This window comes from Coleofasciculus sp. E2-BRE-01 (genome assembly GCF_040221695.1).
Lineage (GTDB): Bacteria > Cyanobacteriota > Cyanobacteriia > Cyanobacteriales > Coleofasciculaceae > Coleofasciculus.
The window spans coordinates 1-57,671 of record NZ_JAVKEA010000187.1; the positions used below are offsets into that span (position 1 = coordinate 1).

50 protein-coding genes and 3 pseudogenes (1 of these 53 running past the window's edge) are annotated in these 57,671 nt (G+C 45.4%); 28 read left to right on the forward strand and 25 right to left on the reverse strand.

Annotated elements, in window-relative coordinates; all coding sequences use genetic code 11:
• The 3 genes from RIG66_RS22775 to RIG66_RS22785 all read left to right on the forward strand — a co-directional run.
• The coding region (locus RIG66_RS22775) for an ATP-binding protein (RefSeq protein ID WP_446380998.1) at positions 1–2,147 on the forward strand (2,147 nt) is incomplete at its 5' end.
• Entirely contained in the window at positions 2,090–3,175 is a 1,086-nt protein-coding gene (locus tag RIG66_RS22780; protein WP_446380999.1) for an AAA-like domain-containing protein, read from the forward strand. The genes RIG66_RS22775 and RIG66_RS22780, both read left to right, overlap by 58 nt.
• A 155-nt stretch (positions 3,176–3,330) precedes the next feature.
• Positions 3,331–3,903 carry a transposase gene (locus tag RIG66_RS22785; protein WP_446381000.1) on the forward strand — a complete coding sequence of 191 codons (573 nt, stop codon included), beginning with the start codon at positions 3,331–3,333 and terminating at the stop codon, positions 3,901–3,903.
• 117 nt (positions 3,904–4,020) lie between these two features.
• Here the strand turns inward: RIG66_RS22785 and RIG66_RS22790 are convergent, their stop codons facing one another.
• The gene (locus RIG66_RS22790) at positions 4,021–4,596 is read right to left on the reverse strand and encodes a hypothetical protein (RefSeq protein ID WP_446362103.1); all 576 of its coding nucleotides are present in this window, start codon (positions 4,594–4,596) and stop codon (positions 4,021–4,023) included.
• A 214-nt stretch (positions 4,597–4,810) separates the two neighbouring features.
• Between RIG66_RS22790 and tftA the strand changes: the two genes are divergently transcribed.
• Complete coding sequence (tftA, locus tag RIG66_RS22795) at positions 4,811–6,169, forward strand: hormogonium tapered terminus morphoprotein TftA (protein WP_446381001.1); 1,359 nt, start codon at positions 4,811–4,813, stop codon at positions 6,167–6,169.
• Between the two features lie 79 nt (positions 6,170–6,248).
• On the opposite strand, the gene RIG66_RS22800 is transcribed toward tftA, so the two are convergent.
• Both RIG66_RS22800 and RIG66_RS22805 read right to left on the reverse strand, forming a co-directional pair.
• A complete protein-coding gene (locus RIG66_RS22800; protein WP_446381002.1) occupies positions 6,249–6,626 on the reverse strand; it encodes a response regulator in 378 nt (125 codons plus the stop codon).
• Between the two features lie 295 nt (positions 6,627–6,921).
• The gene (locus RIG66_RS22805) at positions 6,922–8,127 is read right to left on the reverse strand and encodes a tetratricopeptide repeat protein (RefSeq protein ID WP_446381003.1); all 1,206 of its coding nucleotides are present in this window, start codon (positions 8,125–8,127) and stop codon (positions 6,922–6,924) included.
• A gap of 290 nt (positions 8,128–8,417) precedes the next feature.
• Between RIG66_RS22805 and RIG66_RS22810 the strand changes: the two genes are divergently transcribed.
• The 6 genes from RIG66_RS22810 (at position 8,418) to RIG66_RS22835 (ending at position 17,846) form a co-directional block, all read left to right on the forward strand.
• Positions 8,418–9,647, forward strand: a complete 1,230-nt coding sequence (locus tag RIG66_RS22810) for an esterase-like activity of phytase family protein (protein ID WP_446381004.1) — start codon at positions 8,418–8,420, stop codon at positions 9,645–9,647.
• 334 nt (positions 9,648–9,981) lie between these two features.
• A complete protein-coding gene (locus tag RIG66_RS22815; protein ID WP_446381005.1) occupies positions 9,982–11,004 on the forward strand; it encodes an ATP-binding cassette domain-containing protein in 1,023 nt (340 codons plus the stop codon).
• Positions 11,005–11,263: 259 nt separating this feature from the next.
• Complete coding sequence (locus RIG66_RS22820) at positions 11,264–12,157, forward strand: ABC transporter permease (protein WP_446381006.1); 894 nt, start codon at positions 11,264–11,266, stop codon at positions 12,155–12,157.
• 183 nt (positions 12,158–12,340) lie between these two features.
• Positions 12,341–15,640 carry a HEAT repeat domain-containing protein gene (locus RIG66_RS22825; RefSeq protein WP_446381007.1) on the forward strand — a complete coding sequence of 1,100 codons (3,300 nt, stop codon included), beginning with the start codon at positions 12,341–12,343 and terminating at the stop codon, positions 15,638–15,640.
• A 606-nt stretch (positions 15,641–16,246) separates the two neighbouring features.
• Positions 16,247–17,545 carry an RRXRR domain-containing protein gene (locus RIG66_RS22830; protein ID WP_446381008.1) on the forward strand — a complete coding sequence of 433 codons (1,299 nt, stop codon included), beginning with the start codon at positions 16,247–16,249 and terminating at the stop codon, positions 17,543–17,545.
• Positions 17,535–17,846, forward strand: a complete 312-nt coding sequence (locus RIG66_RS22835; protein ID WP_446381009.1) for a hypothetical protein — start codon at positions 17,535–17,537, stop codon at positions 17,844–17,846. Before RIG66_RS22830 ends, RIG66_RS22835 begins: the two co-directional genes overlap by 11 nt.
• Positions 17,847–17,901: 55 nt before the next feature.
• On the opposite strand, the gene RIG66_RS22840 is transcribed toward RIG66_RS22835, so the two are convergent.
• Positions 17,902–18,336, reverse strand: a complete 435-nt coding sequence (locus tag RIG66_RS22840; protein ID WP_446366503.1) for a peroxiredoxin — start codon at positions 18,334–18,336, stop codon at positions 17,902–17,904.
• A gap of 214 nt (positions 18,337–18,550) precedes the next feature.
• On the opposite strand from RIG66_RS22840, the gene RIG66_RS22845 reads away from it, so the two are divergent.
• The 3 genes from RIG66_RS22845 to RIG66_RS22855 all read left to right on the forward strand — a co-directional run bounded on the left by RIG66_RS22845 (position 18,551) and on the right by RIG66_RS22855 (position 20,778).
• On the forward strand, positions 18,551–18,961 hold the full coding sequence (locus tag RIG66_RS22845; protein WP_446381010.1) for an Npun_F0494 family protein: 411 nt from the start codon (positions 18,551–18,553) through the stop codon (positions 18,959–18,961).
• A gap of 61 nt (positions 18,962–19,022) precedes the next feature.
• Positions 19,023–20,519 carry a cobyric acid synthase CobQ gene (cobQ, locus tag RIG66_RS22850; RefSeq protein ID WP_446381011.1) on the forward strand — a complete coding sequence of 499 codons (1,497 nt, stop codon included), beginning with the start codon at positions 19,023–19,025 and terminating at the stop codon, positions 20,517–20,519.
• Positions 20,520–20,538: 19 nt separating this feature from the next.
• Positions 20,539–20,778 carry a 2Fe-2S iron-sulfur cluster-binding protein gene (locus RIG66_RS22855; RefSeq protein ID WP_446381012.1) on the forward strand — a complete coding sequence of 80 codons (240 nt, stop codon included), beginning with the start codon at positions 20,539–20,541 and terminating at the stop codon, positions 20,776–20,778.
• Positions 20,779–20,910: 132 nt separating this feature from the next.
• On the opposite strand, the gene RIG66_RS22860 is transcribed toward RIG66_RS22855, so the two are convergent.
• Together RIG66_RS22860 and RIG66_RS22865 are read right to left on the reverse strand one after the other, a co-directional pair.
• Positions 20,911–21,357: an HNH endonuclease gene (locus tag RIG66_RS22860; RefSeq protein ID WP_446381013.1), complete on the reverse strand. Its 447-nt coding sequence runs from the start codon at positions 21,355–21,357 to the stop codon at positions 20,911–20,913.
• A complete protein-coding gene (locus RIG66_RS22865; protein WP_446370238.1) occupies positions 21,354–21,593 on the reverse strand; it encodes a hypothetical protein in 240 nt (79 codons plus the stop codon). The genes RIG66_RS22860 and RIG66_RS22865 overlap by 4 nt, the downstream gene beginning before the upstream one ends.
• Positions 21,594–21,806: 213 nt before the next feature.
• Here RIG66_RS22865 and RIG66_RS22870 point away from each other — a divergent pair, with 213 nt between their 5' ends.
• Together RIG66_RS22870 and hisIE are read left to right on the forward strand one after the other, a co-directional pair.
• Complete coding sequence (locus tag RIG66_RS22870) at positions 21,807–22,721, forward strand: Uma2 family endonuclease (protein ID WP_446381014.1); 915 nt, start codon at positions 21,807–21,809, stop codon at positions 22,719–22,721.
• 348 nt (positions 22,722–23,069) lie between these two features.
• Entirely contained in the window at positions 23,070–23,720 is a 651-nt protein-coding gene (gene hisIE, locus RIG66_RS22875; protein ID WP_446381015.1) for a bifunctional phosphoribosyl-AMP cyclohydrolase/phosphoribosyl-ATP diphosphatase HisIE, read from the forward strand.
• A 188-nt stretch (positions 23,721–23,908) separates the two neighbouring features.
• Here the strand turns inward: hisIE and RIG66_RS22880 are convergent, their stop codons facing one another.
• The gene (locus tag RIG66_RS22880; RefSeq protein WP_446381016.1) at positions 23,909–24,049 is read right to left on the reverse strand and encodes a hypothetical protein; all 141 of its coding nucleotides are present in this window, start codon (positions 24,047–24,049) and stop codon (positions 23,909–23,911) included.
• Between the two features lie 238 nt (positions 24,050–24,287).
• On the opposite strand from RIG66_RS22880, the gene RIG66_RS22885 reads away from it, so the two are divergent.
• The 5 genes and pseudogenes from RIG66_RS22885 to RIG66_RS22905 all read left to right on the forward strand — a co-directional run bounded on the left by RIG66_RS22885 (position 24,288) and on the right by RIG66_RS22905 (position 29,493).
• On the forward strand, positions 24,288–25,067 hold the full coding sequence (locus RIG66_RS22885; RefSeq protein ID WP_446381017.1) for a hypothetical protein: 780 nt from the start codon (positions 24,288–24,290) through the stop codon (positions 25,065–25,067).
• A 66-nt stretch (positions 25,068–25,133) separates the two neighbouring features.
• Positions 25,134–25,388 (forward strand): annotated as a pseudogene (locus tag RIG66_RS22890) (tetratricopeptide repeat protein); the annotation flags it as partial.
• A gap of 24 nt (positions 25,389–25,412) precedes the next feature.
• Positions 25,413–26,399 carry an McrB family protein gene (locus tag RIG66_RS22895; protein ID WP_446381018.1) on the forward strand — a complete coding sequence of 329 codons (987 nt, stop codon included), beginning with the start codon at positions 25,413–25,415 and terminating at the stop codon, positions 26,397–26,399.
• 31 nt (positions 26,400–26,430) lie between these two features.
• Positions 26,431–27,960: a DUF2357 domain-containing protein gene (locus RIG66_RS22900; protein WP_446381019.1), complete on the forward strand. Its 1,530-nt coding sequence runs from the start codon at positions 26,431–26,433 to the stop codon at positions 27,958–27,960.
• Between the two features lie 12 nt (positions 27,961–27,972).
• Complete coding sequence (locus RIG66_RS22905) at positions 27,973–29,493, forward strand: phytoene desaturase family protein (RefSeq protein WP_446381020.1); 1,521 nt, start codon at positions 27,973–27,975, stop codon at positions 29,491–29,493.
• A gap of 159 nt (positions 29,494–29,652) precedes the next feature.
• Here the strand turns inward: RIG66_RS22905 and RIG66_RS22910 are convergent, their stop codons facing one another.
• Complete coding sequence (locus tag RIG66_RS22910) at positions 29,653–30,927, reverse strand: cyclic nucleotide-binding domain-containing protein (protein WP_446381021.1); 1,275 nt, start codon at positions 30,925–30,927, stop codon at positions 29,653–29,655.
• A gap of 133 nt (positions 30,928–31,060) precedes the next feature.
• Here RIG66_RS22910 and RIG66_RS22915 point away from each other — a divergent pair, with 133 nt between their 5' ends.
• Positions 31,061–31,636: a DUF4126 domain-containing protein gene (locus RIG66_RS22915; RefSeq protein WP_446381022.1), complete on the forward strand. Its 576-nt coding sequence runs from the start codon at positions 31,061–31,063 to the stop codon at positions 31,634–31,636.
• Positions 31,637–31,679: 43 nt separating this feature from the next.
• On the opposite strand, the pseudogene RIG66_RS22920 reads toward RIG66_RS22915, so the two are convergent.
• Together RIG66_RS22920 and RIG66_RS22925 are read right to left on the reverse strand one after the other, a co-directional pair.
• Positions 31,680–32,604: pseudogene (locus tag RIG66_RS22920) on the reverse strand (IS701 family transposase); the annotation flags it as partial.
• 859 nt (positions 32,605–33,463) lie between these two features.
• Entirely contained in the window at positions 33,464–37,705 is a 4,242-nt protein-coding gene (locus RIG66_RS22925) for a PA14 domain-containing protein (RefSeq protein ID WP_446381023.1), read from the reverse strand.
• 762 nt (positions 37,706–38,467) lie between these two features.
• Between RIG66_RS22925 and RIG66_RS22930 the strand changes: the two genes are divergently transcribed.
• The gene (locus tag RIG66_RS22930; RefSeq protein WP_446381024.1) at positions 38,468–40,246 is read left to right on the forward strand and encodes a serine/threonine protein kinase; all 1,779 of its coding nucleotides are present in this window, start codon (positions 38,468–38,470) and stop codon (positions 40,244–40,246) included.
• A gap of 10 nt (positions 40,247–40,256) precedes the next feature.
• On the opposite strand, the gene RIG66_RS22935 is transcribed toward RIG66_RS22930, so the two are convergent.
• The 8 genes from RIG66_RS22935 to RIG66_RS22970 form a co-directional block, all read right to left on the reverse strand.
• Positions 40,257–40,901, reverse strand: coding sequence for a Uma2 family endonuclease (locus RIG66_RS22935; RefSeq protein WP_446381025.1), 645 nt, complete (start codon positions 40,899–40,901; stop codon positions 40,257–40,259).
• A gap of 214 nt (positions 40,902–41,115) precedes the next feature.
• On the reverse strand, positions 41,116–42,099 hold the full coding sequence (gene hemB, locus RIG66_RS22940; RefSeq protein ID WP_446381026.1) for a porphobilinogen synthase: 984 nt from the start codon (positions 42,097–42,099) through the stop codon (positions 41,116–41,118).
• A gap of 3 nt (positions 42,100–42,102) precedes the next feature.
• Positions 42,103–42,240 (reverse strand): hypothetical protein, encoded by a 138-nt coding sequence (locus RIG66_RS22945; RefSeq protein ID WP_446381027.1) that lies wholly within the window; start codon positions 42,238–42,240, stop codon positions 42,103–42,105.
• Positions 42,241–42,313: 73 nt separating this feature from the next.
• Entirely contained in the window at positions 42,314–42,751 is a 438-nt protein-coding gene (locus tag RIG66_RS22950) for a hypothetical protein (RefSeq protein ID WP_446381028.1), read from the reverse strand.
• Positions 42,751–43,188, reverse strand: a complete 438-nt coding sequence (locus tag RIG66_RS22955) for a Panacea domain-containing protein (RefSeq protein ID WP_446381029.1) — start codon at positions 43,186–43,188, stop codon at positions 42,751–42,753. The genes RIG66_RS22950 and RIG66_RS22955 overlap by 1 nt, the downstream gene beginning before the upstream one ends.
• A 134-nt stretch (positions 43,189–43,322) precedes the next feature.
• Positions 43,323–43,736: a hypothetical protein gene (locus tag RIG66_RS22960; RefSeq protein ID WP_446381030.1), complete on the reverse strand. Its 414-nt coding sequence runs from the start codon at positions 43,734–43,736 to the stop codon at positions 43,323–43,325.
• Positions 43,737–43,751: 15 nt separating this feature from the next.
• Positions 43,752–44,642 carry a ParA family protein gene (locus RIG66_RS22965; RefSeq protein ID WP_446381031.1) on the reverse strand — a complete coding sequence of 297 codons (891 nt, stop codon included), beginning with the start codon at positions 44,640–44,642 and terminating at the stop codon, positions 43,752–43,754.
• Positions 44,630–44,788: a hypothetical protein gene (locus tag RIG66_RS22970; protein ID WP_006105944.1), complete on the reverse strand. Its 159-nt coding sequence runs from the start codon at positions 44,786–44,788 to the stop codon at positions 44,630–44,632. Before RIG66_RS22970 ends, RIG66_RS22965 begins: the two co-directional genes overlap by 13 nt.
• Before the next feature lie 158 nt (positions 44,789–44,946).
• Here RIG66_RS22970 and RIG66_RS22975 point away from each other — a divergent pair, with 158 nt between their 5' ends.
• From RIG66_RS22975 to RIG66_RS22985, 3 genes are all read left to right on the forward strand, one after another.
• Positions 44,947–45,147 carry a hypothetical protein gene (locus tag RIG66_RS22975; RefSeq protein ID WP_446381032.1) on the forward strand — a complete coding sequence of 67 codons (201 nt, stop codon included), beginning with the start codon at positions 44,947–44,949 and terminating at the stop codon, positions 45,145–45,147.
• A gap of 340 nt (positions 45,148–45,487) precedes the next feature.
• On the forward strand, positions 45,488–47,209 hold the full coding sequence (locus tag RIG66_RS22980; RefSeq protein ID WP_446381033.1) for a sensor histidine kinase: 1,722 nt from the start codon (positions 45,488–45,490) through the stop codon (positions 47,207–47,209).
• A 98-nt stretch (positions 47,210–47,307) separates the two neighbouring features.
• Entirely contained in the window at positions 47,308–47,793 is a 486-nt protein-coding gene (locus RIG66_RS22985; protein WP_446381034.1) for a sensor histidine kinase, read from the forward strand.
• A gap of 191 nt (positions 47,794–47,984) precedes the next feature.
• Here RIG66_RS22985 and RIG66_RS22990 read toward each other — a convergent pair whose 3' ends face one another.
• From RIG66_RS22990 to RIG66_RS23010, 5 genes are all read right to left on the reverse strand, one after another.
• Positions 47,985–48,509: a GNAT family N-acetyltransferase gene (locus RIG66_RS22990; protein WP_446381035.1), complete on the reverse strand. Its 525-nt coding sequence runs from the start codon at positions 48,507–48,509 to the stop codon at positions 47,985–47,987.
• 74 nt (positions 48,510–48,583) lie between these two features.
• Positions 48,584–49,156 carry a dihydrofolate reductase family protein gene (locus RIG66_RS22995; RefSeq protein WP_446381036.1) on the reverse strand — a complete coding sequence of 191 codons (573 nt, stop codon included), beginning with the start codon at positions 49,154–49,156 and terminating at the stop codon, positions 48,584–48,586.
• 216 nt (positions 49,157–49,372) lie between these two features.
• A complete protein-coding gene (locus RIG66_RS23000; protein WP_446381037.1) occupies positions 49,373–50,491 on the reverse strand; it encodes an NAD(P)/FAD-dependent oxidoreductase in 1,119 nt (372 codons plus the stop codon).
• Complete coding sequence (psbQ, locus tag RIG66_RS23005) at positions 50,492–50,965, reverse strand: photosystem II protein PsbQ (protein ID WP_446381038.1); 474 nt, start codon at positions 50,963–50,965, stop codon at positions 50,492–50,494.
• A 334-nt stretch (positions 50,966–51,299) separates the two neighbouring features.
• Positions 51,300–51,443 (reverse strand): hypothetical protein, encoded by a 144-nt coding sequence (locus tag RIG66_RS23010; protein ID WP_446381039.1) that lies wholly within the window; start codon positions 51,441–51,443, stop codon positions 51,300–51,302.
• Positions 51,444–51,682: 239 nt separating this feature from the next.
• Here RIG66_RS23010 and RIG66_RS23015 point away from each other — a divergent pair, with 239 nt between their 5' ends.
• The 3 genes from RIG66_RS23015 (at position 51,683) to treY (ending at position 56,984) form a co-directional block, all read left to right on the forward strand.
• Positions 51,683–51,934, forward strand: a complete 252-nt coding sequence (locus RIG66_RS23015) for a hypothetical protein (RefSeq protein ID WP_446381040.1) — start codon at positions 51,683–51,685, stop codon at positions 51,932–51,934.
• A gap of 1 nt (position 51,935) precedes the next feature.
• Positions 51,936–53,747 carry a malto-oligosyltrehalose trehalohydrolase gene (gene treZ / locus RIG66_RS23020; protein ID WP_446381041.1) on the forward strand — a complete coding sequence of 604 codons (1,812 nt, stop codon included), beginning with the start codon at positions 51,936–51,938 and terminating at the stop codon, positions 53,745–53,747.
• 432 nt (positions 53,748–54,179) lie between these two features.
• On the forward strand, positions 54,180–56,984 hold the full coding sequence (gene treY / locus RIG66_RS23025) for a malto-oligosyltrehalose synthase (RefSeq protein WP_446381046.1): 2,805 nt from the start codon (positions 54,180–54,182) through the stop codon (positions 56,982–56,984).
• A 362-nt stretch (positions 56,985–57,346) separates the two neighbouring features.
• On the opposite strand, the pseudogene RIG66_RS23030 reads toward treY, so the two are convergent.
• Positions 57,347–57,522: pseudogene (locus RIG66_RS23030) on the reverse strand (ABC transporter permease); the annotation flags it as partial.
• 47 nt (positions 57,523–57,569) lie between these two features.
• On the reverse strand, positions 57,570–57,671 hold the 3' portion of the coding sequence (locus tag RIG66_RS23035; RefSeq protein ID WP_446381042.1) for a pentapeptide repeat-containing protein. Its footprint extends 2,157 nt past the window's final position; the window shows 102 of its 2,259 coding nt (coding positions 2,158–2,259); its start codon lies off the right edge, out of view; its stop codon occupies positions 57,570–57,572.

The following is a 57,671-nucleotide window of genomic DNA, read 5'->3' on the forward strand; positions in this document are numbered from 1 at the left end:
CCTACTCAGGTAGTTCTCCCCGTGCCGGAGCAAAAGGGGCAAGCCGGGAGCCTCTGCCAAACTGCTGTACTCGACATCATAGCCAAAACCAGGCGAAGCCTTCCCCCTTCATCGGATTTCCACGACCCCTGAATCCTTACGATCGATTGAAAGATGAGTTTCTCGCCAATACATCCCACGAACTCCGCACTCCCCTCAATGGGATTATTGGCATTGCTGAGACGTTAATGGAGGGAGCTACAGGTTCGCTCCCTCAACAAACTCGCTTCAATCTAAATTTAATTATTGCTAGTGGTCGGCGTTTAAGCAATTTAGTCAATGATATTTTAGATTTTTCTAAAATTAGACACAAAGATATTCAGCTCCAACTTAAACCGATAGGAATGCGGGAAGTGGCTGAAATCGTGCTGACTCACAGTCAGCCTCTGATTGGACAAAAGGAGTTGCAACTTATTAATCGAATTCCGGCGGATTTGCCCTCAGCCAACGCTGATGAGAATCGCCTCCAACAAATTCTGTATAATTTGGTGGGCAATGCGATTAAGTTTACTGACAGGGGCAGTGTAGAAATCGCCGCCGAATTAGTCGATACTGATCTGGTTATCTCGGTTCGCGACACGGGTATTGGCATCCCAGATCAGAAATTAGAGCGAATTTTTGAATCGTTTGAACAGGCAGAAGGGTCTACGGATCGAGTCTATGGCGGCACGGGTTTAGGGTTAGCCGTGACCAAAAAGTTAGTCGAATTGCATCGGGGAAAAATTAGTGTTGAATCAACGGTTGGTGTGGGATCGCGGTTTATTTTTACTTTACCCATTTCGGACGGTTTCCGAGAGGACAGCCCAACTGAATTAGCTATGAATCCCGAATCAGAACGCTATCAATTTGAACAGACCTCGATGGTGAATTCGGAAAACGTTACGGTGGGAGAAGCAGCCAATCAGCGGTTTCAAAATTCGGAGTGTGGAATAGACTCGCCGCCAAACTCTCAAATTCAAATGGAGGGAACGGACGGGTTTAAGGTTCAGGATTTAAACCGTCCAAAACCAGAAGCATGGCACATCTTGATTGTAGATGACGAGTTGGTGAATCGACAGGTTTTAGTCAACTATTTATCGTTGCACAACTATCAGATTACCCAAGCTTCATCGGGTGCGGAAGCGCTAGCGGCTCTGGAAAATGCTGTCAAACCTGATCTGATTTTGCTAGATGTGATGATGCCGAGAATGACCGGCTATGAAGTGACGCAAAAAATTCGTTCTTCCTGGCAACTTTACGAACTGCCGATTGTGCTGTTGACGGCTAAAAATCGCCTTTCTGATTTGGTTACTGGATTGGAAACGGGAGCGAATGATTATCTGAGCAAGCCAATTGCTAAGGAAGAATTACTCGCCCGGATCAAAACCCACTTGAATTTGCAACAAGAAATCATTGATCGCCAACGGGCGGAAATAGAGTTACGCGAAAGTGAAAAGAGAACCGCTCAATTTTTGGAGGCTGTCCCCGTGGGCGTGTTTGTTGTTAATGCCGACGGACAATCTCACTATGCAAATCAAACCGCACAACAAATTCTGGGTAAGGGGATTGTTACCGAAACGACAGTCGCTCAATTAAACGAAGTTTATCAAGCCTATCTAGCAGGAACACAGCAGTTGTACCCAACCGAAAATCAGCCCATTTTGCGAGCATTGAATGGCGAAAGTGTGACGGTTGATAATATGGATATCCATCAAGGGGACAGGATTATTCCCTTAGAAGTGTGGGCGACGCCAATTTTTGATGAACAGGGTCAAATTGCTTATGCTATAGCTGCTTTTCAAGACATTAGCGAACGTAGACGTTCAGAAGCCGAACGAGTTCAGTTTACCCACGAAATCAAACGAAAAAATGTTGCCCTACAACAGGCAAAAAATGAATTAGCCGATTACAGTCATACTCTAGAACAAAAAGTCGTCGAACGCACTCAAGAACTGTCACAAACGTTAGAGGTTCTCCAAGCAACTCAAGCGGAATTAATTTTTGAAAACAAGTTACTCAAAAGTGCTGAACAAGCCTCTACTTTTGACTATCAAGTGGGGGAAGTTTGCCGATGGATGCTCCTACTTATGTGGTGCGTTCTGCCGATCATTATCTCTATAAGGCATTGAAACGCGGGGAGTTTTGTTATATTCTCAATCCCCGCCAGATGGGTAAGTCAAGCCTGATGGTACGCATGATGCGTCACCTCCAGCATGAGGGATTTAGCTGCGGGGCGATTGATTTGACCCGCATTGGCAGCGAAAATGTTACGCCTGAGCAATGGTATAAGGGATTGACCGTAGAGTTATGGCGAAGTTTTGGTTTGCTAAGAAAGGTGAATCTAAAAACGTGGTGGCAGGAGCAAGGAGATATTTCTCCCCTTCAGCGGTTGAGTCAATTCATTGAAGAGATTTTGCTGGGTGAAGTGACTCAAGCCGATAATAGTTCTCCAGCAAACCTGGTCGTTTTTATTGATGAAATTGACATTGTATTAGGCTTGAATTTTCCAGTGAATGACTTTTTTGCTCTGATTCGCTCCTACTATAACCAGCGCAGTATCAATCCAGAGTATCGACGTTTAACATGGGTTCTCTTGGGAGTCGTCACCCCCTCAGATTTAATTACTGATTACTACAGAACCCCTTTTAATATTGGTCAGGCGATTCAACTGGAGGGCTTTAAAGAGCATGAAGCCCAACCTTTGCTGCAAGGATTGACTGACAAAGTGAGCAGTCCTCAAACCGTTCTCAAAGAGATTTTATCCTGGACGAGTGGTCAGCCTTTTTTGACCCAGAAGCTCTGTAAACTGATCCGCAGTGCTTCAGTGGGTATCCCGACTAACAGAGAAGCTGAATGGATAGACAATTTAGTGCGATCGCGGGTTATCGAGAATTGGGAATCCCAGGATGAACCCGAACATTTGAGGACGATTCGCGATCGCCTCCTCAATAGTAAGCGATCGGTTCGGCTACTAGAACTCTATCGACAAATTTTGTGTCAAGCAGAAGTCGCCTCAGTGGATAGTCTAGAAGAAAGGGAGTTGCTTTTGTCGGGAATAGTTATTAAGGAACAGGGTTCTCTGAGAGTTCATAACCGTATTTATGAATTGATCTTTGACCAGAGTTGGATTGATCTGCACCTCAACCCAAACTCTTAGATATTAGATCCCCGACTTCTTTGAGAAGTCGGGGATCTGGGCTAGATCTGGGCTAACTGATCAGGGACTCAAATTTCCGTTATAATAGGTGACTAATTAAATTTAGAACCCCGACTTCAAGAAGTCGCCGATCTGGGTCAGAGGGGAGACTACCCATGCCGCGAAGACGGATTCCATTACAAATCGGCAATTTTTATCATATCTACAACCGAGGGAACAATTACCAAAGAATTTTTTTTGAGCGAGAGAACTATGTTTATTTTCTCAGATTAGTGCGGCAGTATCTTACGAGCAATGGAGTCGATGTTGTTGTTTACTGTCTTATGCCTAATCATTATCATTTCTTAGTGTACCTGAGAGATGAAACCTTATCTGACGCGATGAAATCACTGTCACTCTCCTATACAAAAGCCATTAATCGACGCTTCAATCGGGTTGGGGTATTATTTCAGGGGCGGTTCCACAGTATCCATGTTGACCAAACCGAGTATTTGATTCATCTGTGTCGCTATATTCATCTTAATCCAGTGAAAGCTGGACTGGTGCAGCAGGCTGAAGAATGGGAGTTTTCCAGTTATTTGGAATATGCTGGGTTACGCAAAGGAACGTTACCTAAGACAGAGTTGCTCAGAGCGCAGATCGAGGGAGAGTTAACGTATCAGCAGTTTTTAACAGATGGTGATTTGCCCAATAGCGTTGGTTTCAAACGACTGTTGCTGGATGAGTAAAATCCCCGACTTCCCCGATTGGGTATGGGTAAGATCCCCGACTTCCCCGACTGGGTATGGGTAAGATCCCCGACTTCTTCAAGAAGTCGGGGATCTGAAAGATATCAAAAGCGGAGACTAATCTGGGAAGGCGAATCCGGTTCTGGGATCGCGGATAAATAACCCCAGCACTAAAGAGTCCATCACCGTGTCCCATACAGGGTTCAAACGCTCTGCATCATCTACCCAGTAGTCAAATGTAATCAAACATTGAACGCCAGAACCTAACCCAATGCAGATGCGGGAATAGGCGTCGCGGTTTTCGTTAGGGTCAATAAATTTGAATTGAGTCCAGACAATGCGGGCAGTTTGGCGCTTTAGTTCAATAATTTCGCCCTTCTCCGTTATATTCCGCTCATCATCTCGAACCACTCGCTTTAATAAAGAAACCAGGGGAAATTCAGCCCAGTCGCCTGGGGGGAGTAGATTATAGGACGCTTCTAAGCGACAATCATCGTTGGGTGGCTTGTTGTCCAGAAACCGAAACGACTTGGTATCCGGTTCAAAATGCCAATCTTCGGGAACATCAAAGCGTAATGCTCCTCGCCCTGCTACGAAGATCCGATGTCCTGGCTTGGATGTCCAGTTGTGGTCTTCTTTTAGCTCTAGGGTTTCCTTGATCCATTGGAGATTGTGCTTTTTGCGTTTAGCCATAGCCGATCGCCTAGATGAAAACCACATTTAACTATTGATGGTAACACTATCTCTGGCTCCCAGAGAGGGTGGGCTAGGTTTCTACACCATTTCCGTCTATGGATGGAGGTGTGCAAAAACTGATACGGTTAAGCACTAGCCGAAAGACTCCGAAATCCTTATTCTGGATTAATGGCAGTGAGTGTGAATGAGCAGTGCTGAGGACAAGTAACTAATGGGACGAATCTTTATTTCTGCCGGACACGGAGGAATTGAACAAGGGGGACGTGATCTAGGGGCGATCGCAGGCGGTACAACGGAAGCTCAACAGATGATTCTGCTGCGGGATCAGATTGTCCCGGAGTTGCGATCGCGTGGCTTTGAGGTTCTCTCTGTCCCCGATGACTTGAGTTCCACTGAATCAATCCAATGGATTAATGCGCGTTCTCGCCCCGGCGATGTGGCGCTGGAAATTCATGCGGGTTCTTCCCCGAATCCCAGTGTCCGAGGAACGGCGGTTTACTACATCGCCAATAACACCGAACGCAAAAATCATGCGGAACTGATCCTCCTCGCACTGCTGCGACGCCTTCCCCAATTGCCAAACCGAGGCGCGAAGCAGGATACGGCGACAGGAATGGGGTTTCTGTCATTTACCCGCGATACGATTCTTCCTTCGCTGCTGATGGAGGTTGGCTATCTCACCAATCCAGAGGATCGGTTTATTATTCAAAATCGCCGCCGCGAAATGGCGTTAGGGATTGCGGATGGACTAGCGGCGTGGAGTCGGGCGGTTTCGGGAACGGAACCGGGAGGAAATGGAACGGATGTTACTTATCCTTCGATTAATATCAAGATTAATAATCAAACGTATGGAGAGCAGGGCATTATTGTCAATAACAATGCCTATATTCCGATTGACTTAGCCGATCGCTTGGGTGTGGATTTAACCACGATTCCCGGTATTCGTCGCCTCCAGTATCGGGGAGTGGTTTACGTTAAAGCGATTGAATTGCGAGATTATAATATTTCAGTCGGTTGGGATGCGGCGACACGGACGGTGATTTTGCGTTCAATTTTGCAAATTTGTCCGGGTCAAATTGACCGAATTATGGCACATGGGAATACGTCAGAAGTACAGTTAATGATGTTTCTCAAAGCCAATAATGAAGACGCCCTGGCTCAGTTTCCCGACTTACCCAAGCTTTACCGCGAAGAAGCCGCCATTGAGGGGGTGAATTATGATATTGCGTTTTCTCAAGCCATGGTGGAAACGAACTTTCTCCGTTTTGGTGGTGACTTGAAACCCAGTCAAAATAACTTTGGCGGCTTAGGATCAGTCGGGGGTGATCCGGAGGGGGCGACATTCCCCAGCGCCCGATTAGGCGTTCGCGCCCATATTCAACAATTAAAAGCCTACGCCAGTTTAGAACCTTTGGTACAAGAAGTGGTGAGTCCCCGGTTTCGCTTTGTCACTCGTGGAATTGCACCCCTCGTCCAGCAGTTGAGCGGACGGTGGTCGGCTGACTTGAATTATGGCGATCGGATTATGGCTGTTCTCCGCCGTCTCTATGAATCAGCCGGCTTTTTCTAAGGATTAGTAGTCCTCAAACCTTTACGAATGACAAATGACGATCTCTACCGTTAACTTTTGTTGTGTCCACATACTTAGATTATGACCAGTCCAAAACTTTAGTTACTTCCTTAGTTAGCGTTATTGGGTCAAAGGGTTTAGCAATAACTCCAGCAATACCCAATTGATCAAATTGAGTGATGTCGTTGTTAAACACTTTTGCCGTGAGTAAAATCACGGGAATTTTTTTGGTGCTGGGAGACTTTCGTAACTCTTTCAATAGGGTTAACCCATCCATATCTGGCATCATCACATCCAAGAGAATCGCATCAGGTTGTTCAGTTTGGGCTAACTGTAGTCCTTTCTTGCCGGATTCAGCCGTGATTACTTGCCAGTTGCCAATCGTTTCCAGGCAAGCTTGGATCACTAAGCAAAGATTGGGTTCATCGTCAATGACTAGGATACATTTGGTAGACATAAATCGAAATAGTTTTGAGGTTTGATTGTGTAAAAGCAGGTTTAATGATTATCGTTATCCCAGTCTCCATACCCCATTGGTTTTATTGTTAATTTATCGGTGGGGAGGGCGGGTTTTGTTTTTCATTTATCGGTGAATAGCTGACTTTAGTCCCTAAACCCGCCCCTACAGATTCCCTAAACTCGCCCCTACAGATTCCCTAAACCCGCCCCTACAGATTCCCTAAACCCGTCCCTACAGATTCCCTAAACCCGCCCATATTGCTGACTGTTCACGCTCTTCGAGGGTAGATTTATTACTGATTACTTGTTTCCTCCTGATTAATTTTCTCTATTTGACGGGCAAAATGGGTTTCTCGATACTGCAATGATCGCGCTAATTCTAGACCTTTTTGAAAAGCGTCTAAGGCTTGGGCATACTTGTTTTGGGTGAGATAAATCTGACCCATTTGATCGTAAGCCTGCATCAAGCCATAATAATTGTAGGACTGTTGTTCCACAATAATCAATGTTTCGTAAACCTGGAGTGCATAGTCGGGTTGGTCGTAAGATAAATAGAGTTGGGCTAATTTTTCGAGTGCATCACTGGCATAAGCAAACTGTTGCGATGACCAAGCGAGTGCATAAGCTTCTTGGTAGCTTTGAGAGGCTTGTTCGGGTTGATTCAGGGCTTCGTAGTCGGCACCAATCCCAATTTTTAGGGCGGGAATTTGAGTATAGTTTTCTTGGTTGAGATAACTTTCCACTAACCGTTCCTTGATCCGCAGGGCGTTTTCGGGTTTCTGGGATTGTTTATAAATGTTGAGCAATTCTTGTAGATAGTTAACCTCCGCCACGCGATCGCGCTTTGCTTGAGCTATTGCCAGTAATTCTTCATAAATGGCGGCGGCTTGGGGATAATCAAACCAAGCTAAGTGGAGTTGGGCGATTGTTTCTAAGGTTTCGGCTTGAGTTTCCAGATCACCTTGTTGACGGGCATCGGCTAAAATTTGCTCATAGATAGCTAGGGCGTTTCTGGGAACTCGTACCTGTTGATAAGCTTGACCTAATGCACCTAAAATTTCTGGCTCTAACTCCCCTTCTTCCTCAGCGTTTTGCTGAATCGTTTCTAAGCGTTTGGTAATTAACTGTACCTGGGATTTCGCATTCCGACTCCAAGCAATTTCACCCACGCGCCCTAGGGTTTTAACTTCTTCTAATCGTCCACCCAAGACTCGCCGTAACCGAATTTCTCGATACCAGATATCAAACGCCTCTTCTAGATTTCCCGCCCTCAATTCGGCGGCGGCTTGATTATTCAGTTGATTGAGATCTTCCCTCAGTCGGCGGCGTTCTAAGGGGCTTAAAGGGCGTTCTACGGGGGGATTGGGAAGCAGGGGATCACCAGTGGTATCCAGTTCTAGGGGATTGGGTGGATTTGTTTCAGCGGGTTGGGCTAATGTTCCACCACTTAACCCTAACCAGAGCGTCGCTATGCAAAAGAGTAGTTGAACTTTTCTCATTAATTTAAGCTGTATAAGATGCAACACTGTTTTAAGGAGAGCCAGGAAATAAATTTCCGGCTGAAAGCTAAAGTAAGCTAAAGCTTACTACATTAAAGACTTTTAACCCGTTTGAACGGGACGTGAGCTTTTAGCCCATAGACGCAAAGTGGCTTCTCTTCGAGAACTTTAGTTCAGAACTTAAATCTGATTAATTATTATCTTATCTGCCAACGTAATCACCATTGACGCTTAAAATCAACTTAGAGTTTCTCAAGGAAACCCCTACCCTAAGACTTTTGACATTGTTTATGATTCAGCGCTTAACACAAAATTCATTAAAAGTCAATAGATTTCGCCCCCTATTATCTCGACTCTTCGTCGTGGCGATCGCGCTATTGACTCTGTTGACGACGAGCTGTAGTCCCTCTACCGCTAGAACCGCCGAACAGCGCACGTTTCTGGATTTATCCTTGGACTTTTTGGCGGAGTATCAACTGCCCAAACCGATGAGGTTTGAGGATACTCCCGTTGGCGGCTTATCCGCCCTCTCCTATGATCGGGAGCGCGATCGTTTTTTGGCACTATCCGATGATCGGTCAAATCTCGCACCCGCCCGATTTTACACCCTAGCGCTGACGATTAACCGCGACTCAGCCGGAGAAATTGGGATTGAATCCGTCACTGTGGAGGATGTAACCGTTCTCAAAGACGAAAACGGCAAACCCTATCCGGCGGGAACCATTGACCCCGAAGGCATCGCCCTATCCGGTAAAGGTGGCGTATTTATTTCCACTGAAGGGGTTCCTAGTCAGGGAATTGAACCCTTTATTCAAGAATTTGACCGCCAAACGGGGCAACCGTTGCAACGCTTGCGAATTCCTGACCGCTTTCTCCCGAATAATACTACAGAAGAGGAACAAGTTCCCCGTGGCGTACAAGAGAACCTAGGCTTTGAAGCATTAACCTTAGAACCAATTACGTTAGCGGCGGCTAGTGGCGATCCTTTTCGCCTATTTACAGCAACGGAATCCGCGTTAATTCAAGATAGTTTACCCCCAGATTCAGACGAGGTTCCCCGAATTCGGCTGCTGCATTATTTAATCAGCGATATTGCGCCACCCATGCTAGTAGCGGAACATTTGTATCCACTGGCTCCCGCCCCCAAAGGGACAATTGATTATGGTTTATCGGAATTAGTGGCATTAGATACAGAAGGTCACTTTCTGAGTTTAGAACGGAGTTATGGGTTGTTTGGACTCAGCGCCCAAATTTATCAACTAACCCTGGGTGGGGCAACCGATACATCTAATGTTGCCAGTCTCAAGGGGAATATTTCTCGCCTTGATCCGGTGAAGAAAAAATTGCTCCTTGATTTGAGTACTTTGGGAATTTATTTAGATAATCTGGAAGGGATGACCCTAGGTTCACGGTTGCCAGATGGGAGTCAGAGTTTGGTATTAGTCAGTGATGATAATTTTAATCAAACACAGATTACGCAGTTTCTTTTGTTTCGATTAAACCGGAATAAGTCGAATTGAGCTAAATTGTAGTGGCGTGATACAGCTAATTGGCTCTCTTCCTCTCTCCCCTTCTCCTTGTCAACCTCAATTATAAAATTAAAGCCATAGCAGGTTGACAATTTGAAATAAATGTGTATTTTTCCCAATTCCCCCCACAGTCGGGGCGAGTTTAGTTACATTTGTTGTGAGATAAGAAACGATAGTAGTGAAACCCGCCCCTACAGACACGCTATGGCACGTCTAGCGAAGCGAAGGGGCAAAACTTCCCCCCCTCAATGCCGACAAACCCCTTAAAATGAAAAGACAGCTAATTGTTTAGATTTGTATAGCCAACTCAGGTATAGAACGATATATGGCTGCTGCCGTTTTAATCGAGAATCTAAAAAAATACTACGGGGATGTCGAAGCCGTGAAGGACATCTCCCTGAACGTCGAACCGGGTGAGATTTTTGGCTTACTCGGTCCAAATGGGGCGGGGAAAACCACAACGATTCGCTGTCTGTGTACCTTAAGTAAACCCGACGCGGGTAAGATTGAGGTATCGGGAATTTCTGCGATCGCGAATCCGAGAGCCGTCCGTCGTCGCATCGGTTATGTCGCCCAGGAAGTGGCATTAGACAAGGTGTTGACAGGGCGCGAGTTACTGCAACTACAAGCGGATTTATATCACCTACCCAGCAACATTGCCAAAGAGCGGGTCAATACCATGATAGAGGTGTTGGGCTTGCAGGAGTATGCTGATAAAAAGACAGGAACCTACTCCGGCGGAATCCGCAAGCGTCTGGATTTAGCCTCCGGCTTACTCCATAAACCGGATGTGTTAGTTCTCGATGAACCCACGGTGGGATTGGATATCGAGAGTCGGGTTGTGGTGTGGAATTTCCTGCGTCAATTGCAAAACGCGGGTACGACCATATTTATTACCAGCCACTATTTGGAAGAAGTAGATATTTTAGCCGATCGCGTGGCAATTATCGACAAAGGCTTGGTCATTGCCGAAGGTACGCCCTCTCAGTTAAAGGATAACGTAGGAGGCGATCGCATAACCCTCCGCATCCGGGAATTCTCACCCCGAGAAGAAGCCCAAAATGCCAAGGAAAAGCTGGAGGTGTTACCCTTTGTCCAAGAAGTGATTATTAATACGGCGCAAGGAAATTCCCTTAACTTGGTCGTCAAACCCCAAAGTGACGCATTGACAAACATTCAGCAATCCTTAAAAGACGCCGGATTACCTATCTTTGGCATTGCCCAATCTCGACCTAGTTTAGATGATGTCTACCTAGCTGCCACGGGTCAAACCTTAATGGATGCTGAACTCGCGGCGGCGGGAACACGAGATGTGAAGGCAGAGAAAAAGCAACGGATGAAGGAATGATGAGAGAGCAGGGGGAGCAGGGGGAAGATGGGGTTGTAGAGACGTTCCGGTGGAACGTCTGGAAGATGGGGAACACCTCGACTTCGCTCGGTGTGTCAGATGGGGGAAATTATGTAGGGGCGGGTTTCACTACTATCGTTTGAAATGGTGCGTTACGCTACGCTAACGCACCCTACACCCACCCCGACTGTACATAAGGCGAATGACCAATGACAAATGACAAATGACCAATAACCAATAACCAATAACCAATAACATTATGAGTGGAACTGTAACACCATCAAAACCGGAAATTAATTGGCAACCCGACGTGGTAAGTCAAGTCCCCGTCAGCGACAAAGCAGGTGTCGGTGAATTTGTCCAAGAAACATTGGCACTTACTAAGCGCCTGTTTATCCAACTAAAACGACGCCCATCTACATTAATCGCTGGGGTAATTCAGCCGTTGATGTGGCTGATTCTGTTTGGGGCGTTATTTCAAAATGCGCCAAAAGGACTCTTTGGCGAAAGCTTATCTTATGCCCAATTCTTGAGTGCTGGCGTAATTGTATTTACCGCCTTCGCTGGTGCGCTCAATGCTGGCTTACCGGTGATGTTTGACCGGGAATTTGGCTTTCTTAATCGCTTACTTGTTGCACCTTTGGCGTCTCGCTTCTCCATTGTCGCCGCATCCGCTATCTATATCGTCGCCCTCAGCTTTATTCAAGCCGTGGTGATTGTCGCCGCCAGCGCGGTGATGGGGGCGGGTTTTCCTAATATAGCTGGACTGGGTGCGATCGCGCTGATTGTTTTCTTGCTGGTAATCGGGATGACAGCATTAAGTTTAGGACTCGCCTTTGTGCTTCCGGGTCATATTGAACTAATTGCGGTCATTTTTGTCACCAACTTACCCCTGTTATTTGCCAGCACTGCTCTAGCGCCGCTATCCTTTATGCCAAAATGGTTACAGCTTGTCGCCAGTCTCAATCCCTTAAGTTATGCGATTGAACCGATTCGCTATCTCTACCTCCATGGGAATTGGTCGTTAGGCAGTGTGGTTATGGAAGCACCTTGGGCGTCAATTACATTTGGTGGGGCTATTTTAGTCCTGTTTAGCTTTGCCGCCGCCGCGTTAGTTCTGATTAGTCCATTGCTACGGCGTCGATTTGCCTAATGGCATTAAAACTTGTAGGGTGGGCATTGCCCACCCACTTTAATAGGACTTACGCAAAGGCTCGATATGTAGGGTGCGTTAGCGAAGCGTAACGCACCGCAAGCCACCATCTGTGGTGTAGCTGCGTAAGTCCTGTTTAATTGAAATGGTCAACATACGTTTTCTAGAGGAATTAGCACCATCGTGGAACTTTGGACAGCGCTAGGCGTTTCTATCCTCAACGATTTACTGTTAAAAGACATCCTCCTGAAACTGGGGAAAGAAGCGTTAGAAGACTATGTAAAAGATTTTTTCAAAGACTGCATTAAAACCGGGGTACAATCTGCCCAACCCGATATCCTGAAGAAAGCCCTCGGTGAGGCTTTACAGCAATTCCTCAAACTCATCGAATATGAATTACTCTTCTATGTAACCGAAGCCGAAGTTCGAGACAACTATCAAATAGTAATTGAACAGTTTATCAAAGACGATGACGTTAAACCCCTGTTAGGAAAAGCCTTTGAAAAAGATTGTCGCGCCATCGACGCCAATCAATTAAGGACAATTTGGGTGCAGCGCTATTCACCTGATATGCCAACTGGGTTTAACTGGGAGGAGATTACCAAACCCTATCTCAAAGAAGTTAAAAGCATTGTCCGCAATTCGCGAGAGTTAAAGGAACTGTTAGAATTAGAGATTCTGGAATCTATTGAACAACAAGGGCGAGAAAATGCCGGAATTCCTCCCGATTTTAATCTAACCAAATATCAAGAAGGCTTACGGGAACGCTACAGCAACTTAAACCTATCCAGTTTAGACACAACAGGCTGCGCCTATAACCAACTGAAACTCTGGCGACTCTTCATCCCGCAAAATGTGCGACAAGTTCATCAGGGATTACCCCAAGTCTATGAACTCCCCAAAGAACATCAACGGCGACTGCGAGAGAGTAATCAACTTGACGCGGATGTGTCTCTGGAAGAGTTAACCGAATATAAACAGGTTTATTCTCAACAGTCAATTCGTCCGATTGGGGAAATTATTAACGATAACGATAACTATCCCTATCTGGTGATTCTCGGTGATCCGGGTTCTGGTAAGTCTACCTTGTTGCAATATTTGGCATTAGATTGGGCAAATTCTACACCGAATGACGCCAATTTTCATCCGATTCCCCTGCTGATTGAATTACGCACCTATATGCGAAATCGCGACGCGGGACAATGGAAGAATTTCCTGGAATTCTTCCATGATAGCAGTGGGATTGTCTGTCATCTGAATCAGCATCAACTGGTGGAACAGTTAAAAGCCGGAAATGCTTTGGTCATGTTTGATGGCTTGGATGAGGTATTTGATCCGGGGAAACGGGAGGATGTAATTACCGATATTCATCGCTTCACCAATGATTATCCTGATGTGCGGGTAATTGTTACGTCTCGTGTGATTGGCTATAAACCGCAGCGGTTACGAGATGCCCAGTTTTATCATTTTATGTTACAAGATTTGGAGGCAGATCAGATTCAGGAATTTATTACCCGTTGGCATGATTTAACCTTTACCAATCAAGTAGATAAACAGAGGAAGCGGGAACGGTTGCAACGGGCAATTGATACCTCAAAAGCGATTCGCGAACTGGCTGGAAATCCGCTGCTATTGACAATGATGGCAATATTAAATCGCAATCAGGAATTGCCCAGAGATCGACCGGAATTATATAATCAAGCCTCGCGAGTATTGCTGCATCAATGGGATGTGGAACGGGCGTTAGTCGAACATCAGCAGTTAGAGATTCAAACCATTGATTATAAAGATAAGCAGGCGATGTTGCGTCAGGTAGCTTATCAGATGCAAGCAGCAGAGAAAGGGTTGGCGGGTAATCTGATTGCGGCGGATGAGTTAGAGCAGATTTTGACAGATTATCTGAAAACCTTAGATATCAACAATCCCAGGGTGATAGCTAGGGTGATGATAAAGCAACTGCGGGAACGGAATTTTATCTTATGTTTCATGGGGGCAGATTATTATGCCTTTGTGCATCGGACATTTTTGGAATATTTCTGCGCTTGGGAATATGTTTGGCAGTTTGAGAAAGAACGAACGATTTCTCTGGAGGATTTGAAAACCGAGGTTTTTGGTAAGCATTGGCAGGATGAGTCTTGGCATGAAGTGTTACGGCTGATTGTGGGGATGATTGAACCAAAGTTAGCTGGGGAGATTATAGATTATTTGAGGAATCAGTCGGGGGAAGCGGAAAAGTTTATTAATGTGTTTCTAGCGGCGGATTGCCTTTCTGAGGTGAGGAATCGTTCGGTTATTGCATCAACGGCGACTCAATTACTGAACCAGATTAAGGGGTTAATTCAGTATGACTTACCTTATTGTTACGAACATTATGGAGAGGATTTCAAATTAGTTCTGGAAATTCGCAGCCAAGCGGTTGCTGCCATTGCGACAACCTGGCATGATTCTCCAGACACTTTACCTTGGCTGAAACAAAAAGCCCAATCTGATGACGATTGGGTTTTGCGAGGTGCAGCGGTGGGAGAATTAGCTCAAGGCTGGAAAGATGACCCAGACACCTTACCTTGGCTTAAACAAAAAGCCCAATCTGATGACCATTGGGCTGTGCGATATGTAGCGGTGCAAGAAATAGCTCAAGGCTGGAAAAATGACCCTGAAACCTTACCTTGGCTTAAACAAAAAGCCGAATCTGATGACGATTCTAATGTGCGACGTGCAGCGGTGCAAGAATTAGCCAAAGGCTGGAAAAATGACCCAGACACATTACCTTGGTTGAAACAACAAGTCCAATTTAATGATAATGGGCTTGTGCGAAGTGCAGCGGTGGAAGCATTAGCCAAAGGCTGGAAAAATGACCCAGATACCTTACCTTGGCTCAAACAAAAAGCCCAATTTAATGATAATGGGTTTGTGCGAAGTGCAGCGGTGGAAGCATTAGCCCAAGGCTGGAAAGATGATCCAGACACCTTACCTTTGCTGAAACAAAAAGCCCAATCTGATGACGATCGGGCTGTGCGAATTACAGCGGTGCGAGAATTAGCCAAAGGCTGGAGAGATGACCAAGACACTTTACTTTTGCTAAAACAAAAAGCCCAATCTGATGACGATTGGTTTATGCGAGAAGCAGCGGTTAAAGAATTAGCAAAAAGCTGGAAAAATGACCCAGATACCCTACCTATTCTAAAACAAAAAGCGCAATCTGATAACGATTCGGCTGTGCGAAGTGCAGCGGTACAAGAATTAGGCAAAGGCTGGCAATATGAGCCATGGCTCTTTGAATTATTACGCGATCGCGCTCTCAATGATCCCTTTGTGCGAGAGCAAGAATGGCAAAACAATCCTCGGCAATTAGCAATTGAAATCATTATTAAACAATATCCTAACCATCCCAAAACTCTACCCTTGCTGCGCGACAGAGCCGAAAATGACCCCGATGAGAAAGTTAGAGAGTTTGCTCAGAAAAAATTGGCACAATTAGTGTAGGGGCGGGTTTCACGACTATCTTTTGGGTTGCAAAGGTGCGTTACGCTACCCTGCGGGAACGCTTCGCGAACGCTAACGCACCCTACACCCGCCCCGACTCAGGTATCTAGACTTCCTGTCAAAAGAAAGGGCGATCCGATAAAATTAAATAGACACAGTTGTCAATTTGTGCAAGCGGGTCGCCCCTACCGGGGAATTAAAAGAGCGATCGCTCTCGAAACGTGTTAAGAAAGATATGGGTAATGATAGCGATCGGGAAAAATCCCAGATAAAAATAATTAGAGGCGCTATAGTAGGGGCACGGCACTGCCGTGACCTTATCGGTAGAACTACCGTATCCTGATGGAAATCTAATTATAATTTCTAAATAAACAGGTTAATTGCCTTCAACAACCCCACGCTACTGACGTGGAGCATGGGGATTGCAAGACAAATTGCATTTTAAACCGTTGAATACCGCGTAGAGTCTCAGTTTGGTACAGACATCCGGATACTTCCCTAGTCCGGATTACCTCTAAAACCTTTTGTCGGGTTGTTGTTAAGTCAAGACATCTTAACTGAGATGGCGGGAAGGGACTACACACTCTTACTCGGAGGTTTATCACCATGTTGCGAGTACCAGTTTTATCGAAATCAGGTAAGCCATTAATGCCCACAAAACCTAGCCGTGCTAGACGTTGGCTTAAAGAAGGTAAAGCTAAAGTATTGTATAACTACTTAGAATGTTTTGCTATTCAGCTAACATTTGAAACGAAAGAAAATACTCAGTCTGTAGCCGTGGGGATAGACCCTGGCAAGCGATATTCCGGGATTGGGGTTCAATCAAGTTTAGTTACCCTTTGGATGGGACACTTAGTTCTACCGTTCAAAACAGTCAAGGAACGGATGGAATTACGGCGAGTGATGCGTCGAGCAAGGCGGGGTAGACGAATTAACCGGAAGTTACCTTATTCTGAACGTTGCCATCGTCAAGCTCGGTTTGATAATCGCAAACAAGGTAAACTGCCGCCGTCAATTCGAGCTAATAAACAGCTTGAGTTACGGGTAGTCAAAGAGTTGTTCAAGCTATTCCCAATTAGTGCCATCCATTATGAATTAGTTATGGCGGATGTAGACAAGACGTGCGGACGTAAATCGGCTCGGTCTGGCGTTGGCTTTTCTCCAGTCATGGTAGGTCAGAGACAAATGCTAACTTGGTTATCTGAGTTAGCCCCTATTATCACCCATAAAGGATGGCACAGGGATGGTAACGGAACCAGTCAACTTAGGCAATGGTTAGGATTAGCCAAAGACAAAAAGAACAAGGCTAATCAGACGCCTGCAACCCATGCCGTTGACGGTGTAACCTTAGCCGCGTTCGAGTTCATCCAATGGCGGGAATGGCATTCCGATCATGCTAAACATGGTAGCTGGGTAGGTAATGTTCAAGTTACCCCCGCGCCGTTTGCGGTAATCCGTAGACCACCCGTTAGTCGTAGACAATTGCATCTATGTATTCCCTCTAAAGGTGGACTACGGCGTAAGTATGGCGGCACAGTCACCCGTCATGGGTTTAGAAAAGGTGACAAAGTTATAGCCGAAAAAGCTGGAAAAACTTACATCGGTTGGTGTTCTGGAGACACCGATAAACTGGTTTCGGTTAGTGATATTAACTGGAAACGTTTAGGACAATTTAGTGTCAAAAAAGTCCAGTTGTTGCAGCGAAGCACGGGGTTAATTGTCGTGCCTGCAACTGGACCCTTCAAACCTCACCGCATCGAGCGGCGCGGTTTGACCTCTATCCCTCTCCACCCTGCTTCGCTGAGGGTGGAGTCTCACGAGAAATACGATGAAGATCAGCACCCTATTGACTCCGGCACTCACCTCAACTCTGTTCGCTTCCCTAGGGTTAGGAGTGGTTGTTAGCATATCAGCCATTATCCCTGAATCCGCGATCGCACAATCAACTGAGCGGGTGAATCCCCTAGAAGATATAAATAATCGCCAAAATGAGCGAGATTCACTTACGGGAACAACGGGTAACAGTGGCTTTAATGTCTTTGATTTTATCCATCGCTCCCGTTTAGGGGTTGATTCTGAGGCGTTTAACAGCGAACTGGATCAAAACTTAGACAATGCCACGCAAGAGTTCCGACAGCTACAACGAGAACGGTTAAGAAATCAACCCAATAACCCCTCGACTCCGGCTGGGGGAGGCATTAGATAACGGGAAGTAGAACCGTCCTGAAACCATTCCCAGGCAAAGCCTGGGAACAAGGCGGCTAGCTCATGCTGGCTAGGATATCCTTAGCATGGGAATCGGTTTTCACCTTCTCATCAACATAAGTGATCGTACCTTCACCGTTAATCACATAAGTGACGCGCTTGGAGTAACCACCGCCTTCAACATCATAAGCTTTGGTCAGCGTGCCATCCGGATCAGCGAGCAATTGGAAAGGCAAGCCATACTTCTCCTTAAATTGCTTATGGGATGTCTCATCATCCATGCTCACACCGAGAACAACCATATCTTTGCCTTGATATTCAGCGTAGTTGTCCCGGAAGCTTTGGGCTTCCTTGGTGCAACCTGGAGTATCGTCTTTGGGATAAAAATAGAGAACTACTGTTTTCCCCGCCAAGTCGGACAGGGAAACGGTATTCCCTGCATCATCTTTAGCGGTAAATGCCGGAGCTTTATCACCAACGCTTAAAGCCATAAGTCTTTTTCCCTGTGTTGACTACTTAACTATTCTTCATCCTACTACCTTCGGAACTTTGATTAAGTCTGGATGACGTGTAGGGACAATCCGCATGGCATCCATTCACCACTCAAATCCACTCAAGTGACTCGATTTGCCCTCTCCGGTGAGGTTAAGATGAAAAGAAGCCTAAACCTAGGATTCACCAGCATTTCCACCAGCTAATCCAGCTATGACATCCCTTGCCTCTGAAAAAACCCAGTCGTTTCACTATCCAGAGCGCACCATAAAACGCGCAGAACTTGCGTTGCGCTGTTTGCCCTTCCAGTTAACCTTGTATAAGGTGATGCGTTTGACCAGCGTTTCCCTGCTCGCGATCGCGACGCAAAAAGGAATAGAACAAGGCTATACTAAAAGTCCCTTATCCGAGTTAGCCGCCGAACGTGATTTACTGTGGTTGATTCAAGTTGGCGTTTTGCGGCGAGAAGTTGATGGTCAAGGTATTACCGACAGTTTTCGTCTCACACCCTTGGGTCGTCAACTTGTGAAAAAATGGGCAAGCCGAGGCGAGTCATTACCTCCGCCATCCCTATGGGATCGCATCGCTCACGCCTGGAACCGTTGGTTACGATTACCAATCTAAATTCATAGTCTGAGGGTTGCTTCTATTCGTTCTGATTACCCGATAACTCTTAACCCGCTTTATGAAATCGCTGATGGTGGTGGGAACAACCTCCCACGCAGGAAAATCCTTTATTACTACCGCCTTGTGCCGTATTCTTTCCCGGCGCGGTTGGCGTGTGGCTCCGTTTAAGGGACAAAATATGGCGCTCAACGCTTATGTCACCCCCAATGGAGGCGAAATTGGACATGCTCAAGCGGTTCAAGCTTGGGCGGCTGATGTGACGCCCTGTGTCGAAATGAACCCGATTTTACTTAAACCCCAGGGGGATATGACCTCTCAAGTCATTCTCATGGGTCAAGTGGCGGGTAAAGTCGGCGCGGCGGATTATTATGAACAGTACTTTGATCGGGGTTGGCAAGCGATTCAAGAGTCGCTGCGGCGTTTGAGTCATGAGTTTGATTTTGTCGTGTGTGAGGGTGCAGGGAGTCCAGCAGAAATTAATCTCAAACACCGCGACTTAACCAATATGCGGGTAGCGAAGCATTTAAATGCACCAACGTTACTTGTAGTAGATATTGATCGCGGCGGCGCATTTGCTCATATTATTGGGACTCTAGAACTCTTAGAACCGGATGAGCGAGCTTTAATTAAGGGCGTGGTGATTAATAAATTTAGAGGACAGCGATCGCTCTTAGAATCGGGAATTACTTGGCTCGAAGAACGCACCGGAATTCCTGTCATTGGCGTAATTCCCTGGATTAATGAGCTCTTTCCCGCTGAAGACTCTTTGGCATTATTGGATCGCTACAATAAGAGAAAACGGGATAGTGAATTAACGGTGGCGGTAATTCGTTTTCCCCGCATCTCTAATTTTACTGACTTTGACGCCCTCGAAGCGGAATCAACGGTTAACGTTAAATATTTAGCACCGAATCAATCCCTGGGATACCCCGATGCCCTAATTTTGCCAGGGACAAAAACCACGATTAGCGACTTACTCGTACTCCACAAAACAGGTATGCTTGAAGAGATTAAAAACTATGCCGCTGCGGGGGGTACCGTTTTAGGGATTTGTGGGGGTTTTCAAATGCTAGGTCAAACCCTACTTGATCCCGATGGCATTGAAGATGAACCGGGACAATATCAAGGATTAGGATTATTACCGATTAAAACAATTATTACCGCCAGAAAAGTAGCACGTCAGCGTCTCGTAACCTCTAACTATCCCCAAGTCGGTTTACCTGTTTCGGGTTACGAAATCCATCAAGGGCGTTCTCGGCTGATTGACTCAGAAAGCACGGATAATAAATCTGCCTATCAACCCCTGTTTGATGACCCTGGTTTGGGGTTAGTCGATATCACTCAGTCCATTTGGGGAACCTATCTCCATGGTTTATTTGATAATGGTCCCTGGCGACGGGCGTGGTTGAATCAACTGCGACATCAACGCGGACTTCCGTCTTTGCCAACGGGTATTCCGGACTATCGAGAGCAGCGCGAAGTAGTGTTGAATTCTTTAGCAGATAGCGTAGAGGCTCATTTGGATTTAAGCACTATTATACCGAACTTGACGTGAGTTAATAGCAAACCTGTTCATGAGTGTTACCATTCGATTTTTACCCGATGATGTCACCATTAATGCAGAAGTAGGAGAACCTCTACTGCAAGTGGCTCAACGCGCTGGCGTTTTCATTCCCACCGGATGCCTGATGGGTTCCTGTCATGCTTGCGAGGTTGAGATTAACGACACAGAAACGATTTGTGCCTGTATCTCGGCTGTACCACCGGGTCAGGAACAGCTTACGATTAATCTCTATAGTGATCCAACGTGGTAAGTTATTGGTCATTGGTCATTTGTCATTGGTCATTTGTCATTTGTTGGGTTAAAAACAAGCTGTCAGTGTTGTTGCCAAAGTTGATAGCAAAGTGACGGTTTCTTAGAAAATACCCAGCCTGAGAGAGTCATTTCACTCCTGTGAATCACCATCAGGAGGATGCCATCCCCCACGAACCCAAAGGCGACGAGCTTTCACAATGGAACCATCATTATGATAATCATCATTCAAATCCAACCGTTCACAGGTGGCTCGACCCACGGAGGTTTTGCCAATGATTTTCAAACCATCCGCTGACCAAATGAAATGATCTGCCCATACCTGTATTCGTGGATTAAACAATTGAATTTCTTCTTGAGTAATTGGATCAATCCCTGTGACGAAATTGTAGCGATATCCATTACAACGCTGACAAGCTAACGCTAGATTTTCTAAATCATCAGCCCCTCCCAATGAACGAGGCATAATATGGTCAATCGCAAAATTAGCAGCACTGGCTTCTTCTGATGAGTGGCAATATTCACACAAATAGTTTGCCCTTTCCCGTACCTGTCGCCTAACATTATCATTCAACGTCATGATTCAGCGATAATACGGGCATTCAACAGGGTAAAGATACGATCTAATTCCAAAAGCCCACTGAGTTCAGCTTGTTCATCTTGATTAAGACTTACCTCTTTTTGGCGTTCAGAAAGCTCATCCAAACGAACTTGAAGGGCATCTGTGAATTTGAACAGATATAAATTGCGTACTCGCTGAATCTTAATGCCAGTTTCAACCCAGGATGAGGGTTGCACCATTGTTTGAGCAATCATTATGATCAGTGAATCTCTGTTTTCTGTTGACTATGATACTAGCTTAACCTAAACTTTCCCCCTACAGATGGAGGTTTAACAGTAGAGCCAGCGTAAGTCCCAATACGGCTCGGATACAGCATCTTCTAAAACGGTGTATCACATCGAGTCTGAAAACGCTGTAACGCCGCTAAAATGATGGAATAGATTTCACAGTAATCAACACCTCTGATCATGATTCGTCTGCCCACCCAAGCCAATCCCCCAGATTCTCCCCGGCAAACTTTGCCGACTATGTATGATTTACCCAGTGATAATCCGGAGGACCCAGGATTGCCCGATGAGTTTCACTTTTTTCAACCGCTTTTACTCCTTTTAACCTTTCAACCAACTAATTGGAATTGGGAGCAGGTGTTTTCTGCTTGCGATTTGAATCTTTATTACGATGTGAATCATACCCATTGGTACAAGCGTCCCGATTGGTTTGGCGTTGTCGGAATTCCGCGCTTGTATGAACAGCGAGAGTTGCGCTTAAGTTATGTGATTTGGCAAGAGCAAATTAGTCCTTTTGTCGTGGTGGAGTTATTATCTCCAGGGACGGAAGATGAGGATTTTGGACGGACAATATCCCAAGCCGGAAGTCCACCGACGAAATGGCAGGTGTATGAACAGATTTTGCGGGTGCCGTACTATGTGATTTTTAGCCGCTATACTCATGAACTGCAAATTTTCCATTTAATTGAGGGGAATTATCAACGGGTGAATTTAACCGATAATCGGTTGGTCATACCCGAATTAGGGTTAAGCTTGGGATTATGGTCAGGACGGTTTCGTGAGATTAACGGATGCTGGTTGCGATGGATGACCCCTTCAGGAGAGTTGATTCCCACGGATAATGAGCAGGCTGTATTGGCTGAACAACGGGCAATCGCCGCCGAAGAACGCGCCCAGCAGGAAGCTGAACTCGCTCGATTAGCCCAAGAACGCGCCCAGCAGGAAGCCCAACTTGCTCGATTAGCTGAAGAACGCGCCCAGCACGAAGCCCAACGCGCACAATTAGCCCAACAACAGGCACTTGCGGCTGAAGAACGCGCCCAACAATTGGCGCAACGGTTGCGAGAATTAGGTATTGATCCAGACAATGTGTAGGGCAAGATAAGCTGTCATGCATTTAAATTGGGGCTTGCTGCACAAAGCCGAAACCCTTAGCTATCAACACTTGGAGCCGTAGAGAAAGTTATTCATCTTCAAGGAAATGTGAGGCTTTATGGTGGCAATGCCCACCCTACTAGCGTGGCAAGGTTAAAACAGTGGTCAAGTATTTTCTCAAACCCTTATGAGAGTAGCGATCCAGAAAAATTTTACCCACAACTTGAAGCTTGCCAGCCTACTACGGGATATCAATGGTGTCATTGCTACTAAAAGGCTTCATGAAAATCCAGGTTCTTGGCGAACACTGGTAAGTTAGTTATTATCGTTCGCTTTCGTTACTGCACTATGTCATCGACTGTATCCTCTACTCCCAGCCCCGCGATTCCGGTTGAGAAAATCCGTTATAACGATCAGGGGCTTGTCCCCGCCATTGTCCAGGATTATCTGGATGGTACGGTATTGATGATGGCGTGGATGAATCGGGAATCATTGCAGAAAACCCTGGAAACTGGGGAAACTTGGTTCTGGAGTCGATCGCGTCAGGAATTATGGCACAAAGGCGCAACATCGGGTCATTTGCAGCATGTGCGATCGCTCCGTTATGACTGTGATAGTGATACGCTGCTGATTGGTGTGGAACAGGTGGGGGATATTGCCTGTCATACGGGGGAACGTAGTTGTTTTCATCAGGTGGATGGGATAAAGGCTGCACCGCCTGCTGATACATTGTCTCAGGTGTTTGAGGTGATTTGCGATCGCCGAGATAATCCTACCCCTGAATCCTATACCTGTAAGCTATTTAATGGTGGGGATAATAAGATTCTTAAAAAGATTGGTGAAGAAGCCGCCGAGGTGGTAATGGCGTGCAAGGATGATGAGAAAGATGCGATCGCGTCGGAAGCGGCGGATTTGTTTTATCACACCCTAGTCGCCTTAGCGCATCACCAGATTGATGTGCGGGATGTTTATCGCAAGTTACAGGAGAGAAGGCGATAGCATCTGCCCGGAGTTCAAACTCCGGGCTAAGAACTCAAGTCCATTAAAATGGACTAACATCTCTTGGGTTTCACGACTCATTTAAAATAGCTACAGAATCTGGGTTTTATGAATATTTAATGTACCCAAGGTTTGGGAATTGCAACAGGAACCGACGCAATCGAACGCATCGGTACAGATGTCAGGCGTCAGAAACCCAGATAGGGTGTTAGGTAACGCTTACGCTCTACCCAACCGACAAGAACATTTTGTGTTCTGACATGCTCCCGGCGTAATCGTGCGATCGCGCCAATCCTAAACCACAGCATAACCTGTATAGGGTCTGACATCGACGACTGCTATCGGTTACGCTACCAAAAGAGCTAGATGAAGCTTAGGGATGGGATTGAGGAGTGCGATCGCGCTTTTGGCGGCTGAGTCTCCTTGCGGGTATCAGCTATGCTATGTAAAGAGCGAGATGAAGTTTAGGGTGGGATTGAAGAGTGCGATCGCGCTTTAACACCAGCGAGTCATTAGTTAGGCTTGCTGCCATCAGTCGCAGTAATAACTTTAGTATTATAAGGAAAAATGGCAGATGTTACTGTAAACCCGGAATGCCCCTTTTCAGAAGAAACCTTTAACCTTCTTGCACAACTGGATAAAGATTTCTATATAGCGCATGAAGCAGAATTCAAAAAGTATGTCGAACAGCCACTTCAGAAGCTTTGCCGTCAAGTGGCGGCTCAACTACCAAATGAGATTATTAAGCGCCTAGAACTGAAAGTTAAGGTATCTCAAAATTCTTCTAATAAAATTTTTTTAGGTCTTTTTTATCATAAAAAAACAAGGCTTGATTTGAAAAATAATTCTGCTATATTGTTGATATGTATTGATTCATATTTTGAGCTAAAGTTTGGATTGTTTATTCCTGATAAAACCCATAGCAAGCAACGCTTCATTGAAAATGTAAAGAATAATTTTAACAAAGAAATCATTCTTCAGAATACTTGCCTACCTGATAAATGTATACTAAACTTGTCAAATAATAGTAAAAGTCTTGATCCCATTAATCGTTTGGGGGAGTGGTTAAAGCTTCTGGCTCGAAAGAATAGTAGCACTAAGAATATTGAAGCCAGTTTTTTTCTCCTGCCCAATCAAGTTTTACGTTATTCTAGTGAACAATTAACGACTCAGATTAAGCAGACTTTTGAATCTCTTTTTATTCTATTTTTAATGGCAACCTTTGATGAGCCTATTGACGAGATAAGACACTACTTAAATGCCAAAGAAAATATTTTGACAGAAATATATTTAGGACGAGGAATTAGCAACTATAGAGAAGATAATTACCAAAGTTCAATTGAATAACTTGATAAGGCTTTAGAAGAAGCTCCCAATTTAGCTGATGCTTATAGTTACCGAGGACAAGCTAAAGCTGAACTGGGAGACCTTGATGGTGCTATATCAGACTATAACCAATTACTACTCATTCAGCCTAAAAATTCTGAAGCTTACTATAACCGAGGCAATGCCTACCATAAGCTCAAAGATTATGATACAGCTATTCAGGATTACAATCAAGCTCTGAATATTAATCCTAACTTTGCTTTAGCTCATTACCAGAGAGGGCTTACCTACTTAGCACTGGAGAATCACGAGAGAGCAATTGAGGATTTATGCAGAGCTGTAGAACTCTTTGAGCAGGAAAAAGACATGGATAAATCCGAAGAAGCGCAGAGTATTCTTAAAGCAATTCAGCTAGACTACTCTGAACCTTCATTTACGGAGATTTGCCAGAAGATTCACTCTAGAGGTTTACGTATCTCCGATAGTACTCTGCGCCGCTATCACTTAGCTCTTAAAAGCCGGAAATTTGTAATTCTCTCTGGAATTAGCGGCACGGGTAAGACTTGGCTGACCAAAGCTTATACTGATGCAGTAGAGGCTGAATATCTTTTGGTTCCAGTCGCTCCTAATTGGATGACTAATGAAGATTTGCTAGGTTATCTCAGTCCAATTGACAACAAATACCACGACACTGACTTTAGCACATTTCTAGAGAAGGCGGAAGAGGAGTATCAGCAAGCCCAAGTTGAAAAACGTACTCCTAAACCCTATCATCTAGTCTTAGACGAGATGAACTTAGCACGGGTAGAGTATTATTTCGCGAAATTCCTATCTGTAATGGAAGTGCGGATGCGCGAAGGAGTAGCTCAAATTCAGCTTGCGCCAGATAAACAAGTCTTACTTACCCCAAATCTCTACTTCATTGGTACAGTCAATGTAGATGAAACAACTCATAGCTTTGCTGACAAGGTTTATGATCGAGCGCAACTCATTGAGCTTGAAGCCCCTCGTCAGGCTTTATACGAGCATTTGGGTGATGTTCCCTATCGTGAAATCCTGATGAAAATTTGGGATGAAGTACACACTGTTGCTCCCTTTGCTTTCCGGGTTATAGATGAAATCAAGACTTATGTAGAAGAGGCTGAAGCGTTGAATGTATCTTGGCAAAATGCTTTAGATGAACAACTTTTGCAGAAGATTCTCCCAAAAGTTAAAGGTACAGATGATCGAGTGGGAGTAGCTCTCCAAGCGTTTGTAGATATTGCTAATGATAAGGGTTTTACCTTAAGCCATAAAAAAGCGACTAAGATGCTGGAAACATTCAATCAACATGGATTTACCTCCTACTTCTAAGCTTAGATTTCTTAACCCTAAAGGTGAAGCATTGCAGGCTCCGTTAGAGTGGCAGCCCGGTTTTATAGAAATTCAAGTCCCTAAAAATAAATGGGAAGAGGTGCGGCTTTGGCGGCAGGGTGAAGAACTCTCAATCTCCCTAAAACGTTTGGCTAACAAGGCTCGAATTCTGGCTGATTGGCATCGCTCAAACCCCGGTTACTATCAACTGCGACTTGAGTATCAGGGGCAGGTTGAAGAGCAAATTATCACGGTTTGGTCTCAAAAGATTAGCCGCACAGCTTTTGCTCAGATGCTAGAGGATTTGGATGCTAGTCTCCCCACCTCAGTAGCAATAGGATTACAGCGTATTGGGGCTTTAGCTAGTCTCAAATTGCCACAACTAGGTGAGACGACTTTAGCACAGGAAATGGTTCGTCTGCGTCGAGCTATTAATGGCACAGAAAACCGACCCGGGCTTACTAATATTCTGCGTCAAATTGCTGATAACCCTTACCAAATTCTCAACACTAATCAGGTTTGGGTTAGGCAAGAGCAAGTTCGCCGACCTTCTCTTAGTGGGCTAGTTCAGGCTTTTAGTCGAGGACATAACCTAGATGCTAATGGGCGACCCATTCGCGTACCTGATACACGAGTGGAACATACTATTGATGTTTATGAAAATCAGGTAGTTAAGTTGTTTTTTGAGCTAGTCAATCAAAGACTGCGACGAGTTCGATATGTCTTTGACGCTGACCCAAGAGGTAAGCCTCTGGATGAATTAAATTCTCTGTTTGCACAACTGAAAAAGGCTCGACAGCAAGCTGCTTTTCTCGACCAGGTAAGTCAGCTTAAACGGCAACCCAATCAAATCACGATGGTTCTCTTAAAGCGCCCACTTTACCATGCTACTTTGGAAGGGTATCTAGAATTTATCAGAAGTCTGACAGTGCGGTTGGAAGAATCAGATCTAGATGCCCCTTTGGAGAATCTTCCTCATCTCTATCAGATTTGGGGGACGCTTTGGGTAATAGAAACACTGCTGGAAGTCGCTCACCAAAAAGGATATCAGGTAGAAAAACAGTGCTTGGTGGGTCGGGATAAAAGCGGCATTTATGTCCGAGTTCTACCTAATAATCAGCCAGCATTAGTTTTAATTCACCCTCAATATCAAACCAGAGTCAAGTTAATTCCAGAACGAACCTATGGACAAGATGGTGAACTACGCAGCGCCAGTGTTAAACTTCGTCCTGATATAGCAGTAGAAATCGAGCAACTTGATGGTTCTCAACAGGTTTACCTTTTTGACCCTAAGTATAAACTCGATAGTGAAACACAGGACAATTTAGGCAATCAAGGAAAACCGAAAGCAGCAGATATCCAAAAAATGCATACCTATCATGACGCCATCCACGATAGAACGGGTAATCAAGTTGTGCAATATGCGGCGATTCTTTACCCTGGTTCCTACAAGTCATATTCTGGAGGAGAAATTGAAGCGCTTCCAGCCTATCCTGGAAATGAGGCTAAACTACAGCAGCACCTGTATCCTGTGTTAGAGAACGCCCTCACGGTTGTGTAATCGCCTAAACTCATGAGTCTGGATGTAATTGTTATCGGTAGCGGGATTGGCGGATTGACGGCGGGTGCTTTACTCGCCCGTTATGGCAAGCGGGTGCTAGTTTGTGAAAGCCATGCTATTCCCGGCGGTGCGGCGCATAGTTTCCACAGACAGGGGTTTGAGTTTGATTCGGGTCCTTCATTTTACTGTGGCTTGAGTCACCAACGCCCCAGTCTTAACCCCCTACGGCAAGTTTTGGATGTCCTGGGCGAGTCGTTAGAAACGGTTCCCTATGACCCCCTAGGACATTACCATTTTCCCGAAGCGACGTTACCCGTGTACAGTGACGCCCAACGGTATCGAGAAGCTGTAGCCGAGATTACGCCTCAAGGGGCGAAAGAATTAGCACAATTTGAAAAACGCCTACTTTCTCTCTATGAGGGGTTGCGAGAGATTCCCACGATCGCATTACGATCAGATTGGCAAGTGATTCCAGTTTTAGTGGGACGTTATTTACCCTCGCTATTAAAATTACTACCTCATCTGGGACTTGTCCAGAATTCTGTGGGCAAAATCATGGATGAAACCGTGGGTGATCCCTGGGTGCGGCGGCTGATTGATGTGGAATGCTTTTTGTTATCGGGATTAAAGGCACAGGGAACGATCGCGCCTGAGGTAGCCTTTATGTTAGGGGAACGTTCCCGTGCGGGTGTGGAGTACCCTGTAGGCGGAAGTCGGGCGATTGTGGAGGCGTTGGTGCGGGGGTTAGAACGCTGGGGGGGTGAGTTGCGCCTAAATGCCCATGTTGACCAAATTTTAGTCCAAGGGGGGAAAGCCGTTGGGGTACGATTGCAACGGGGAGAGGTGGTAAACGCCCCGGTGGTGATTTCTAATGCCACAATTTGGGATACCTACAGTCAGTTATTGCGCCCAGAGGATTTACCCAAAGCGTACCGGAAACAGTCCCTAGAAACCCCAGCCGTCGAGAGTTTTATGCACCTACATTTAGGGATTCGGGCGGAGGGGTTAGAGGAGTTGACGGGACATCATGTTGTGGTTCACGATGCTAATCGGGATATTACTGAACCGGGTAATACCTGCATGATTTCTATTCCCTCGGTATGGGATGCTAATCTTGCCCCTATGGGTCATCATGTAATTCATGCCTATACCTTAGAACCCTACCAGGGTTGGCAGCGTGATGATAACTATAAGGAGAAGAAAAAAGCGCGATCGCAATCCTTATTCCGGGCGTTAGAACGGGTGATTCCGGATATTCGAGAACGGATCACCTTAGAACTGATTGGTACGCCGTTAACTCATTCGTATTATTTACGTCGCTATCAAGGCACCTATGGTCCTGCGATCGCGGCGGGTAAAGCCATGTTTCCCAGTTGTCACACGCCGATTCCGGGATTGTATCGGGTGGGGGATAGTACAATGCCAGGAATAGGTGTTCCGGCGGTGGCGGGTTCGGGTATTCTTTGCGCCAATACCTTGGTGACACCCTCACAAACAGCCGAGGTATTGGCATGTCTGGGTAACCAGGGGTAATCGTGCGATCGCTCAATTGACTAACAGTATTCTAAGTAGGTCGGTGTCAATAAAGCTATCTATAGTAAGTTATGTAAGTAAACCTCAAACCCTTACAAATGACAAATGACGAATGACGAATGACGATCACCACCGTTAACTTTAACTGTCCCTACCTACTTATAATAAATGACCGGATGAGATAAAAAACCCAAGCAGAAATCCTAAAATTGTCGAAAAAACAACAGAACTGCCTCCCAGTTCGTAAGCTTCCGGCATCATTGTACTAGCAACCATGGCTAAGATAGCGCCGCCAGAAATAGCCTGTGCGATCGCGACAACGACCTCAGATGTATTATTTTGTAAAAAATAACCCCCAATGGCACATAAACCACTGAGAATCACCACACCTATCCATAATCCCAAAATCTGACTCGTTTTTGTTCCCGCTTGTTTCATTCCCGTGGCGCTGGATAAGGCTTCTGGAAAATTAGAAATAAATACCGCCAATAAAAAAGACCAGCCCAAATCGCTATTGCCGGAATTCATGCCAATCACCGCCGCTTCTGGGATATTATCAATTAATGTACCCACCAGAATGGCAAATGGTGTAGACTGTTTCACCAAATTTTCTAGGGTAACTTGATCGTCCCGGAGTAACAGATCCAGGTCAACTTGATTCATAACTTGCTGTCGCCACCGATCTAAACGATGTTCCACAACCATGCGTGATTCCGTCGCGACTTGCAGTCGTCGGGCTAAGGCGCGACTCAGTGACCAAGCCAGATGGGGCGACCAGGTTAGCATGGTGTTGAAATGTTCCTGGTGTAACTGATACAATTCCATTTGGGTGCGAGCAACCACGGTGGCAGATCGCGGTTCTCCAGTCAGGAGTGCCATCTCACCAAAGACTTCTCCAGGTCCCATCGTACCGAGAACTTTTCTACCCTTGCGGACTTCGGCTTCACCGTCAACAATCATATAGAAATAGTCACCAGGGGTTCCGTCTTCACAAATTACGTCTCCAGGGTTGGCGTGAATTGGATTCAGAAACAGGGCAACTCTCTGCCGTTCCTTGGGAGGTAAGTTTTGCATCACCTCAATATGGGCGATGCGATTGAGGACATCCGTCACCTGATCAGCACCATGTTCAACCAGGTAGCGGCGACTGGAGGCTGGTTTACGTAAGAATCCGCCATGTTGGTCAATATAGGATGTCAGTCCGGTAAATAACATCCCTCCTGCCATAAACCCAATTAACAGGGGGACAAAGCCACTGTGACGATAGACCGGAATCGTGATTTCAAACGCGATCGCAGACAGTAGTGTACCACTCCCAAATGCCATAATCGTCGCGGATAAGTGGCGACTCGGTTGCCAAAAGACTCCCACTGACGCGCCCAAGGCTAAACTAGACGCGCCCAGAATTCCTTGAAAAAAGGCTGCCGTTGGCATAGGTGGCTTACGTTTTTAGGTCAGTTTTCATCCTATCGGAGAAAGGGCATCAAAGGATGTGGGATTGTCTACAAACGTTAAACTGAGGACAGGGGTATAACCAATTGATTTCTCTTTCAGGCATCAGATAACAATGATTGAACTCCTAGCCGTACTTTCGGTAGCAGCAGCAGTAGGAATGAGGATTGCTTTGCCTTTATTGGTGATTGGCTTATTGCAAAGCGATAACCTCTGGAATGAAATTCCCCTGCTGTCTCGCATTCACCCTTCGGTTTTAGTCGGTATTTTGACCACCTTCTCGTTATTTGAATTATTTGCCTCAAAGAAGCTGGTGGGACAGCGAGTCTTGCAAATTATCCAACTCTTGTTCAGTCCTGGGGTTGGCGCGATTATGGGTATTGCTGTCGCCCAGTTTGTTAACGCCCCTGTGGAAATTATTTGGATTGCTGGGATAGTTAGTGGGTTATTGGCTTTTGTCCTGCAATTGGTACAAGTTGGCTGGTTTTTTCGCTTACGCGGTTTACCGTTATGGCTGGTTTTTAGCCAAGATGTTTTATGTGTGGCGTTAGTTATCTTTGCCTTTGATGCGCCTCAACAAGGTGGATTAATTGCGCTGATTCTATTGTGGATAGCGATTCGCAGTTCTCAACAATGGTATCGTTTATATAGCAGGAACAATCGTTCGCGGCGATATCGGCAAGTTTTGTAGTTTGATTGGGGATTATATTATATCCTTTGGTATTGGACAGGACTTACGCATTGACAGGAAGACAATCATGTGAATTAGCCTTGAGCGGCTGCACGCGATTTTCCAAAATGTATGTACGAATAGCTTCTTTAAATAAAGTTCTTTGGACTTCATACCAATTGCTAATTAAATTTTCTATTCTCATAAATTCCAACTGGATGAAAGCTCGGATTGCACAAAAAATGTGAGTTTTAATTGCCTCGGTATCTCTCACCCTAAAGCGCTCAAGGCTACATAGCTGCTTCGTAGCTCTGTGATAGCTTTCAATCCCCCAATGAACATCATGAAGGACTAAAAATTCTTGTCGTGTTATCTGCTCTAATTTCTGGAATTCAGGAAAGTATAAAATATAGTGTCTAACGTCTTCGTTTTTGAAGACTGCCCTAAACAACTTGACCATTCCGAATCCTTTCAGATGAGTGACTAATCCCTGTTCGGGAATCTCAAGATTTTGCACCTTAAAATAGTGGTGGGGTTGAGGTGAGACTGTTCTATCTTTGGCAACACCAAATAGAAAAACTACTTCCTTTTTTCTAAAAAACTTTAGATTTTCCAAGCTGGCTCCCCCTTGTATCTCCTGTTACCAATAAAGGCTTTATTCCCAACTCTATAACCTCTTCAATCATTTCTCGAAAATAATTGTTCTTTGTTTTTCCCTCCTGCTTATCATAGATTCGATAGTTGATCGGCATTGCTTTTCCGTCTGGATCACGGTAGTACAACGTGACAATGTTAATGCCCTTAAAAACTTGATGATGTTTTCCCGACCAAAAGTAACCGATTAATTTAGCCTTCGTCGGATTACTATAAGGTTTATCTGCAACAGTATCGTCTACACTTAAAATTCCTCCAACCCGATTAATATAGGGTTTTATTTCCTCGAATAAGCCTTTCGGTTCATATCTTTCTCGTAGCAAAAATCGATTGATGCGCTTCTTGGGAATAGTAATTTTTCGGATGCCACGCTCAGGGTAATAAACTAGACAATTATACTTCTTTTTCCCCTCCGTTGTAAGTAGTCGGACTGGCATAAAACGGCAAGCTCATGAAGTTTTGTAATGAAGAGTCCTAGATGGCTTGTCGTGGATCAGATATGTAGGCTAACTTGATTGGTGTAAATGTAAAATTGTGTCCCTAGTGCAGCGCCGCAGAAATACTTGAGCAGCTCATAACAGAACCTACTCCTGTACAAACAAAGGCTTTGGATTTGTTGGGCGTCAGCCTCATTTGACAAGAGTAAAGCCCAAATTAAAATCGTCATAAGCCTGGATAGGTATACGGTGTAGCGATTTGTCAAAGGGGGACTTCAGTTGAAAGTTGCCCCAGGCGCGATCGCAAACTGTTGTCGGGCGGTGGTTGTCTGGTGAAGACGCTGCCAAGGGGGGGGGAAAGCGATCGCGTCCCTAACGGCATAATCCAAAACTTTCGTACATACATTCTGGAAAATCGCGTGCAGCCGCTCAAGGCTAATTCACATGATTGTCTTCCTGTCAATGCGTAAGTCCTGTAGTTGTTAAGGAGGACTCGGATTCAGACTATTGAAGGAACAACACACTGTTAGGTGCGACTGGGGGATCTAACTGAGGTCAAATCCCTCTCTGCCAAGGCTTCTGTCGTTTACGATCGCACCTTTTGTGAGAAATGCGGGTCTAGCAGTAGACACATCGATTAGGACAAACAAACTGTTGTAGAGACGTTCCGGCGGAACGTCTCTACCATAAGATGCTTCTGAACCGCTATGGCGATTGCGATATCACCATCGTCGTCTAAACTGAACCGAATCTGATATTACACAAGCGTTGGAACCATCAGCAGTTCAGCTTGAGGCATTTCAATCAGAGATTCAACAGTTTTATTCGTGAAAGGATCTCCGATACCGATGCTGTTTGTCAGATTAATCGGCGTCACTTCACTAGCAGTAACCGAGTCTGATACATCTTGATGACTAGCTAAAGTCAGTTGTTCAGTTGAAGGATCAAAAGTCTCCTGCCTGCCATTGTCTTCAGTTATAAGCAGATGCGAATGTCCATCATTGTCAAAACCCTCAACACCTGTAGTCCCTAAAAGTTCGTCACCTCCCGACGCAACCGTTGTCAAAGAATTAGCAGTATTCTGCATCATTTCATGGACTGAAAAATCACTGGACTTAGCCGCATAAAGCTGACTTTGAGGGATAATCTCCTGCGATTGACTCGCACTCGACCAAGCCAGTTGTGCTACCGATTTTCCTCGGTTTTCATAGTACTCCATGCGAATTTCGTACTGTTGTCCCGCCTCTAGGTCAATTGTGCCACGATTATCGGTAACCCCATGGTCTGTCCAATTATCAACCAGTAGCTGGTCATTTACCCACAATCGCACGCCATCATCCGAAGAGGTTTTGAACTGATAGGTTTCGGAATAAAGCGGTTCCACAAACCCCGTCCAGCGTACCGAGTAGGTATTGGAGTCTATCGCCGCATCCGGTGAACCTGAACCCCAGTTAAAGTCCACAGTTTCATCCGTGCGAGTTAGCGCTAAGTCAGTGAAATCGCGGTTATTGTAGTATTCAGCAGTTAAACCTGTACCGTTACCACTAATATCTGGACTGGGAGTATCAACAGCAAGGGAATCAAGCCGAGATTCCGGAATAATCTCCTTACCTTGACTCTCACTTGACCACAACAATTGTGCTACCGATTTGCCAAAGTTTTCGTAGTAGTCCATGCGGATGTCATACTGTTGACCCGCTTGCAGGTCAATTGTGCCGCTATTTTCTGTAGCCGCATGATTTGTCCAATTATCAATCAGTAGCTGGTCATCCACCCACAGGCGTACACCATCATCTGAGTTGGTGAAGAATTCGTAGGTTTCTGAGTAGAGAGGGGCGACTGAACCTGTCCAGCGTACCGAGTAGGTATTGGAGTCTATCGCCACATCCGGTGAACCTGAACCCCAGTTAAAGTCAACGGTTTCATCGGTGCGAGTTAGGGCTAAGTCGGTAAAATCGCGGTTATTGTAATATTCGGCAGTTAACCCTGTACCGTTACCATTGCTGGGAGGAGGGTTAATCGCCGGACTATCCAGAACCACATTATCAACAGCAATGAAATCACTATCGGAAGTATGCCGACTTGAATTAACGCTGAAAACAACAAATTGATGACCATCGCCAAAGTCTACATCCCACTCAAAGTTTGTCCAGTCAAAGGTAGAACCGCCGACTGTTTCTTCCAGTAACAGGGTTCGGTTCATGGGAATCGCTCCCGCCTGAGTTGGTCCATTGGAGCCAATCCCACCGTGAAATTCTCCCTCAACTCCCCAAAGGCGGACGGTAATCTCATTGGCTTTGTCATCTCCTTCTGTATTCTTGATATCCAAGCTCAGAGTCTGCTGACCTTGGCGAACCTGATTATCGAGGAAAACCTGTCCCAATGCTGTTTTCCAGGATTTGTCGGTAAAAACAGCCGCACCGCCATCACCAATATTCGGATCACGCGACCAACCCGTACCCAGCCAACCTTCATCGGTTCGGGTACTATTAAGATTCCACTCCGGTCCACCAAATTCACCCGAATTACTGAAGTCACTATCAAGAATTAGGTTGGTATAGGGGGTTGGGATGACCTGAACCTGTTGATTTACCGTACTGGTTGCGCCTTGGCTATCCCAAACTGTCAGGCTGACATCGTGAGAACCCGTTGAGTCAAATTGGTGATTGACTTGGCGACCGAATTCGTCGATACTGCCATCATTATCAAAATCCCAACCATAACTTGCGATCGCGTTGCCAGTGAGTTCCAATGAGGCTGATGGGTCGCTATCGAATGAATCGCTAGCATCAAAGGTGACAACTCCCTGACCACCAACGGACTCATAACTGAAAGCAGCAGTGGGAGCCAGGTTAGAAGCAGAACTTTCAAACTGAGTATTTACAATCTCGAAGTAATCTGGAAAAACATCTGGGTCTCCGAAGTTGCGCTGCTTCTTCGATAAGTTGTGGGTGTTGTTGGAGAAATAGCTATCCTCTAGACGCGACCCCAGAAATGGTATTGAACCCGTACCGGAACCTTCAGCACCACCGCCACCTTCTCGCGGTAAGCGAATTCCCCGCTCAAAACCCTCAACCCGGATATCTTTAAACAGAAGGTCTTGTGCTGGACCATTGCTACCAATCCCGTGACCGCGACCTGCGCCGTTAATCCCTAACTTCACAGGAACTGGATTCTCTGGGTCACCCACAATTAACCCATCCACGAAATCAATCTGGGTACTGTACTGAGTGAAGATTCCCTCGCCATAGATATTCCAGAGTTTGAAATTATCGACCAGAGAGCGAGCATCATGAAATTCACTCAAACCCGGAGCAATAAAGCCCAACTGACCATCATCGTTCCGCATATGGTTCCAGAAAATTATCCCCACATCGGAGTTGTAACTCTCGAAACCGGACAAACGACGCAGTGGCACATTGGTTACATCAATGGTGTTTGGGTCATCGTTACCACGAGAAGCCTGAGAAAGAACTGGCTGTAATTCCGGTGACAGGTTATCAACGGCAACCGTGTCAGCCTCTCTGACTCGAGAGATTCCATCCACGCCATTAAAGATATTAATCCCACCGCCCGCAGCGCTAATGGCAATATTATCCACCATATCCACTTGGGCAGCGCCTTGCACCCAGTACCCCTCGCCGTTAAAGCCCATATCAAACAAGGGAACGCGGTCTGAACCGTCAAAATCGGCTTGGGGACGGTCATCGCCTGTGGTTTTGATGGTAATGTTATTGCGCCATGCACCGAGTTCATTTCCGGCTTCTGCGGCAATTCCAGACCCAACCACATCGAACACTACATTGTCTTCCAAGACGGCGTGGCTGTCATGATGTACCAGTCCCCATCCCGGACTGCCAACAATGGCATTACCTGTGACTAGAGAGGGTGTACTATTGATATCTTCAGCCCCGGTGCGATGCAGATGCAGCGAATATCGCCCACGGGGATTTGTCCCGTAACCCGGTGAACCATCCACATTTTCTCCTGGGTCATCAATCAACCTATTTTTATCTGTTCGTCCCAGGTTGTAAAATCCGGCGTTTTGTACCTCAACATCCGGGTTGTGCATGAACATCACATGACCCCGTTGCTGAGTGGGTAAGGTTTCAGCGTTTTCGGTCTCGAAGATAACGTTCCGACTGGTATTAGCGATGTAAAGCTTTAAGTCCTCGCCCTCAAATCCTTCGGGGCGATGGTGGTCAAACCGGAGTACAGTATTATCACCAGAAGTAATATCGTTGTTGGTAAATTGAATCCGGTTGCCGTTAATTTCGGTGATGGTTAAGACTTCATCTTGAAACCGACTGTTATCGTCATCCGAACCGTCGGGATTGTATGATGTGCCACCTAAGACTAATTTATCCCCAACTTGCCAGCCAGCCGGTGTAGTCATGCCATCGGGCAGATTTAACACCAGTTCATTGTCACCAGCTGAGGCGTCTGTTTGCAGCGATATAAAATCGAGTTTTTCTGCACCATGAATTCTAACTTGACCGTGAGTGACAACGCCGCGACTAATTAGTGTAGAGTCCCAATTGCTATCAATTTCTCCGTTGTCGGCAATGACAATTCTGGCTGTTTTGTTGGCTTTAATCGGGTTAGCTTCACTGCCAATTGTTAATGTACTTGTCGGTGATGCGATGAATGTGTCTACAACAATTTTGGTGTTGCGGTTGTGGGCGAATTCCAGTGTTCCGTCCACACGCACGGTTTCTAGACGAGTGTCACTCTCGGCATCGTAGGTGACATGAACACCTTCAGAAATGACGACTTTAGCATCAGTTCCAGGAATCTGACCTTGCTGCCATGTGTTGGGATCAAACCAAGACCCATCGTTTACAGCGACATGAGTTGCTGCTAAATGGGGAACTAAATCCAATAATTCTAGATGTTGGGCTTGTTTGTCTAGATGGTCTTGATGAGGAAGATTCTGATTATTTTCCATGCTCATCATTGACATATCGGCAGTCTCAGATAGGTTGGTGTCTAGTGGCATAACGTTTGAATTAATCGGTGTAGTCAGTTGGTTTCCAGAAAGCAGTCATCGTTCGATGGCTATTCGCGATCGCTGACCACAAGGAGCGGCATACACACTGAAATCGACTATGACTCATCTAAACTTCACAATCGATTTGCTTATTTAAATTAATAACATTAATTTTTCTTGATTTTCGTAAAGTAAAACAATCTATACGTAATCTTTATACTACCGATAGACAATAATATAAATTTCTTTCATGTTTGGGGTGTTTATTATCTTTAAGTCGCCCAAAATCGCAAACTATAGACTCTTGTTGTGAAAAAAAAGTGAAGACTAGCTGCTAGGAGGCATCCTTATTTTGGCAGAAACACTCTTTTCTGGTGAGATGGGTATCCTGCCCATCCTCCGGGGCAAGGGAGACCCCTACCCGAAAAAGGTAGATGGGTTAATGTATGCTACCGGACTCAACTAAGCCTACAACTATAGCGCTACGCGCTAGGCTTTCTTGCAATAGGCTTTCTTGCAATAGGCAATAGTGAAGAAAAACACTGACTCATCAAGGGCTTGAGCGATTTAAATTTTTCTTCTTTTGTCCTCACCTTAGAACGTAGTGCTATAAGCTTTTATACATTAAAATGGAAAGCTCCATGGCATGATAGAATAGAAAAATATATTTAAAGACTATTTAATTGTAATTAAGGCGTTGAGTCCCCATAACTGAAAAGACTGGGGAATTTGTTGTGTAGAATCGAGAGGCACCGTCTATCGCTGGTGATCGTGCATCAGTTATTTATCGAGTCGGTCTATTGTATTAATCCTGACTGCCCCCGTCCTTATCCCCAATCTGGGGACTTTAAGTTTTGTAGCAGTTGTGGATCGATGCTGCGGCTAAATAATCGCTACATTCCTCTCCAGCGTTTGGGTTTAGGAGGATTTGCGGCGATTTATGCGATTTGGGACCAGCAGGATCAAACGGAAAAAGTCTTGAAACTTTTGGTGGAAACGTCACCCAAGGCGTTGCAGCTATTTGAACAAGAGGCTGCCGTATTGCAACGTCTGAACCATCCGGGTGTGCCTAAAGTGGAGTCTGATGCCTATTTTACTGTACGTCTGAGATCCTGCCAACAGCGGGTACTCCCTTGTCTGGTCATGGAAAAAATAAATGGTCAGACGCTGGAGGCGATCTTAAACCGTTACCCTCAGGGGTGTCCGGAGATGTTGATTATGAATTGGCTGTACCAAGCGGCTGATATTCTCCAGGAGTTACATGATTTGGGAATTATTCACCGGGATCTTAAACCCTCGAACTTAATGGTGCGCGAGGAAACCGGTCAACTGGTGGCGATTGATTTTGGCGGCGCGAAACAAATTGGCGCGATCGCTGTGGGGACAGAGAATCGTTCCACCCGCTTAATTTCTCCGGGTTATAGTCCCCCTGAACAGATTGCGGGGGATGTGGTGGGACCAAGGGCTGATTTTTATGCCTTAGGACGTACCATGATTCAATTACTCACAGGTCAAGATTTGGCGGATTTACAAGATCCAGCGACGGGTGAATTTCACTGGCGCGATCGCACCAAAGTCCGTCGGGGTTTAGCTAACTTACTCGATAGTATGATTCGGCTTGATCCCCACCATCGACCCACTAAAGCCGCCGAGATTCAACGTCGTTTGGTTGTCAGTTGCCGTTTTAACAGAAAATCGTCTTCTTCATCATCCTCATTATTGCAGGCACTGGCTAAAGCCGCAGGAACGGTAAAGGACATTTCTCTGCGAGTTCTGATTACCTGCGCTGAAATTATTGTTAGCTTAGTGCGCTGGGTGTGGCGAGTCTTTATCAGCATAGTTCTGGCTTGTTTAGATACCACCTGGGGAATGGTGATGGCGGGAATCGGTGCAGCCTTTGGCGCTTCTGCTGGATTTGCTTTGATTAACTGGACGATTATTGGCGATCGCTTTGCGGCTTGGATGATCGGACAATGGACTCTCATCGTTCCCGAAATTCAGATTATCCCCTGGCGAGAACTCCTCATGTTTGCTTGTGCGGGTTTGGGGACGGCTTGGGGATTAACGGAGGCGGGAGGATTTGGTCAGCAAAAACGGCGGATTATTGCTGGGATAACCGGAATTTTTGGGTATGGTGTGGGTTGGTTTATTTGGCAGGCGTCGATCTCCGCTTTGGCTAGGAAACAATTGACCGGATTGGGGGATTTTTTACAGGTATCGTTATCTTATGCGATCGCGGATCGCTTACTGGGTTTAGTCACAGCTATTGCAGTTATTCCCTTGGTGTTAGGATTAGGTTTGCCCAGTCATTACCTAGTTCATGCCGCCGTAGCCGCAGCGGGTACGGGTGTGATATTTTCCGGCTTAGTTCGGTTAAATATCTTACCGTTGGAGGTATTAGTTCATATCTTTTCCTTCTCTGATGGCAGTTGGTTAGATTTTATCAATACCATTAGTTTTTTTTGTTTGCTCGGTATTACCATAGGATTTTGGTTAGGCGTAAGTTATTATCTGCTGGTTCCTGTGTTGCGCTGGTTGGGGTGGCGGTGAAAAGTACAAGCTAGCTTTCAGCCTCAGCCATGCTATCTTTCAACCATTGACGAAATTGTTTGACTAATTTGGTTTCTCCAATCGTGTTTCTTAAGGCTAAGAATCTAACCAGATTCTCAGCATTGAGTAAAGGTAAGCCAATACTTCGGTCTTGAGATAGGTATTCGCCGTTTTGCCAACTCAGAATGGTTAGTGTTTGTCCGTCGTAACGCCAGACTTCTGGTACTCCCAAGGCTGCATAAATCGACAGGCGATTGATTGAGCTACTGGTAATATCAATTTCTAGGGCTAAATCAGGAGGTGGAAATTGATTTAAGTCAATTTGAGCGACTCCTCGAACCAGCGCTTCATTCTGGATGTAGTAGCACTGATCGGGTTCTAATCCTCTGGCTAAATCTGCGCGATCGCAAGTACGTGAACCCAGACTGCGAATTTCAATATCCAGTTCTTCAGTCGCTGCTTCAACCAACCGTCCCAGAAGTTTTTTGTAAGTTTCATGAGGATCTAAGGGCATTCTGATTTCTAACATCCCGCGATCATAGGTCAGACGGATAGCTGGTTCTTGTTCAAAATCCCTAATTAATGACTGATACGTTTGCCAGCTAATATTAGGTAAAACAACGCGATCTGGACTTTGAATCAGGGTGGCAGTCATCAAGAGTGTTCCTCGCTTTCATCAAGTTTAGCTAATGTTCGCGGTCACAAACTGAGCTTTTATAATGCAGAGCGTAACGGAGTCCAGCGAAGCATCTGGTGAGATTCTAGGCTAACGCCGAGCTTCGCTAGCACTCCGCTATCGCTCCTTTCTCCAATGACAAACTCGCTCCCGTGCGAAGTTATACGTTTGAGCGCAACTCGGTATTACCCAATCAATCCTGTAGCCAACGGGCGGCGTCTTTGGCATGATACGTCAGAATCAAGTCAGCGCCCGATCGCTTAAATCCGGTTAATGTTTCCATCACCACCTTCTGTTCATCAATCCAGCCATTCAGGGCGGCGGCTTTCACCATGGAATATTCACCCGATACATTGTACGCAGCAACGGGTAAATTTGTGGCTTCCTTCACCCGCCAGATAATATCCATATACGCTAACGCGGGCTTAATCATTAGCATATCTGCCCCTTCAGCAATATCCAATTCTATTTCCTTAATGGCTTCTCGGCTATTGGCGGGGTCCATTTGATAGGTAGCGCGATCGCCAAATTGTGGTGGTGATTCGGCTGCATCCCGAAACGGTCCATAATAGGCAGAGGCATACTTCGCCGCATAAGACAGAATCGGCGTATCTTGGAATCCAGCTTCATCTAATCCTGTGCGAATTGCTTGGACAAAGCCATCCATCATCCCCGATGGGGCAATAATATCCGCCCCAGCCTTGGCTTGAGAGACAGCAGTTTTCTTCAAGAGTTCTAAGGTAGGATCATTGAGAACCCGTCCGCTTAAATCACCGACTTCCAGATACCCACAATGTCCATGACTGGTGTATTCACACAAACAGGTATCGGCAATAATCACTAATTCGGGTACAGCTTCTTTAACGGCTGTGGCTGCTTTCTGGACAATTCCACAATCATGCCATGCGCCCGTGGCTTCCACATCTTTATTATCCGGGATACCAAATAAAATAATTGACGGAATACCCAGATCGTAAACTTCCTTTGCCTCTGCCACGATTTTATCCACCGATAACTGGTAGACTCCCGGCATAGATTTGACCTCTTGGGCGATTCCCTCACCGGGTACAGCAAACAAAGGGTAGATAAGATCGCTGGTTGTGACAACATTTTCACGCACCATGCGACGCAACTGGGTGGTTTGGCGGAGACGGCGAGGACGATGAATGGGAAACATAGGTTAAGATTTGAAAAGACGGATTAACTGACAATTTTTAGACCAGAGAACTATTTTAGAACGAGACGTCCCCTCAGGATAGCCATCATTGCGATCGCGCCGTTCGTAGTGAGCGCTCGATTCGTTTTTTGCATCAAACATTCCAGTCGGTTGAGTTGAATGGGTAAAATGCTTTGTATGTCAAGCTTTTGAGCAGCTTGTCACCCCTTCAGCTTTAATGCTTATACAAGGTGAATTTAGGATCTAACCAAATAATCCGAAAAATATCCTTAATGCGATAACCTACCATTGGAGCCTTTCCCGAAAATCGTAGGGCAATAAAGAAGTCGATATCTTCCGTAATATGCTTAGGAATTGGAGCTTTTATGCTAGTTCTCGCAATCTTTTCTGCACCTAATCCATGCCGATCTGCTGCCCAAATTTGTCGCCAAGTCATTTGACTTCGTTTTCTCAAAGCCTTAGCCAGATCAGCTTGTTCATCCCTAGTACATTTATCCAAACCATAGTCATCCTCTAAATACCGAAGACAAAAAACAGGATGACAGTCATCGTAATTTAAAATTTTGTCCGATGAAGGTTCTGCAATCCTGCCTTTTACTTTAGACTGATTTGAAAAAGGGGGTTTAATTCTCTTCTTCTTACCTTTACCCATCAATCCTCAACAATCTTACTCTTAAAATAGTCACTCATTATTTCATGAGTAATGGTTTGATTTAGTCCTGTATTTATCCAAGGTTTTTCTTGATGAGTAAGATTGGCTAAAACAGTGCCAGTATATTTTCCAAAAACGCTATAAACTTCATCAATTAAATCTTTGCTATCTGGAGAAAATACTTCAGGATTAAAATTTTCAGGATCGGGTAAAGGATTACGCGAGTATTCCTTATAGGTATGATAAATTTCTTCGACTACTGGACCATACTGCCATGCCTTAATTTCTTCTCGAAAAAGAGGCTGATCAAACAACGCCAAATGAAAGCCTTGCGCGTAATACAGCAATTTTTGCAGTTTTAAATTCGTCATCATGCCATCCTCTTCAAGATTGGCATAGTGAATAAAATATTTAGCTATATCCGAAGCTTGATACATAGTGAAGCTCCTAAAGCTGACTGACCTTTAAATCTATTTTCGCATTTTTGTACTCAATTAGGTTGAAGAATCCTTATATGGGGGGTGCGGTTTTCCGAAGAAAGCCAACCCGATCAGGCACAAAAGCCAACCGACTATCGCTCTCTGAAGCGAAAGGCATCGCCTTTACGGGCGCGACAGCTAGCGGTTTGGACGATCAACTCCATCAGGCGATCGCGTTTTTTCCAGCGCATTGCCCGCCGACTAGAATCCATCCCGTGTTCAGCAATCATGTCTTTGAGTTGTTCAACCTCAAGGTGCTGCAACTGTTCGCGTAAGTGTTTCTCTCCTTTTTGGTGATAGAGTTCAACCGGATCAAAAACACTGGTACGTCGGCGAGTGCGGCGCTTTTTCGCGGGAGAAGGCTTTTTTGTCGATAAGATTTGAAATAAGGAATCAATCTCTTGGGCAAAGTCGGGATCATGTTGGTATTTGGTCAGAGTAGCTTGGGTATCGGGAAGTATTTCTTCCAGGAGTTTGATCAAGGCTGTAAGTTTGTCAAGGCTCATTCAATTTCTCCAAGTTCAACTGGAGTGAGACGGCTTATCTTTGATAATGTGACTCGCCGCCATTCTGATCTCTTTGGCTAAATTGAGATATTGTTCAAACTGACCCGCATATCCCCATTTTTGTCGCAAGGTTGAAAACTTATAGGGATGATTGAATTCCACGGTTTCAGCAATTTGTTGTTTGTGCGGAATTTGGGTTTCAAAGACACGGGCATCTTTACTGTATCGACGTAAATCCTTAATTACGCGATCGTGCAGTGTCATTCCGGCATTATATTTACAGATGACAATTCCTAAAGGAACAATCGGTTCAGCGATGGTTTCGGAAAACTCATGAATGGTTTTGGTGATTTGGGGAATTCCATAGGTTGAGAGAATATCCGGAATGGTGGGAATGATATAACCATGGGAAATTCGTAACCCATTGAGTGTCACAATACCTAAATTAGGTGGGCAATCGATGAGAATGTAATCATAGGGTTCAATCATGGCGCGAATTCCGCGCCGCAAAATGTTAATCGGACTGGCGGCATAAAAGCGCCCAGCAGGAATAGTCGCTAGCCTATCTTGCACATTGATTAGATCTAAACTCGACGGAAGCAAGTCTAAGCTGGTTAAGTCTTTAACATTAGAGACTTGCTTTTGCAACGTTTTCTGGAGATGAAACTTAGGATGTTCTGGCGCGATCGCATCCAGAAAGAGTTGGGCTAAGGTGTGATGATTCTCATTGAGTTCCTCCCATCGTTCTTCGCCAATCAGCATTAATGTGGCATTGGTTTGCGGATCAAGGTCGATAACCAAAACTTTGCGATGGAATACCCCAGCCAGCATCTCAGCAACGGCGACGGTGGTTGTTGTTTTACCCACACCTCCCTTCAAGTTAATAAATGAAATTACAATTGCCACAAATCTACTCCAATCTCTAGATTGATTAGGGTGAACAGTTGTTGAATGAAGACTTGTCTTTGCCTAGAAGACTTGAGTAGGTTCATGGGTCGCGATCGCGTCACGTTTGGTAGTAGAAAATCAAGCAAAAGATTATTATTCGTCATTGGGAAGACACGTCCTGCCAATTTACACTAATTCTCAGGCTCACCCGATTACATTGGTAGGATCAAGGGATAGCCTGTTACTGCTGATAAGCGTATCGTCTGGTAGTGCTAATCACCCTGCTACTCTCCAAGGTAACAAGCTCCGATAAGAGTACGCCATGGTTACAAGCCACCAGATAGCGGCAAACCCTGTTCCTGTCAGGGATAGGAGAAGAGAGGTTACCGTCAGAACCAATGTTGCGATCGCGCCCAATCTAATCCTCTCCTTACCTGTCATGGCTAACCCAACCAATTCAATGATCGGCGGCTTGCTAGGTACAGCCGTTGCACAGGCGTTGGTACTTCCTGGTGCAAGATGATCAAAACCTAGACAACGCCAGGTTTATCCAAATATTACCAGGCATCATTTTTTTTTAGTTAAGGAATAGTTTATTGTTGTAATCAAGTTATTTAAATAGCTATAATTTACCTCCCTTTGCTGGATGGCAATAGAAAAACTTGATGAAAATTAGCCAAAAGCAAAGAGGAATTGATTAAGTAATTTTAACATTCAAGGATAATGATTTTCCGGAATATTTGCTGCTGATATTAGTTGTATTTAATTTGGGTGATGTCATGATCAAGCAATGCGCCAAGAGTTTTTTCTACCTATGCTATAATATCTGAGTCGTTTTTGTGAAATCCCCACTATTTTATGAAATGTTAAACCGTCTCCGTTCTTTTTCAATTATCAGTTTAATCGCTTTTGTTTTAGCCACAGTTTTTATCAGCCTCATTTACCATCAAAAAGTTCATGGCGATTTTGTCGCGATGGGAGAGAGTAACAATGTGGCATTAACCCAAGCGTTTGCCAATGCCTGGGGTTCAGATTTAGCTTTCTTGTTGCAATCAGCCGAAAAACTGAGTGATGAGCAATTGCTCTCGTCGGAGGAAATCGATAGACTTCATCGCACCGTTATCAATGAAATCAAAGGTCTATCCGTGGTTAAAGTCAAACTGCTTGACCGCCAAGGGCGCACCATTTTTTCTACGGAACCCTCTGAGATTGGCAAAATAACCAATAGCAAAGACTTTTTCATTGCACGTAACGGTCAAACCTTAATATTAAACAATCAGCACCAAGAGTTTCAGGCAACTAACGGAAAAATTACAGACCGCCAACTTTTTTCCAGCTACATTCCCATCCAATTTGAGAATGCCAGTAAGCCAATTATAGGTGTGTTTGAACTTTCTACGGATGAGACTCCCTTAGTTCAGCGTATTCAACGCACCCAGAGGACAATTATATTAGCCACCGTTACCATTTTTACCTTACTTTATGGGGTTGTGTGGTTGATTGCCAGACAAGCCCATCTCCTTCTACCAAATCAGTACACCCAACTGTCATCGACCCAAGCCAACTTAGCTGAGTCCCATCAAGAACTACAACAGCGTGTCAACAAATTGCACCATCAAAACCGCGTGTTAATGGCACTGGCTAAAAACAAGGCATTGCATCAGGGAAACTTACAAGAAGCGTTCCAAGCCATCACAGAAGCAACCGCTCAAACCCTTCATATTGAACGGGTGAGTGTCTGGCTGTTTGACTCGAACCAAACTCAGCTTCAATGCTTTGACCTGTTTGAACTCAGTAGCCGCCAACATAGTGAAGGAACTGAACTGACAGCCGTTGATTATCCCAATTATTTTCAAGCGTTAGTGGCTGACCAACTCATTGCAGCGAACAATGCCCACACTGACCCGAGAACTGGCGAATTTTCGTCCGTTTACTTAACACCCTTGGGAATTGCTTCGATGATGGATGCTCCCATCCGAGTCGGGGGTCAAACCGTGGGTGTTGTATGCTATGAACAGGTGGGTCAAGAGCGCCATTGGACGTCGGAAGAGCAAAACTTCGCTCGTTCCAGTGGCGATTTAGTCTCCTTAGTCTTAGAAGCCAACCAGCGTCAACAGGCACAAGAATCGCTACGCCAATCGGAAATCCGAGAACGTCAAAAGGCGCAACAGCTAACAACTACTCTCTCGGAATTGCAAGACACTCAAGCCCAACTCGTCCAAGCCGCGAAAATGTCGGCTCTCGGAGAAATGGTAGCGGGACTTGCCCATGAACTGAACAATCCGGTTAACTTTATTGCGGGCAATCTTGACTATACCAAGCAATACTTTGAAGACTTGACACGCCTAATTGAACTGTATCGGCAGAGCTACCCCAATCCCACATCGGAAATTCACCAGCTTTCGTCGGAGATTGAGTTAGATTTTTTAGTAGAGGATTGGCAAAAATTGATGCTATCGATGCAGGTTGGCACTGAACGTCTCCAGCAGATTGTATTATCACTACGCAGCTTCTCTAGGCGTCATGATGATGAACTCAAACCCACTGATATTCATCAGGGTATTGATAAGCTGTTCGGCATTTAAACCTTAATATCAATAATGGCGAAATCGTTGTAGTGCGAGCATCTTGCTCGCTACCCATTCCCAATTTAAATGCATGACAGCTTAACACCCTACTAATTTTGCACCACCGCCTCCAAGTGCAGAAGAACCGCCCTGAAATTAAAGTTGTTAAAGAGTATGGTCAACTGCCGTTAGTGGTCTGTTATTCTAGCCTTTTGAATCAAGTATTTATGAATTTGCTGGCTAATGCGATTGACGCCTTATCAGACGCTGCAACCCGAACGGATACCCCTCTCAAAGAGCCACAAATTGTGATTCGCACGCAAACTCAACCTATTCAGTCCTTGAGTTCAACGGAAAAAGCGACTGATGGGGCAGTGATTCAGATTGGGGACAATGGTTCTGGTATAAGTCAAGATGTCCTTGAGCATATATTTGACCCATTTTTTACTACCAAGCCAGTGGGAAAAGGAACGGGATTGGGACTGTCCATTAGTTATAAGATTGTGGTGGAAAAACATGGCGGTCAACTCCGCTGCGTTTCTAGTCCAGGACAAGGAACCTCCTTTATTGTAGAGATTCCCCTCAATCCTCAACCTAGCTAGACTTAGGGGCTTTTGTAAGGAGCCTTGTGGTAGGGAAAGGCAACACTTTGGGCAGTGCAAGATTTTTTGGCTGGGGGAACTTCAGATTAAAAGCAATAGACAAAAAATTTTTGACTTTTTCTAAAAATTAAAAATAAGTGGGTTCGTTTTGTGGTAAAAAAGAGCGGTCTATTTTATTTATGCCATAATTTTTATGGCGAACTACCCGGAATACGACGGCGATAAACATGGACAGTATGAGTTTTTTGCCCAAAGAGACGAGGGGGAGTTTGACGAATCTCTACAAAACCCAAGCTTTGCCAAAAGGCGCGACCTTGGGCGTTAGCCGCGATCGCCAGTAATTCAACAGCTTGGATACCTTGTTGCCCTAACCACCCTTCAAAGCCTTGGTAAAACGCCTTGCCGATACCTTGTCCTCGATGGCTGGGGGCTAACAACATCATACCAATCCACCAAGTTTGATTATCGGGGTATTGCTGCACGGCGATGATCGTACCCACAAGACAATTTTGAGAATCGCACAAGCCGAAAAAATGCAGGTCTTCGGGGGTTTTACCCACGGGAACATCAGTAAATTCAGATCGAGCTGCGGTGGGTTCTGGCGGTTGTCCTGCGGTCAATTCAAAAAAGTCGGTACAGCGCTCAAACAATGCTTGCAGGCGATCGCTATCTTGGTCACTGAGTCGAATCACTGTGTAATCGGGACGGACGATCATAAAAGATATAAAATTAACTCTCTATACTGAATTTAACTAACCAAACCAGAGGTTCTAGAACTATGGTTATTTTTCTAAATTTGATAGTATAACATTATGATATCTCCCGGATAAACTTGGTTGTGGGTTAATACCCAAGAATTTTGTGGAATTTTGGGTGCAAACAACGGAATTCCCGTCCCCATAATAAAAGGATTGACTTTGAGAATCAGCGAGTCGATAAGTCCGGCTGAGAACAGAAAGGAAGCCAAACTGCCGCCCCCACAGAGCCAAATATCTTTACCAATCCCATTTTTAAGCGCTCGGATGCAAGCGATCGCATCTGCTGTCACTAAAGTTACTGCCTTATTCGGACTAACATTCAGACTGCGCGAAAACACATACTGTCGTAAATGGGCATAGGGATTGGTAAATCCATCTTTTAGTCCCACTTCATAGGTTTTGCGCCCCATTAGCACCGTGTCAAAATAGCGATTCTCCGCCGTAACCCCCATTGCTTCTCTAAAATGAGAAGGCAGGGTTTCAGGAAACTCTGTAAACAGCCGATTCAGGTACTCCTGATGATTAGAAAAGCCTGTATGAGAACCATCCGAATTAGCGATGAAACCATCTAAACTACAAGCCACAAAATAAATTATTTTTCGCATATTCAAGTTTCATTGAGAAAGAAATTATCGAATTTTAATAGCTCAATTATAGATTTTTCAAGCTTTTACTCAAACACCATAGATTTCCATAGTTTCACCCGGCTGGGATTGCTACCGATCTATTCTAGGGCTTGCTGAATAAGTCGGAGTAAAATAACCGATGGACTAATTAGTTATTTAACCGTTAAGTAAATAAACCAAGCGCTGCACTAGGTTTTAGACATCACAGATTATTGCTTGAATCTCTTGGGCGGTAGCTGGGGCGAGGAGAACACCGTTGCGATAGTGACCCGTTGCCAGCAAGACATTATCATATCCTGATAGTTTACCAATAACCGGAGCAGGCTGTCCTTCTGGACGAGGACGTTTCCCCAACCAAGTACGAACCACTGTGGCTTGGGCTAAAGCGGGACAAAAGGCGATCGCATCTTGTTTCACTTTTTCAAGTAACGCAGGTTCTGCTACCACTTCAGTGCCATGAGGAAACTCCACCGTTGCCCCTACCCAATAATCACCGCCACCGATTGGCACAATATGCACATCATCCCCTGTAATCACAGGCTGGAAATCTGGATGACCAATTGTATTCCCTAGGCGTAATTGTAAAGCTTGACCGAGAACGGGTTTGAGTGCGATCGCAGACGATTGATTTGGTGAGGATAGGAGAAAATTGACCAATTGTGCTGAACCTAATCCCGCCGCAATTATCAGCCAATCCACTGCTAAGGTTTCTGTCTGGGTGTAAATTTGCTGACAAATTCGCTGACTGGAACCATTAACAGGCATGGATTCTATTCCTTCCACACCAACGCCAAACTTAAATGTTACGCCCCTCTTTTCGGCAGCAGCGACTAGGGCGTGAGTAAGGGCGGTGGGTTCAACTTGTCGGTCATTGGGAGAATAAATCGCACCGATACTATTCTCCAGATTAAGCTGAGGACAGTGGGATTGAACCTGATCAGTATTCCAAATTTCCAGTTGCCATCCTTGGGATTGGCGAATTTTGACTAAATTCTGCCAACGGGCTAAATCGTCATTCTCAAACGCCAGCATTAGAATGCCTTGACGGTTAAAGGGAATGTGATGCCCAGTCAACGTTTCCAATTCCGGAATCAGGGTTTCATAGCGCTGCATACTGGCTTGACGCAACTGCCAGGTTCTTCCCTTAACCTTTTGACTAATTACACCCATCAAGACACCCAATGCTGCCCCCGTTGACCCTTGGGCGGGCGGTTGTCGATCTAGCACAGTCACCTGTAACCCCGAAACGCTACTTAGTTGGTAGGCGATCGCGGCACCAACAATTCCACACCCAATGATGGCAACATGAGTCATTCAGGCAACTCCTGCGGCATTACTGGCATCCGGAATCAGCTTTAAGAACCGATCAAAGTCGATTAACGCCTCTTGATAATTGTTGGCAGCAAGTTGATAGTTGCGGCTTTCAGCGGCAGTGTTGATTTGCTGCAAATGTTCAAACAAGTCGTCTGCCGCTTTACTGGCTACCTTTTGGTCTTGGGGCACCAATTGGCGTGTCAGATAACTCATGGTTCGCCGCAAGCTGCCCAATGGACCATGAATATAAGTGCTGACATCAACCCAGTCACGGTTATCAATTTTCGTTTTCAGAACTGGCATTTTTTCGCGCAGTTCCGAGAGGTTAGACACCGTGCGCTGAATCTGCTCAACCTGCTGACTCGTGTAAGCTGGGGGCGGTGCAGTTGCCGCAGGACTCCCGCAGCTTACTAAACAGGTGGTCACCAGCGCCAGCATCAACGCCAGAATGGAGCGATAACTTCTCATCAGCATGAGTTTCCTCGTATACAATCCTTGATCTTGATATAGACAAACAAATACATTGGGTTATAGCTCAACCCAAACCTAACTAGACGTATTATAGGGGGTGTTGCCAATCTGAAGGGGTGACAAGCTAAGTTAAAGGTAGGCAGCGTATGGGGTGTGGGGTATGGGGTGTGGGGAAAATCGGAAAGAAACACAAAAGCCCATAAGAGGAGATAGGGTAAGGATTGAGCGTTCTCCACGCGAGCCAACGAATAAACAATAGAGTTTTTGGTTACTCCCTGAGTAAAGTTCAACACCTCGACTCCGCGGCAATTGAGCGTTCGACTGAACTTCGACAGGCTCAGGGGTCCGCGCTCACGCCGAAGTCCTGTCGAAATTCGGTGTTGACGCCCTCGCGGAGTCGAAGCGTCAATTTTTCCCGACACCCTAAACCCGACACCCGACACCCGACATCCGACACCCAACACCCAACACCCAACACCATCAGTTCAACACGGATAACATCTCCCCGATTTGGGACTGGACAATTCCCAAAAATTGAGTATACTTAGGTTGTGTGTGTGAGGAAAAGGAAAAGGCGCTTGGGGTCGAAACACGGCAAGACTCCCAGGCGCCTTTCCCATATCAGTCTTCGTCTACCCGATCCCCGCGTTTTTGAAGCCGTCGGGAATCTAATCTAATTCACCGTTACATAAGATTTACCGTTTCGATACATCTGGTCAAATGAAAACGGTTGGCATTGTCCATCCGGCTTGTCTTCTTTATCTGCATCGGCTAAGGGAGTGTCAAGCTCCCAGAAGAAATAAAAGGCAAAACCCCTGTAAAATTACGCCAGATGTTAGATTTAAAAGTCATAACGTGTGGGGTAATCTGATCAGGTACGGATGGGTTGCCCGTTGGCTGATTCCGAAGTCGGGCGATCGCACGGATAAAACCTTGACAAGTTTCTCAGACTATGCATTTACAGAGGGGTGATATGAAAATTGGCAGCAACTACCTGGGTAACGGTCAATGTGAATTCCGAGTTTGGGCACCGTTTCGGGACAGCGTCGCGGTTCACATCGTCTCTCCCCACGATCAAGTGATTCCTCTACAAAAGGATGAATGGGGATATTGGCAGGAAACGGTAAAAGCTGACCCAGGAACCCTCTATGTCTACCAACTCGATGGATCACTGGAACGACCTGATCCCGCCTCCCATTACCAACCTGAGGGAGTCCATGGTTCCTCTCAAGTCGTGGATCACCACTTTGACTGGGCGGATAATTCCTGGCAAGGAATTCCCCTCAAAGACCTAATTATTTACGAACTCCACGTCGGTACGTTTACCCCAGAGGGAACCTTTGAATCGATTATTCCTCGCTTGAGTTACCTCCAGGATTTAGGCATAACCGCGATTGAAATTATGCCCGTTGCCCAGTTTCCCGGAAGTCGCAACTGGGGATACGATGGGGTTTATGTCTATGGTGTGCAAGATTCCTATGGGGGACCTGCGGGGTTGAAAAAACTCGTGGATGCTTGTCACCAGGCGGGGATCGCAGTCATTTTAGATGTGGTGTATAACCATTTAGGACCCGAAGGCAACTATCTGTGGGCGTATGGTCCCTACTTTACGGATCAATACCGTACCCCTTGGGGCAATGCGGTTAACTTTGATGGCGCTTATAGTAATCAGGTGCGGAATTTCTTTATCCAGAATGCTCTGTACTGGTTAGACAATTACCAGATTGACGCCCTGCGCGTTGATGCGGTTCACGCGATTTACGACATGAGCGCTCAACCCTTTTTACAAGAATTAGGGGATGCAGTCGCTAATTTCAATCGCACCACGCCAGTGCAACGATACGTCATCGCCGAAAGTGATCTCAATGACGTGCGTGTAATTAAACCCAGGGAACAAGGGGGATTTGGTCATGATGCTCAATGGTGCGATGACTTTCATCACATCTTGCACACTCTGTTAACGGGCGAACTATCGGGATATTACGAAGATTTTGGCAAAATTGAGCAGTTGGCAGTTGCTCTGCGCGAAGGCTATATCTATAGTGGACAATATTCCAGCTTCCGCAAACGCAACCATGGGAATTCAGCCGCCGATCGCCCGGCGGAACAGTTTGTTGTTTGTATCCAGAACCACGATCAAATTGGCAATCGACTAATTGGCGATCGCTTATCCACGTTGGTAGATTTTCAGGGGTTGAAGGTAGCGGCGGCGACGGTATTGCTTTCTCCTTATGTCCCGATGCTATTTATGGGCGAAGAATATGGAGAAGATGCACCGTTTCAGTATTTTGTCAGTCACAGTGATCCCGATTTAATTGAAGGCGTGCGTACCGGGAGGGCGGAAGAGTTTAAGGCATTTGGTTGGGACAACGCCCCTGATCCCCAAGGGACAAAAGTCTTTGAGCAGTCAAAACTACAGTGGGAGAAGATTGACCAAGACAAATATGCCGTATTGCGGCGCTGGTACAAACGGTTAATTCAGCTACGCAAAGAAACCCCAGCTTTAGCTACACTAGACAGGCAGAATCTTAATGTATCCAGCTTGTCCCCAGAAAAGGTTATCGTTATTCATCGCACGGCTGGAGATAGCCAAGTCATCGGCTTGATCAACTTTGCTAAGGATGCAGCAACGGTTTCGCCTCAGATTCCCCCAGGGAACTTCTCAAAAGTGATTGACTCGGCGGATAAAGAATGGATGGGTGAGGGATCTCAACTCTCCCAACAGCTACAAGCTGGACAATCCTTAACCCTTGCTCCTCTGAGTTTTGCCTTATATTGTCAGTGACACTAGCCTCGGTTCAGTCGTCAGAAAGAGGCGTAATCCGCCCAAAAGGGGATGTAAGCCCAGTCGAAATCATACCATTATCAACAAATAAGGTGTTCCCTAGAGATAATGAATAAGGTGTTCCCTAGAGATAATGCATGTATTGCTTGATTTGTCAATCTTGGTGGCTGATATCAAATTCGCTTTTGTCACCCCCTTTATCCCTTGAGGTACGTTTTCCTGGAAACCATCTGCCTTGGAGCCTTCCTGTCCGGTACTCTTGGTGTTGCTCAGAGCCAATCCCTGTATAATGAACTAATGTTAAGCTATGATTTAAGCATTACGTTCAACGCCATTATCCTACGGTTTAACGCCACTGTTAACAAGCCATTTTTAGATCGATTCTTAGAGCCAACGCTCTGTCAGTTCTTTAACCCCCTCTAAAAGCTTATGATGCGGATTCCAGTCGCCACCTATAGAATTCAATTTAATCCTGAGTTTACCTTTGAGTCAGCAAAAGCCATTATTTCCTACTTAGCAGAATTAGGAGTTTCTGACTTTTATGCATCCCCCATTTTTAAAGCCAGAGCCGGTAGCACTCATGGCTACGATGTGGTTGATCCCAATCAAATAAACCCAGAACTCGGCGGATTGGAGAAGTTTGAGTCTCTAATTGAAGAGGTGCAAAAGCACGGGTTAGGATGGCTTCAGGATATTGTGCCGAACCACATGGCTTTTGATCGTCAAAACCCCATGCTGGTCGAAGTTTTAGAGAATGGTCCTAATTCTCAATATAAAGACTACTTTGATATTAATTGGGAACATCATTATGAGGGCATTCGGGAGCGAGTCTTAGCGCCATTTTTAGGAAAATTTTGTGGAGATTGTTTAGAAAGTGGTGAACTCAAACTCCAGTATAACCAAGAAGGTTTTACGATTAATTACTATGACCTACAGTTTCCCATTCGCATCGAATCCTACTCCAATGTCTTAACCTACGATTTGGCACGTATCCGGCGGAAATTAGGCAGGAATCATCCTGATTTTGTCAAGTTTCTGGGCGCTCTCTATGCGTTAAAATACATTCCCTCTGGCGAAGAAGGAACGGAACGCTATGATCAGATCGGCTTTATTAAGAATATGTTATGGGAACTCTGGAATGATAGTGTAGAGATCAGGGAGTTCATCGACGAAAATATTCAACTCTTTAATGGAGAACCCGGAAAACCCGAAAGTTTTGATTTATTAGAGCAATTATTAGGCGAGCAGTTTTTCCGCCTCGCTTACTGGAAGGTGGGGAATGAAGAACTGAATTATCGGCGATTTTTTACGGTTAATGACCTGATTTCCGTTCGCATCGAAGAGGAGCGAGTGTTTAATCACAATCATGCTTTGATCTTCAAGCAGCTTGAAGATCAGAAATTTAGCGGCGTGAGAATCGATCATATCGATGGACTGTACGATCCGGCTCAATATTTGAATCGCTTGCGAGATCATGCCTCTGATGCGTATATCGTGGTTGAGAAAATCTTGGAAGAGCATGAAGATTTGCCGCTAACGTGGCCCGTACAAGGGACGAGTGGGTATGATTTCTTAAACAAAGTTAATGGTATTTTCTGTCATCAGCAGACTCAGCCTAAGTTTGACAGCGTTTACTATCGCTTTATCGGAAATTCCATATCCTATAAAGCCATAATGGAAGACAAAAAGCGATTGATTATCGCCAAGCATTTGACGGGAGATATCGATAATTTAGCCAATTTACTCAAGCGAATTTCTGGTCGATACAGATACGCCAGTGACTTTACGATTTATGCACTGAAAGCCGCTTTGGTGGAAATCATGGCGCTGTTTCCCATATACCGAACGTATGTAAGTCCAGAAGGCTTGAGTCAAGCGGATCGAGATTGTATTGAGTCTGTCATTAGCAAAGCCAAAGAAAATACGCCGATTTTCTTTAACGAACTGACGTTTATTGAGAAATTTTTATTACTGGAGGTTGATGAGTCACTCAATCCCGAAGAAGCCGAACAATGGCGTTATTTTGTCATGCGGCTACAGCAGTTTACCGGACCGCTGACAGCCAAGGGGGTGGAAGATACGACGTTCTATATTTACAACCGTCTCATCTCTCTTAATGAAGTGGGTGGTAATCCGGGTGAGTTTGGCGTTTCCTTAGACAACTTTCATGACTTTAACCAACACCGCATCGCTTATTGGCCCCATACAATCAATACAACAGCAACCCATGATACAAAACGGGGTGAAGATGTAAGAGCCAGAATTAATGTCCTTTCCGAAATTCCCGGCGAGTGGGATAGTATGTTGAGAAAATGGCAGGAAATAAATGCGGTTCACAAGGATTGTATTGATGGGTTAGATATTCCTGATCCCAATGACGAATATTTTCTTTACCAAACCTTGCTGGGAACCTTTCCTTTTGATGAAGCGGAGTTCCCTAGCTATGTGCAGCGGATTAAAGACTATATTATCAAGGCAATCCGAGAGGCAAAAGTCCATACCGCTTGGTTGAGACCGGATACCCACTATGAAGAAGGGTTTATTCGGTTTGCTGAACGCTTACTCAAAGATCCCCATGACAATCCCTTTTTAGAAGCGTTTCTACCCTTTCAACGTAAAATCCAACATTACGGCATTTTTAATAGTCTCTCCCAAGCCTTGTTGAAACTGATATCTCCGGGGGTTCCTGATTTTTACCAAGGAACGGAACTGTGGGATTTTAGTTTAGTCGATCCCGATAATCGTCGTCCGGTGGATTTTGAACAGCGGCTGGCGTTAGTCCAAGAATTGAAGCAGCGCTTTGAAACGGATAGCCTGGGTTTAGTTCAGGAACTGTGTCAGACTCCAGACGATGGTCGAATTAAGTTATTTGTCATTTATCAAGCCTTAAAAGTACGGCGCGAGTATTTAGAGGTATTCCAGCGAGGAGATTACCACAAACTGACTGTTATTGGTAGCTTGAAGGATCATGTTGTCACGTTTGCCCGAACTTGGGATCATACAACAGTGATTGTCATTGTCCCTCGGCTGTTGACGAGTTTAGTGAAGCCAGACGAATATCCCATAGGTGAACAAGTTTGGCAAGAAACCCGGATTTCTTTACCCTCTAGTTCGTCGTCTACGTGGCGGGATGTGATGACGGGACGGGAAATTCAGGGGGACGATACCCTGTGGATTCGAGATGTTCTCAGTGATTTTCCGGTGGCGTTATTGGTGAATCAAAATCAGCAGGAATGATTAATAGATAAACACTGTAGGGGCGACAAGCTAAGTCAAAGGTAGGCAGGGTGTGGGGTATGGGGTGTGGGGTGTGGGGAAAATCTTAGAGAAACACCCTACACCCAGTCAGTAGTACCCTCAAGTCCCTTGTCACCCCCTCAGGATCAACACTGTAGGGGCGACCCGCCGCCTATAATTCATACCACCTAACCCTTAATTTGTTCGGGTCGCCCTCCCCAGAGTATCGGGAATTATCTAACCCGCGTACCGACGAGAAAAGGGCGAGTCGAGACAGGTTAATTCTCACACCGTCATCGTTGTGCAGCGACTCGCCCCTACAAAACCAATTACCAATCAACAATCCACAATCCACAAATGATTTACTGATTAAACACCATCGCTGGATCAAGGCGCGTCACCTTCTGAATCGCGAAAATCGCCGAACCGACACACATTCCCACCGTTATCGGATCGCGGATACGGGGGTGATCAGAATCAGAATCCCCTGAGTGGCTGATGTCCACAGGGCTACACCGTAGCAGAGGATCATAGCTGGGAACCTTTCCTTTTGATGAAACTGAGTTCCTCAATTAATAGGGGACTTCAAGTTTCAATGGCTTTAGTCTGAATACAGATCCAATCTCCATCTTCAGTTTGACCAACAAAGTACAACATATAAATTATGTCTTTCTTTATTCGATAAAG

What these genes read in the sequence shown, in the direction of transcription:
- hisIE (WP_446381015.1), top strand. Translation starts at nt 23,070, where the DNA reads ATGTCATCGACTGTATCCTCTACTCCCAGCCCCGCGATTCCGGTTGAG.
- tftA (WP_446381001.1), top strand. Translation starts at nt 4,811, where the DNA reads ATGGGACGAATCTTTATTTCTGCCGGACACGGAGGAATTGAACAAGGG.
- RIG66_RS22905 (WP_446381020.1), top strand. Translation starts at nt 27,973, where the DNA reads ATGAGTCTGGATGTAATTGTTATCGGTAGCGGGATTGGCGGATTGACG.
- RIG66_RS22820 (WP_446381006.1), top strand. Translation starts at nt 11,264, where the DNA reads ATGAGTGGAACTGTAACACCATCAAAACCGGAAATTAATTGGCAACCC.
- psbQ (WP_446381038.1), bottom strand. Translation starts at nt 50,965, where the DNA reads ATGCTGATGAGAAGTTATCGCTCCATTCTGGCGTTGATGCTGGCGCTG.
- RIG66_RS22975 (WP_446381032.1), top strand. Translation starts at nt 44,947, where the DNA reads ATGGTTACAAGCCACCAGATAGCGGCAAACCCTGTTCCTGTCAGGGAT.
- RIG66_RS22955 (WP_446381029.1), bottom strand. Translation starts at nt 43,188, where the DNA reads ATGTATCAAGCTTCGGATATAGCTAAATATTTTATTCACTATGCCAAT.
- RIG66_RS23010 (WP_446381039.1), bottom strand. Translation starts at nt 51,443, where the DNA reads ATGGTGTTGGGTGTTGGGTGTTGGGTGTCGGATGTCGGGTGTCGGGTG.
- RIG66_RS22830 (WP_446381008.1), top strand. Translation starts at nt 16,247, where the DNA reads ATGTTGCGAGTACCAGTTTTATCGAAATCAGGTAAGCCATTAATGCCC.
- RIG66_RS22915 (WP_446381022.1), top strand. Translation starts at nt 31,061, where the DNA reads ATGATTGAACTCCTAGCCGTACTTTCGGTAGCAGCAGCAGTAGGAATG.
- treY (WP_446381046.1), top strand. Translation starts at nt 54,180, where the DNA reads ATGCGGATTCCAGTCGCCACCTATAGAATTCAATTTAATCCTGAGTTT.
- RIG66_RS22800 (WP_446381002.1), bottom strand. Translation starts at nt 6,626, where the DNA reads ATGTCTACCAAATGTATCCTAGTCATTGACGATGAACCCAATCTTTGC.
- RIG66_RS22960 (WP_446381030.1), bottom strand. Translation starts at nt 43,736, where the DNA reads ATGAGCCTTGACAAACTTACAGCCTTGATCAAACTCCTGGAAGAAATA.
- RIG66_RS22840 (WP_446366503.1), bottom strand. Translation starts at nt 18,336, where the DNA reads ATGGCTTTAAGCGTTGGTGATAAAGCTCCGGCATTTACCGCTAAAGAT.
- RIG66_RS22810 (WP_446381004.1), top strand. Translation starts at nt 8,418, where the DNA reads ATGATTCAGCGCTTAACACAAAATTCATTAAAAGTCAATAGATTTCGC.
- RIG66_RS23000 (WP_446381037.1), bottom strand. Translation starts at nt 50,491, where the DNA reads ATGACTCATGTTGCCATCATTGGGTGTGGAATTGTTGGTGCCGCGATC.
- RIG66_RS22790 (WP_446362103.1), bottom strand. Translation starts at nt 4,596, where the DNA reads ATGGCTAAACGCAAAAAGCACAATCTCCAATGGATCAAGGAAACCCTA.
- hemB (WP_446381026.1), bottom strand. Translation starts at nt 42,099, where the DNA reads ATGTTTCCCATTCATCGTCCTCGCCGTCTCCGCCAAACCACCCAGTTG.
- cobQ (WP_446381011.1), top strand. Translation starts at nt 19,023, where the DNA reads ATGAAATCGCTGATGGTGGTGGGAACAACCTCCCACGCAGGAAAATCC.
- RIG66_RS22950 (WP_446381028.1), bottom strand. Translation starts at nt 42,751, where the DNA reads ATGGGTAAAGGTAAGAAGAAGAGAATTAAACCCCCTTTTTCAAATCAG.
- RIG66_RS22785 (WP_446381000.1), top strand. Translation starts at nt 3,331, where the DNA reads ATGCCGCGAAGACGGATTCCATTACAAATCGGCAATTTTTATCATATC.
- RIG66_RS22860 (WP_446381013.1), bottom strand. Translation starts at nt 21,357, where the DNA reads ATGACGTTGAATGATAATGTTAGGCGACAGGTACGGGAAAGGGCAAAC.
- RIG66_RS22870 (WP_446381014.1), top strand. Translation starts at nt 21,807, where the DNA reads ATGATTCGTCTGCCCACCCAAGCCAATCCCCCAGATTCTCCCCGGCAA.
- treZ (WP_446381041.1), top strand. Translation starts at nt 51,936, where the DNA reads ATGAAAATTGGCAGCAACTACCTGGGTAACGGTCAATGTGAATTCCGA.
- RIG66_RS22990 (WP_446381035.1), bottom strand. Translation starts at nt 48,509, where the DNA reads ATGATCGTCCGTCCCGATTACACAGTGATTCGACTCAGTGACCAAGAT.
- RIG66_RS22895 (WP_446381018.1), top strand. Translation starts at nt 25,413, where the DNA reads ATGGATAAATCCGAAGAAGCGCAGAGTATTCTTAAAGCAATTCAGCTA.
- RIG66_RS22935 (WP_446381025.1), bottom strand. Translation starts at nt 40,901, where the DNA reads ATGACTGCCACCCTGATTCAAAGTCCAGATCGCGTTGTTTTACCTAAT.
- RIG66_RS22970 (WP_006105944.1), bottom strand. Translation starts at nt 44,788, where the DNA reads ATGACGAATAATAATCTTTTGCTTGATTTTCTACTACCAAACGTGACG.
- RIG66_RS22815 (WP_446381005.1), top strand. Translation starts at nt 9,982, where the DNA reads ATGGCTGCTGCCGTTTTAATCGAGAATCTAAAAAAATACTACGGGGAT.
- RIG66_RS22945 (WP_446381027.1), bottom strand. Translation starts at nt 42,240, where the DNA reads ATGTTTGATGCAAAAAACGAATCGAGCGCTCACTACGAACGGCGCGAT.
- RIG66_RS22805 (WP_446381003.1), bottom strand. Translation starts at nt 8,127, where the DNA reads ATGAGAAAAGTTCAACTACTCTTTTGCATAGCGACGCTCTGGTTAGGG.
- RIG66_RS22865 (WP_446370238.1), bottom strand. Translation starts at nt 21,593, where the DNA reads ATGATTGCTCAAACAATGGTGCAACCCTCATCCTGGGTTGAAACTGGC.
- RIG66_RS22885 (WP_446381017.1), top strand. Translation starts at nt 24,288, where the DNA reads ATGGCAGATGTTACTGTAAACCCGGAATGCCCCTTTTCAGAAGAAACC.
- RIG66_RS23015 (WP_446381040.1), top strand. Translation starts at nt 51,683, where the DNA reads ATGAAAACGGTTGGCATTGTCCATCCGGCTTGTCTTCTTTATCTGCAT.
- RIG66_RS22910 (WP_446381021.1), bottom strand. Translation starts at nt 30,927, where the DNA reads ATGCCAACGGCAGCCTTTTTTCAAGGAATTCTGGGCGCGTCTAGTTTA.
- RIG66_RS22995 (WP_446381036.1), bottom strand. Translation starts at nt 49,156, where the DNA reads ATGCGAAAAATAATTTATTTTGTGGCTTGTAGTTTAGATGGTTTCATC.
- RIG66_RS22855 (WP_446381012.1), top strand. Translation starts at nt 20,539, where the DNA reads ATGAGTGTTACCATTCGATTTTTACCCGATGATGTCACCATTAATGCA.
- RIG66_RS22780 (WP_446380999.1), top strand. Translation starts at nt 2,090, where the DNA reads ATGGATGCTCCTACTTATGTGGTGCGTTCTGCCGATCATTATCTCTAT.
- RIG66_RS22880 (WP_446381016.1), bottom strand. Translation starts at nt 24,049, where the DNA reads ATGTCAGACCCTATACAGGTTATGCTGTGGTTTAGGATTGGCGCGATC.
- RIG66_RS22925 (WP_446381023.1), bottom strand. Translation starts at nt 37,705, where the DNA reads ATGCCACTAGACACCAACCTATCTGAGACTGCCGATATGTCAATGATG.
- RIG66_RS22845 (WP_446381010.1), top strand. Translation starts at nt 18,551, where the DNA reads ATGACATCCCTTGCCTCTGAAAAAACCCAGTCGTTTCACTATCCAGAG.
- RIG66_RS22980 (WP_446381033.1), top strand. Translation starts at nt 45,488, where the DNA reads ATGTTAAACCGTCTCCGTTCTTTTTCAATTATCAGTTTAATCGCTTTT.